The 57,428-nt window shown below is 65.1% G+C and carries 49 protein-coding genes and 1 pseudogene (1 of these 50 only partly in view); 24 read left to right on the forward strand and 26 right to left on the reverse strand.

The window, feature by feature from the left end:
• Window positions 1–73: 73 nt before the first annotated feature.
• A complete protein-coding gene (locus GQB00_RS10800; protein WP_165856219.1) occupies window positions 74–760 on the forward strand; it encodes a GntR family transcriptional regulator in 687 nt (228 codons plus the stop codon).
• Window positions 747–1,172 carry a hypothetical protein gene (locus GQB00_RS10805; RefSeq protein WP_111493832.1) on the forward strand — a complete coding sequence of 142 codons (426 nt, stop codon included), beginning with the start codon at window positions 747–749 and terminating at the stop codon, window positions 1,170–1,172. The genes GQB00_RS10800 and GQB00_RS10805 overlap by 14 nt, the downstream gene beginning before the upstream one ends.
• Window positions 1,173–1,193: 21 nt before the next feature.
• On the opposite strand, the gene GQB00_RS10810 is transcribed toward GQB00_RS10805, so the two are convergent.
• The gene (locus GQB00_RS10810) at window positions 1,194–3,419 is read right to left on the reverse strand and encodes a patatin-like phospholipase family protein (RefSeq protein WP_323127268.1); all 2,226 of its coding nucleotides are present in this window, start codon (window positions 3,417–3,419) and stop codon (window positions 1,194–1,196) included.
• A 101-nt stretch (window positions 3,420–3,520) separates the two neighbouring features.
• Entirely contained in the window at window positions 3,521–4,156 is a 636-nt protein-coding gene (locus tag GQB00_RS10815; protein WP_165856220.1) for a hypothetical protein, read from the reverse strand.
• A 187-nt stretch (window positions 4,157–4,343) separates the two neighbouring features.
• Here GQB00_RS10815 and GQB00_RS10820 point away from each other — a divergent pair, with 187 nt between their 5' ends.
• Window positions 4,344–5,105, forward strand: a complete 762-nt coding sequence (locus GQB00_RS10820) for a hypothetical protein (RefSeq protein WP_165856221.1) — start codon at window positions 4,344–4,346, stop codon at window positions 5,103–5,105.
• A gap of 110 nt (window positions 5,106–5,215) precedes the next feature.
• Window positions 5,216–5,599 carry a hypothetical protein gene (locus GQB00_RS10825; RefSeq protein ID WP_228160487.1) on the forward strand — a complete coding sequence of 128 codons (384 nt, stop codon included), beginning with the start codon at window positions 5,216–5,218 and terminating at the stop codon, window positions 5,597–5,599.
• A gap of 42 nt (window positions 5,600–5,641) precedes the next feature.
• Here GQB00_RS10825 and GQB00_RS10830 read toward each other — a convergent pair whose 3' ends face one another.
• Window positions 5,642–8,851 carry a transporter substrate-binding domain-containing protein gene (locus GQB00_RS10830; RefSeq protein WP_323127269.1) on the reverse strand — a complete coding sequence of 1,070 codons (3,210 nt, stop codon included), beginning with the start codon at window positions 8,849–8,851 and terminating at the stop codon, window positions 5,642–5,644.
• Between the two features lie 115 nt (window positions 8,852–8,966).
• On the opposite strand from GQB00_RS10830, the gene GQB00_RS10835 reads away from it, so the two are divergent.
• The gene (locus GQB00_RS10835; protein ID WP_165856222.1) at window positions 8,967–9,200 is read left to right on the forward strand and encodes a DUF2789 domain-containing protein; all 234 of its coding nucleotides are present in this window, start codon (window positions 8,967–8,969) and stop codon (window positions 9,198–9,200) included.
• On the opposite strand, the gene GQB00_RS10840 is transcribed toward GQB00_RS10835, so the two are convergent.
• From GQB00_RS10840 to GQB00_RS10870, 7 genes and pseudogenes are all read right to left on the reverse strand, one after another.
• A complete protein-coding gene (locus GQB00_RS10840; protein ID WP_228276696.1) occupies window positions 9,194–10,792 on the reverse strand; it encodes a sensor domain-containing diguanylate cyclase in 1,599 nt (532 codons plus the stop codon). The two genes, GQB00_RS10835 and GQB00_RS10840, sit on opposite strands and share 7 nt — an antisense overlap.
• A gap of 166 nt (window positions 10,793–10,958) precedes the next feature.
• A complete protein-coding gene (gene xerC, locus GQB00_RS10845; protein WP_111493822.1) occupies window positions 10,959–11,885 on the reverse strand; it encodes a tyrosine recombinase XerC in 927 nt (308 codons plus the stop codon).
• Between the two features lie 21 nt (window positions 11,886–11,906).
• Window positions 11,907–12,665, reverse strand: a complete 759-nt coding sequence (locus GQB00_RS10850) for a DUF484 family protein (protein WP_111493820.1) — start codon at window positions 12,663–12,665, stop codon at window positions 11,907–11,909.
• A 78-nt stretch (window positions 12,666–12,743) separates the two neighbouring features.
• Window positions 12,744–13,664: a diaminopimelate epimerase gene (gene dapF, locus GQB00_RS10855; RefSeq protein ID WP_165856223.1), complete on the reverse strand. Its 921-nt coding sequence runs from the start codon at window positions 13,662–13,664 to the stop codon at window positions 12,744–12,746.
• On the reverse strand, window positions 13,664–14,920 hold the full coding sequence (gene lysA, locus GQB00_RS10860; RefSeq protein WP_165856224.1) for a diaminopimelate decarboxylase: 1,257 nt from the start codon (window positions 14,918–14,920) through the stop codon (window positions 13,664–13,666). Before lysA ends, dapF begins: the two co-directional genes overlap by 1 nt.
• A 163-nt stretch (window positions 14,921–15,083) precedes the next feature.
• Window positions 15,084–15,179, reverse strand: a pseudogene (gene lptM, locus GQB00_RS22075) (LPS translocon maturation chaperone LptM); the annotation flags it as partial.
• Window positions 15,180–15,231: 52 nt separating this feature from the next.
• Complete coding sequence (locus GQB00_RS10870) at window positions 15,232–18,120, reverse strand: class I adenylate cyclase (RefSeq protein WP_323127270.1); 2,889 nt, start codon at window positions 18,118–18,120, stop codon at window positions 15,232–15,234.
• A gap of 178 nt (window positions 18,121–18,298) precedes the next feature.
• Between GQB00_RS10870 and GQB00_RS10875 the strand changes: the two genes are divergently transcribed.
• Window positions 18,299–20,743, forward strand: coding sequence for an EAL domain-containing protein (locus GQB00_RS10875; RefSeq protein WP_165856226.1), 2,445 nt, complete (start codon window positions 18,299–18,301; stop codon window positions 20,741–20,743).
• A 61-nt stretch (window positions 20,744–20,804) separates the two neighbouring features.
• Here the strand turns inward: GQB00_RS10875 and argH are convergent, their stop codons facing one another.
• A complete protein-coding gene (argH, locus tag GQB00_RS10880; RefSeq protein WP_165856227.1) occupies window positions 20,805–22,202 on the reverse strand; it encodes an argininosuccinate lyase in 1,398 nt (465 codons plus the stop codon).
• Window positions 22,203–22,364: 162 nt separating this feature from the next.
• Between argH and GQB00_RS10885 the strand changes: the two genes are divergently transcribed.
• The 6 genes from GQB00_RS10885 to GQB00_RS10910 all read left to right on the forward strand — a co-directional run bounded on the left by GQB00_RS10885 (window position 22,365) and on the right by GQB00_RS10910 (window position 28,404).
• The gene (locus tag GQB00_RS10885; protein ID WP_207950662.1) at window positions 22,365–23,450 is read left to right on the forward strand and encodes a sensor histidine kinase; all 1,086 of its coding nucleotides are present in this window, start codon (window positions 22,365–22,367) and stop codon (window positions 23,448–23,450) included.
• Between the two features lie 21 nt (window positions 23,451–23,471).
• Window positions 23,472–24,206 carry a LytR/AlgR family response regulator transcription factor gene (locus GQB00_RS10890; protein ID WP_111493806.1) on the forward strand — a complete coding sequence of 245 codons (735 nt, stop codon included), beginning with the start codon at window positions 23,472–23,474 and terminating at the stop codon, window positions 24,204–24,206.
• Window positions 24,207–24,290: 84 nt separating this feature from the next.
• Complete coding sequence (gene hemC, locus GQB00_RS10895) at window positions 24,291–25,244, forward strand: hydroxymethylbilane synthase (protein ID WP_165856228.1); 954 nt, start codon at window positions 24,291–24,293, stop codon at window positions 25,242–25,244.
• Window positions 25,225–26,001, forward strand: coding sequence for a uroporphyrinogen-III synthase (locus tag GQB00_RS10900; protein ID WP_165856229.1), 777 nt, complete (start codon window positions 25,225–25,227; stop codon window positions 25,999–26,001). The genes hemC and GQB00_RS10900 overlap by 20 nt, the downstream gene beginning before the upstream one ends.
• A gap of 49 nt (window positions 26,002–26,050) precedes the next feature.
• Entirely contained in the window at window positions 26,051–27,172 is a 1,122-nt protein-coding gene (locus GQB00_RS10905; RefSeq protein WP_165856230.1) for a uroporphyrinogen-III C-methyltransferase, read from the forward strand.
• On the forward strand, window positions 27,169–28,404 hold the full coding sequence (locus GQB00_RS10910; protein WP_111493798.1) for a heme biosynthesis HemY N-terminal domain-containing protein: 1,236 nt from the start codon (window positions 27,169–27,171) through the stop codon (window positions 28,402–28,404). Before GQB00_RS10905 ends, GQB00_RS10910 begins: the two co-directional genes overlap by 4 nt.
• Window positions 28,405–29,233: 829 nt before the next feature.
• On the opposite strand, the gene GQB00_RS10915 is transcribed toward GQB00_RS10910, so the two are convergent.
• From GQB00_RS10915 to rho, 3 genes are all read right to left on the reverse strand, one after another.
• Window positions 29,234–30,274, reverse strand: a complete 1,041-nt coding sequence (locus tag GQB00_RS10915; protein WP_228276697.1) for a 2Fe-2S iron-sulfur cluster-binding protein — start codon at window positions 30,272–30,274, stop codon at window positions 29,234–29,236.
• Entirely contained in the window at window positions 30,231–31,709 is a 1,479-nt protein-coding gene (gene ubiD, locus GQB00_RS10920) for a 4-hydroxy-3-polyprenylbenzoate decarboxylase (RefSeq protein WP_165856231.1), read from the reverse strand. The genes GQB00_RS10915 and ubiD overlap by 44 nt, the downstream gene beginning before the upstream one ends.
• A 103-nt stretch (window positions 31,710–31,812) precedes the next feature.
• Window positions 31,813–33,075, reverse strand: a complete 1,263-nt coding sequence (rho, locus tag GQB00_RS10925) for a transcription termination factor Rho (protein ID WP_111493792.1) — start codon at window positions 33,073–33,075, stop codon at window positions 31,813–31,815.
• 307 nt (window positions 33,076–33,382) lie between these two features.
• On the opposite strand from rho, the gene moaB reads away from it, so the two are divergent.
• Genes moaB through moaE form a run of 4 tightly spaced genes read left to right on the forward strand, consistent with a single transcriptional unit; the run spans window position 33,383 to window position 35,874 of the window.
• Window positions 33,383–33,958 carry a molybdenum cofactor biosynthesis protein B gene (gene moaB, locus GQB00_RS10930; RefSeq protein ID WP_165856232.1) on the forward strand — a complete coding sequence of 192 codons (576 nt, stop codon included), beginning with the start codon at window positions 33,383–33,385 and terminating at the stop codon, window positions 33,956–33,958.
• Entirely contained in the window at window positions 33,945–35,159 is a 1,215-nt protein-coding gene (glp, locus tag GQB00_RS10935) for a gephyrin-like molybdotransferase Glp (protein WP_165856233.1), read from the forward strand. Before moaB ends, glp begins: the two co-directional genes overlap by 14 nt.
• Before the next feature lie 2 nt (window positions 35,160–35,161).
• Window positions 35,162–35,419 carry a molybdopterin converting factor subunit 1 gene (moaD, locus tag GQB00_RS10940; protein ID WP_165856234.1) on the forward strand — a complete coding sequence of 86 codons (258 nt, stop codon included), beginning with the start codon at window positions 35,162–35,164 and terminating at the stop codon, window positions 35,417–35,419.
• A 2-nt stretch (window positions 35,420–35,421) separates the two neighbouring features.
• The gene (gene moaE, locus GQB00_RS10945; protein ID WP_165856235.1) at window positions 35,422–35,874 is read left to right on the forward strand and encodes a molybdopterin synthase catalytic subunit MoaE; all 453 of its coding nucleotides are present in this window, start codon (window positions 35,422–35,424) and stop codon (window positions 35,872–35,874) included.
• A gap of 9 nt (window positions 35,875–35,883) precedes the next feature.
• Here the strand turns inward: moaE and mobA are convergent, their stop codons facing one another.
• Both mobA and trxA read right to left on the reverse strand, forming a co-directional pair.
• Window positions 35,884–36,480, reverse strand: coding sequence for a molybdenum cofactor guanylyltransferase MobA (gene mobA / locus GQB00_RS10950; protein WP_165856236.1), 597 nt, complete (start codon window positions 36,478–36,480; stop codon window positions 35,884–35,886).
• Window positions 36,481–36,620: 140 nt separating this feature from the next.
• Entirely contained in the window at window positions 36,621–36,947 is a 327-nt protein-coding gene (gene trxA, locus GQB00_RS10955) for a thioredoxin TrxA (RefSeq protein ID WP_111493780.1), read from the reverse strand.
• A 404-nt stretch (window positions 36,948–37,351) separates the two neighbouring features.
• Here trxA and ppx point away from each other — a divergent pair, with 404 nt between their 5' ends.
• Window positions 37,352–38,878: an exopolyphosphatase gene (ppx, locus tag GQB00_RS10960; RefSeq protein ID WP_416234157.1), complete on the forward strand. Its 1,527-nt coding sequence runs from the start codon at window positions 37,352–37,354 to the stop codon at window positions 38,876–38,878.
• Between the two features lie 16 nt (window positions 38,879–38,894).
• Here ppx and GQB00_RS10965 read toward each other — a convergent pair whose 3' ends face one another.
• On the reverse strand, window positions 38,895–40,826 hold the full coding sequence (locus GQB00_RS10965; protein ID WP_165856237.1) for an ATP-binding cassette domain-containing protein: 1,932 nt from the start codon (window positions 40,824–40,826) through the stop codon (window positions 38,895–38,897).
• Between the two features lie 159 nt (window positions 40,827–40,985).
• Here GQB00_RS10965 and GQB00_RS10970 point away from each other — a divergent pair, with 159 nt between their 5' ends.
• The 3 genes from GQB00_RS10970 (at window position 40,986) to GQB00_RS10980 (ending at window position 42,812) form a co-directional block, all read left to right on the forward strand.
• Window positions 40,986–41,504: a DUF2390 domain-containing protein gene (locus tag GQB00_RS10970; RefSeq protein WP_165856238.1), complete on the forward strand. Its 519-nt coding sequence runs from the start codon at window positions 40,986–40,988 to the stop codon at window positions 41,502–41,504.
• A complete protein-coding gene (locus GQB00_RS10975; protein WP_322873898.1) occupies window positions 41,501–41,899 on the forward strand; it encodes a DUF4124 domain-containing protein in 399 nt (132 codons plus the stop codon). The genes GQB00_RS10970 and GQB00_RS10975 overlap by 4 nt, the downstream gene beginning before the upstream one ends.
• 193 nt (window positions 41,900–42,092) lie before the next feature.
• Complete coding sequence (locus GQB00_RS10980; RefSeq protein ID WP_165856239.1) at window positions 42,093–42,812, forward strand: FKBP-type peptidyl-prolyl cis-trans isomerase; 720 nt, start codon at window positions 42,093–42,095, stop codon at window positions 42,810–42,812.
• Window positions 42,813–42,896: 84 nt separating this feature from the next.
• On the opposite strand, the gene rsd is transcribed toward GQB00_RS10980, so the two are convergent.
• Together rsd and GQB00_RS10990 are read right to left on the reverse strand one after the other, a co-directional pair.
• Window positions 42,897–43,385 carry a sigma D regulator gene (gene rsd / locus GQB00_RS10985; RefSeq protein WP_111493772.1) on the reverse strand — a complete coding sequence of 163 codons (489 nt, stop codon included), beginning with the start codon at window positions 43,383–43,385 and terminating at the stop codon, window positions 42,897–42,899.
• 102 nt (window positions 43,386–43,487) lie between these two features.
• Window positions 43,488–43,991 (reverse strand): disulfide bond formation protein B, encoded by a 504-nt coding sequence (locus GQB00_RS10990; protein ID WP_165856240.1) that lies wholly within the window; start codon window positions 43,989–43,991, stop codon window positions 43,488–43,490.
• A gap of 153 nt (window positions 43,992–44,144) precedes the next feature.
• Between GQB00_RS10990 and GQB00_RS10995 the strand changes: the two genes are divergently transcribed.
• Window positions 44,145–44,591, forward strand: coding sequence for a flagellar basal body-associated FliL family protein (locus GQB00_RS10995; RefSeq protein ID WP_165856241.1), 447 nt, complete (start codon window positions 44,145–44,147; stop codon window positions 44,589–44,591).
• Here the strand turns inward: GQB00_RS10995 and rmf are convergent, their stop codons facing one another.
• The 4 genes from rmf to GQB00_RS11015 form a co-directional block, all read right to left on the reverse strand.
• A complete protein-coding gene (gene rmf, locus GQB00_RS11000) occupies window positions 44,592–44,801 on the reverse strand; it encodes a ribosome modulation factor (protein ID WP_111493766.1) in 210 nt (69 codons plus the stop codon).
• A gap of 99 nt (window positions 44,802–44,900) precedes the next feature.
• A complete protein-coding gene (gshA, locus tag GQB00_RS11005) occupies window positions 44,901–46,457 on the reverse strand; it encodes a glutamate--cysteine ligase (protein WP_165856242.1) in 1,557 nt (518 codons plus the stop codon).
• Window positions 46,458–46,514: 57 nt separating this feature from the next.
• Entirely contained in the window at window positions 46,515–48,848 is a 2,334-nt protein-coding gene (locus tag GQB00_RS11010) for a Tex family protein (protein ID WP_165856243.1), read from the reverse strand.
• Window positions 48,849–49,057: 209 nt separating this feature from the next.
• A complete protein-coding gene (locus tag GQB00_RS11015) occupies window positions 49,058–50,806 on the reverse strand; it encodes a putative bifunctional diguanylate cyclase/phosphodiesterase (RefSeq protein ID WP_165856244.1) in 1,749 nt (582 codons plus the stop codon).
• Between the two features lie 378 nt (window positions 50,807–51,184).
• On the opposite strand from GQB00_RS11015, the gene rep reads away from it, so the two are divergent.
• The gene (gene rep, locus GQB00_RS11020; RefSeq protein WP_111493758.1) at window positions 51,185–53,203 is read left to right on the forward strand and encodes a DNA helicase Rep; all 2,019 of its coding nucleotides are present in this window, start codon (window positions 51,185–51,187) and stop codon (window positions 53,201–53,203) included.
• 81 nt (window positions 53,204–53,284) lie between these two features.
• Here the strand turns inward: rep and GQB00_RS11025 are convergent, their stop codons facing one another.
• On the reverse strand, window positions 53,285–53,710 hold the full coding sequence (locus GQB00_RS11025) for a c-type cytochrome (RefSeq protein WP_165856601.1): 426 nt from the start codon (window positions 53,708–53,710) through the stop codon (window positions 53,285–53,287).
• A 200-nt stretch (window positions 53,711–53,910) separates the two neighbouring features.
• On the opposite strand from GQB00_RS11025, the gene GQB00_RS11030 reads away from it, so the two are divergent.
• Both GQB00_RS11030 and GQB00_RS11035 read left to right on the forward strand, forming a co-directional pair.
• Window positions 53,911–54,237 (forward strand): hypothetical protein, encoded by a 327-nt coding sequence (locus GQB00_RS11030; protein WP_111493754.1) that lies wholly within the window; start codon window positions 53,911–53,913, stop codon window positions 54,235–54,237.
• Window positions 54,238–54,273: 36 nt separating this feature from the next.
• Window positions 54,274–55,383 carry a phospholipase A gene (locus GQB00_RS11035; protein WP_165856245.1) on the forward strand — a complete coding sequence of 370 codons (1,110 nt, stop codon included), beginning with the start codon at window positions 54,274–54,276 and terminating at the stop codon, window positions 55,381–55,383.
• Between the two features lie 223 nt (window positions 55,384–55,606).
• Here GQB00_RS11035 and GQB00_RS11040 read toward each other — a convergent pair whose 3' ends face one another.
• Window positions 55,607–56,962, reverse strand: a complete 1,356-nt coding sequence (locus tag GQB00_RS11040) for a phosphomannomutase (RefSeq protein WP_165856246.1) — start codon at window positions 56,960–56,962, stop codon at window positions 55,607–55,609.
• A gap of 43 nt (window positions 56,963–57,005) precedes the next feature.
• Window positions 57,006–57,428 carry the end of a mannose-1-phosphate guanylyltransferase/mannose-6-phosphate isomerase gene (locus tag GQB00_RS11045; protein ID WP_165856247.1) on the reverse strand. Its footprint extends 1,035 nt past the window's final position, so 423 of the gene's 1,458 nt are visible here — the last part of the coding sequence; its start codon lies off the right edge, out of view; its stop codon occupies window positions 57,006–57,008.

Below are 57,428 nucleotides of genomic sequence, written 5' to 3' on the forward strand. Positions count from 1 at the left end.
GTGTGAGAGCATATCGGACGGCAACCCGCCGCCACCTCACCCATAACCGAACGCCAAAGACCGTGGATCGCCGATGAAGCCGTTCAAGCCCCGCGAAACCCTGACCGAGCAGGTCGCGCGACACATCGAGGACCTGATCGCCTTCGGTCAGCTGCATTCCGGGGAACGCATCTACGAAGGGGCCATGGCCCGACAGCTGGACGTCAGTCACGGCTCGGTGCGCGAGGGGCTGCTGTTGCTGGAAAAGCGCCACCTGGTGCGCAACGTACCGCGCAAGGGCGCTTTCGTTACCGAGCTGGACACCTACTTCGTGCGCAGCCTGTACGAGGTGCTGGAACTGTACCTGTGCCACACGGGGCGCAAGCTGGTGCGCCAGTGGCAAACGGAGGACATGGAGAAACTGGAGTCCCTGTATGAGCGCATGCTGGAATGCTCGCGCCGGCAAGACATGCTCGCGTTCCTGGACCTGGGCATCGAATACACCCAGGCCTCACTGGTCTACGCCGACAACTACTTCATCCTGCAGGCCATCCAGGACCTGTGGCCGTCGGCACGGCGCTGTGCCTTCCTCGCCTTCCGGCACGCCAGCCACCAGGTCATCCACGACAACCTGGCCCACATGCGCGATTCCATCGACGCCATCCTGGCCCGGGACGAAGCGCGGCTGGACGATATTCTGCGCCAGTATGCCCGCCAGCAGTGCCAGCAGGTCCTGGCCTGCCTCGATGAGCAGCAGGCGTCCGACCATGCGGCCGGATGAACCTAACAGGTCCGGCGCATTCCTCCTTGCCGGCCTGCTGCTGTTACTGGGCGGCTGCGCGTCCTCACCGCAGACCGACGTGCCGACACCGCTGCCTCCGGCCCAGCCCGACGAGTCCGGTGCCGAACCGGCGCCCGACGCCGCGGACCGCGAACCGGCTCCCGACCGGAGTGCCCCGGCGCCGCGCCTGTGCGCCTGGAGCAAGACCCGGGGCGTGGCCAAACTGCTGGCACAGGAACAGGACCGGGGCACCTGGCAGTTCTTTCCCGGTGACGACGTCGTGTTTCACGAGGTCCCCGGTGACGCCGGCCAGGGCGCCGAATTCCGCGCCATCCTGGAGCGGCCGCTGAACGGCCCATGTGACCAGGAGCGCCTGATCCTGGTGGCGCCGCTGCTGCCAGCGGCCCAGTGAAACCGGCCCTCTATCCAGAGGTCAGTAGTTGATAAACAGGCTTTCCAGGGAGTAGCCGACGGTCAGGAACAGGGTCCAGTGTTCGTCGTCGGCCCAGGCGGACGACACCTGCACCGGCCCCAGAAAGGTGTTGATGCCGGCGAACACGCCGTAGGAGTGGATCACGTCGGTCCATTTTGCGTTGCCAATGTCCTGCCAGCCGTTGCCCCCCTCGTAACTGACACCGGCGAAGAAGGGCACGATGGGGCCGCCGAACCGTCGATAGGTGTAGAGAGACAGCAGGGCGGCGTCCTGGCCGGTGACCTCACCGCGGGCATAGGCCGACAGCCGGTGGAAACCGCCCAGGGACACGTAGTCCTCCACCCCGGCCTCGCCCTTGGTCACCGAACTGGCGAAGGCCTGGCCAACCACCACCTGACGCCCCCACTCCGCCGCCTTGGCCGCCAGCAGGGTGGCGCGATCGTAGTTTCGGTCCGAACCCAGTCCGGGTCGTTCGAATCGGCCCTCCAGGCCGAAGAAGGCGCCGCTGCTGGGCAGGAAGGGATCGTTGAGGGAGTCGTAGGTGCCCTGAAGCGTCCAGGCGCCCTTGTCGATGCGGCTCTCGGAGAGATTGGAATCCCCCAGCACGTCGTCCACCGAGGCGGTACCGCGGCGGTAGCCCGCACGGATCTCCCCCTCGGCGCCCAGCTCCAGGCCCAGACTGACATCGAAGCCCTGTTCCTCGACCTCGACTTCGCCGACGCGGTCACCCGACTCGTTGAACACCGAGTAGCTGTCCCGTTCGTAATCGACACCGGCCAGGGCAAAGCGACGATAACCAAAATCCAGCGGCTGGAACCATTCCGTGCGCAGGTACGGCTCGGTGCCCAGCTGCAGGCCGGTGTTCCACTCGGCGCCCAGGGCGTTCAGCTCGGTCATCTGCAGGGTGCCGCCGACGTTGAAGCGGGTGTCACTCTCGAAGTTGTCCTCGTAGCTCAGGCCAAACTTGAGGTAGTTCGGCCCCCAGCTTTTTTCCTTCGCCTCGATCACCAGGATCGCCCCGGCCTCCGGATCGTCCGACGGCACCAGCGAGTAACTCACGGTCTCGTAGTACCCCAGGCCGTAGATGCGCCGCAGGTCATCTTCAAGCCGCTCCACGTCGAGGGGCTCCCCCGGTTGCTGATGGATGCGCGAACGCAGGAACTCGCGGGACAGGCGGGAGTCGTGATCGATGCGCACGTCGGCAATCCGGTCCGGTGCAAAACGGGCACTGGTCCGGTGTTGCTGGTACTCGGCCCAGGCCACGTCGCCCACTCGCAGCCGGTTGAGGCTGACCGCCTTGTTCCGGGTCGCCGTGGCGCCGGACTCGATGATCTGGGTGGCATCGTAGAAATCCGCCGAGGAAAGCCCCTCCAGCCTGGGCCGGATCAGCACGTCCTGCTCGTCCATCCGGGCCAGTTGGTCGTCCACGTTGCGACGGGTCATCAGCGTGGTGAGCTGCCCCACCACGGAGAACGCCCCGGTCAGCTTCTCGCTCTCCTGAAGGGCGTCGCTGATATCCACGGCGATGACCACATCGGCACCCATCGACTGGGCCACACTGACCGGCAGGTTGTTGGCAATGCCGCCGTCCACCAGCAGGCGGCCTTCCCTCTCGGTGGGAGCGTAGACACCGGGAATACTCATGCTGGCGCGGATGGCCTCGGCCAGGGAACCGTTGCGAATGACCACCTGCTCGCCGGTTTCCAGATCCGTGGCGACCGCCCGGAAGCGCAGCGGCAGGTTATCGAAATCACGCGCCAGGGCCGCGTTGCGGGTCAGCTCGTTGAGGATAAAGCCGAGGTTCTGGCCGGCCACCAGACCGCGCCCCAGCACAAAACCATCGCTACTGACGCCGATACCGGGATCCACCGGGTAGCGCCAGTCATCCACCTTGCGGCGCACCGGTTTATAGGCTCGGCCGGGGCTGTCCTGGAAGCTGGAGAGCCAGTCCATCTCGATGAACCGGTCCTCGATCTCGTTGACGTCCATGCCAAGGGCGTAGAGGGCCGCGACCGCCGAGCCGGCGCTGGTGCCGACCACGATATCCACGGGAACGTGCATTTCCTCAAGGGCCCGCAACACCCCCACGTGCGCCATGCCCTTGGCGCCACCACCGCTGAGCACCAGGGCAACCACCGGGCGCTTCTTCCCGGCCGTGTCCTCGGCCTGCGCCAGGGCAGGCGCAGCCATCAGCGACAGCAGTAGCAGGGCGATCAATCTCGGCACGCGACACTCCCTTGCCGGACCCGTGGCGGTCCGGGTGTTTCAGGCGATTCAGGATTCACAAGACGAAAACGCCGCCCCGGGAGGGGACGGCGCGGCGGGTATTATTGGTTCTTGTCCTCGTCCTCGACCAGTGACAAATGGGAAATGTCCGGGACCACCGCCGGAATGGGCTCTTCATTCTCCACCAGGGTCACGCCCACCGGCGCGATGCTCCAGTCGTCGAGGTGCTCGAACATCGGCGCTTCCACCTCATGCGCCTCGCTCAGGCGGTCGTGGGCCGCACCGACGCGCAGGCTGGAGTGCGCCAGGATCGCATCCACCTTTTCGCCCGCCACATTGGGTCGGTCGCCGGGCTCCACCGGCACGCTGCTGGAAGATACATCCGCGTCACCCGCAGCGGCCGGCGCATTCGACGCCTGCGGCTTGGGCTCCGGCGCCGGAGGCGGCACCGGACGGGACGACGCCGGGCGTTCGGTCGGTTCCGCCGGCGACGACGGTGGGGACTCGGCCGCGCCGGCCATGGGCTCAGCGTGGGCAATCATGCCGTGCTTGCGCAGGACCGCCAGATACTTCTCTGCCTGCTCCTGCTCCAGCTTGTTGCGGATCACCACCCGCCGGCCGCTGAACATCCGCTCGACCTGGTCGACGCTCGCCTTGAACAGGGCCCGCGCGTTGGCACGCGCGGTCGGCTCGTCGGTGCCGGGCGCACACTCTCCCTTGAATACCAACTGATACATGACATCGTCTCCGCGAAAACAGGGCCCGGTTACCCGGGGAATGCCTCTATCCTAGCGTATCCCCCCGGCCGGCCAAAGTGCCCGCCGGCATTCCCTGCGATGCGCCAATGCCGTAGCATGCCCCTCTTCCGGAGACAGCCGGCCGCAATCCGTTGCGGCGTATAACAACAAGCAGGAAACCGTACCCATGCTTCTGATCATCAAGGTGGTGGCCACCCTGGCCACCGTCCTGGCCCTGGCCTGGCTGGCGGAGCGCGTCAGCACCCGGGTGGCCGGCATCCTGGCGGGCTTTCCGCTGGGCACCGGCGTGGCGCTGTTCTTTCTCGGCTACGAGCAGGGACCGGCCTTCGCCGCCGATGCCGCCCGTGGCACCCTGCTGGGCTTTATCGCGGGCCAGACCCTGGCGCTGGCGTTCGCCGCGACCGCCAGCGAGAAACGCCTGCGTGCGTTGATCCTGTCGGTACTGGCGTTTCTGGTGGTGGCGCTGCCGCTGTCACTGCTGGATCTGACACTGCCCTGGGCGCTGCTGGCCAGCGTGCTGTTCACGGTGGTGGCGCACCGCCTGATGCGTCACTTCGCAGACACCGGCATCACCCTCGACAAGCGGCCGGGTTGGCCGGAACACATCCTGCGCGGTGTGATCTCGGGCCTGATCGTGGTGGCCATCACGTCCGCCGGTCACTGGGGAACGGCCACCCTCAGCGGCGTGCTGGCGGCTTTTCCCATCACCTTCTTTCCGCTGCTGGCGATCATTTTCTGGCAGCACGGGCCGGCGCCGGCGCAGACGCTGGTCAAGCACTATCCGGCCGGCCTGGGCTCGCTGATCACCCACACGGTGGCGGTGGCGCTGCTTTATCCGGTGGTCGGCGTTTTCGTCGGCACAGCGCTGGCTCTGGCGCTGGCCACGCTCTGGTCATTCGGCTGGCTGGCCTGGCAGAGAGCCCGCTGACGCTTGCAAACAATTGAAAAAAGGTCGTCGGAAGGATGAGCAAACCTGCGTCCGTTTGCCATAATGCAACGTAACAAGCCATTACATTCGGTTACACTGCGAGTCTGACGATGAAAACGCTGCGCAACATGCAACTGCCACGAATGCTGGGCAGCCTGGGGCTGCTGCTGGGGCTGGCCTGTGCGCAATCCGCCCGGGCGGAAAACATCGATCTGTTGATGAGCGGCCTGTTCGATGCCCGGGGCCCGAGCTACATCGGTTATACCAGCGTCAGCCGCGACGAGATTCCCGCAACCGCCAACTACGCCCGCAAATACCTGATCGTCGATTTCCGCTTCGATTCGGCGCAGTCCGACGACCACCTCCAGACCAGCATCCACACCATCTGCATGGCGATGATCCGCGATCGCGACCTGATGCAACGCCTCACCCGCCAGGGCTACGACATGGTGTCGGTCGCCTTCGATCGCCGCTCCCAGTACGACTGTCTCTGACCGCGGCTAACGACCCGTTTCTCCGGATCGGTCCGGCTCTGACTAGCGGTCGCTGTCCGCCGTGGCGTCCTCGGAGAGGAGGTCGGGGAAGGCTTCCAGGCGATCATCCAGACTGTCCAGCTCGAACGCGTCCACGTCTGCCTGCAGGTCACGGCCGTACTCCACCACTTCCTTGACCCGGTAACGCTTGCCCCACTCCTGCAGGCGCTGGGCGAACGCACTCAACTGTTCGGGATCGCCGCCGCCGCGCAGGCCTTCCCACTCCTCGGTAAAGGTGCGCTGCAAGTCCGCCTTGAGACGCCGGCGCAGATAGCGATTGGTGACATCATTGAGCACCATGTCGTCTTCCGGTTCGTCGCCTTCGCCCTGTTCCGGCGCGCGGCGCTCGTGATCCAGGAAGCGCGCCAGTTCCTCCATCAGCACCTGCCGGCTGACCGGCTTCTGCAGGAAGCCATCGAAACCCGCTTCCTCAATGCGGTAGGCGTCGCCTGGCATCACCGAGGCGGTCAGGGCAATCACCGGGATGTGCGCCAGGTTCTCGTCCTCGTGCATGGTGCGGCGGCAGGTGAAACCGTCCATCACCGGCATGCGGATGTCCATCAGCACCACACCCGGCTGGCACTCGCGGGACACGCTCAGCGCCTGGCCGCCGTCCTCCGCCTCGATCACCTTGAGGCCGACGGGTTCGAGCATGTCGCGCACCAGTTGGCGGTTCATGCGGTTGTCGTCCACCACCAGCACCAGGCCATTCTGGAACAGCAGATTCGGCGCCCCTTCGTCGCGGGTGTCCGGGCCGGTGGTGGACGTTTCCACATCGTGCAGCACCAGGCGGAAACAGGAGCCCTCGTCCAGAGTGCTGGTGACGGTCAGGTCCCCGCCCATCATGCGCGCCAGTTTGCGGCTGATCGCCAGGCCCAGGCCGGTGCCGCCGTACTGACGGTTACTCTGCCCTTCCTGCTGCTCGAAGGCATCGAAGATGCGCTTCTGCTGGTCCTCGGGGATACCAATACCGGTGTCACTCACCTCGATCACCAATTGGCACTCGTCGCCGGAATCGTCGCTGTGGCAACGCTCGGTATGGGCCCGGAGGCTGACCTCGCCCTCGTGGGTGAACTTGATGGCGTTGCCCACCAGGTTGAACAGCACCTGGCGCAGGCGGGTCTCGTCCAGCACCATGGCGCGCGGCATGTCCTCGGCCAGGGTCACGCTCAGGGTCAGGCCGCGGGCCTTGGCGCGCATCTCGAAGATGCGCCGCACGTCCTCCAGCAACCGCTTGAGGTCCAGCGGCCCGAATTCCAGCCGCATCTTGCCGGCCTCGATCCGCGACAGGTCGAGGATGTCGTTGATCAGCGTCAGCAGGCTGCGGCTGCCGGCCTTGATCGATTCGATGTAGCCACGCTGGCGGGGATCGGTGACGCCGCTTTCCAGCAGCTCCGAGTAGCCCATCACCGCGTTCATCGGCGTGCGAATCTCGTGGGACATGTTGGCCAGGAACTCGCTCTTGGCGCGGTTGGCCGACTCCGCTTCCCGCGCCAGCTGCTCGGCTTCCAGTTTGGCGGCGCGCAGCTCGTCCTCGCTGCGGCGCAGGGCGTCCTCAGAACGAATCCGCTCGTCCACCTCGCGCGACAGCTTGCGGTTCCAGTAGAGGAAGATCAGCACCACCACCACGGCAATCAGCACCACCCGGCGCACCACCGTGTAGTCGATGTCCTGCTCGATATCCAGGTGGATCCAGCGGTTGTAAATGGTGTCGTAGTCTTTCTTCTCGATCGCGCCCAGGCCCTTGTTGAGGATCCGCAACAGCTCCGGTTCGTCGCGCCGTACCGCCAGGCGCAGTTCGTACTGGTAAGGCGTGATGCTGGTGATGCGCAGGTTGGACAGGCCCAGATGCGCCACCGTGTAGCTGACCCCGGGGATGTGCGTGACCATGACGTCCAGATCGCCGTTGGACAGCGCCAGCAGGCCTTCCTCCAGGTTATCCACCGGGTACAGGTTGAGCTCGGGATGGTTGATCAGCAGGTATTCGTGGCTGGCCTGCTGGCGCACCACGCCCACCCGCTCGTCACGCAGCTCACGCAGGTCACCGATGAAGCGGCCGTCGTCGCGGATGACCATGGCGATGGGCAGGCTCAGGTAGGCGCGGGTGAACAGGAACAGTTTCTCGCGCCGGGGCGTGCGTGGCAGGGCCGGCAGGATGTCGATCTCGCCATCTTCCAGCATCGCCTCGGCCTTCGACCAGTCGTCCAGGGTGCGTGTGGCGAAGCGCACGTCGAGACCGTCGGCCAGCTGGCCCACCAGATCCGGCACCAGGCCGGTGGGGCGGCCGTCCTCGGCGAATTCGAACGGCGGCCAGTCGGTGCGGTAGGCCACGCGCAGGTCAGGATGGCGCTTGAGCCAGGCCTGTTCCTGCGGCGTGACCGTGACCTGATTCTCGGCGTCCACGCCGGGCAGCTCGAAGGCGATCCACTTGCCCTGCACCGCACGGCTCTCGTTGCCACTGATGGATTCCACGCCGGCATCGAGGATGCGCTGCAACCGTAGGTTGTCCGAGGCCACGGCAAAGGCCACTTCCGCCGGCTGGTTGTTGAGCACGGTGACCAGCGAAAGCTGGTCGATCAGCCCGGCGCGCAGGTAGTCGGAAATGACCGGCATGGGCGCGAAGAAGGCATCGGCCTCGCCCGCCAGGATGCTGTTGACCGCCTCGCTCACCGAACGCACCGGGATCGGCTGGAACGACTGCACCGGATCCAGCAGGGAGTATTGATGGGAATCACCGGCGATCAGCGCCACCCGCTTGTGCTCGAGATCGGACAGGCGTTGCACCGAAGCGTCATCGGCGTTGGCGAACAGGCCATAATTGAGCGACATGAAGCTGTCGGTGAAACGCAGGTTGGGGGCACTGGCCGGATGCTGCACGGTCATGATCACCGCATCCAGCTCGCCCTCGCGCAGGCGCGATTCAAGGGTGACGGCGTTGCCGGGCACCAGGGTGACGTCCACGCCCAGTTTCTCGCCCACCAGCCGCGCAAAGCCGGGATGGGTGCCCACCATTTCCCCGTCCTGGGCCAGGTACGCCAGGGGTTTGCGCTGCCCGGCAATGCCGATACGCAGGTTACCCTGCTGCGCCACCCAGGCCAGGTCGTCCGCCCCCAGCATCGGACGCGGCGATGGCATACGCGGCTCGGCGGCCAGCGGCATCGCGATCAGCTGGAACAGGACAAACAGGGTGGCTAGAGCCAGACCGCGCTTCACTTGGCTATCCTCGGGTGTTTGGCTAGATTGATTGACAGGACGTGATTCAAACGGGTTCTCAAGTTGACCGAGCGGCCCCAACGCAGAGGACTCCTGCCTCGAGGACTTTAGCATCATGGATACCAGTCAGCACTCCCTGTCGACGCTGTTCGAACAACTGGGCCTGCCGGCCGATGCCGCCAGCATCGAGGCCTTCATCAGCCGGCACGCACCACTGCCGCCGGACCTGGTCCTGGCCGAAGCTCCGTTCTGGAACGCGTCCCAGGCCAGCTTCCTGCATGAAGGCATTGACGAGGATTCCGACTGGGCGGAAGTGATCGACGAGCTCGACGCCCTGCTGCGTCACTGACCCAGGTGGGCGACCCGGTTACGACCGTCCCGCTTGGCCTGGTAGAGCGCTTTGTCCGCGGTGTCGAACAGGTCGTCCGCCGTGGCCGCGTCGCCGAACGCCACCAGCCCCGCCGAGACGGTGATGGTCACCGGCTGATCCTGGAAATGGAACGGCAACTGCGCCACATGCTCGCGCAGATTATCGATCACCTTGAACGCCGCTTCCATAGTCGTTTCGGGTAACAGGATCACAAATTCCTCGCCGCCGTAACGGGCCACGAAGTCGGTGGAGCGCAACCGGTCGCACAGGGTCTTGGCGACCAGCTGGATGACCCGGTCACCCGCCTTGTGGCCATAGGAGTCATTGACGCGCTTGAACAGGTCGATGTCCAGCACCGCCATCACCACCGGCTGGTGATAGCGCTGCCAGCGGTCGAACTCGAACTGCAGCCGTTCCTGCCAGGCCTCCCGGTTGGGCAACTGGGTCAGCATGTCGGTCAGGGAACGGGCACGCTCGGCGCGCAGTTTCTCCTGCACCTGCTCGGAATAGGCTTCCAGTCCCGCCACCTTTTCCTGCATGGCCGCCAGCTCTTTCTCCAGCATGGCCTCACGGCGGCATTCGTCTTCCCGATAGGTGCGGAACGAGGTGGATAGCGCCTGGATGTTGGCCGACACGGACGCCTTCAGCTCGTCCAGGCTGTGGGCAGTGCCGATGGCCTGCTCGATGTCCTGCAGCTGCTGACTCACTTCGCTGTCCAGGGCTTCGGCAGCGTTGCGCTGGTCGAGCCGGGCGTCGACCTGGGCCTTGCAATTCAGCTTGAGGGCCGCCAGGCGCTCGTCCAGCCGGCGCAGGAAACTCTCGAACTCCAGCCGACCGCGACTCACCGCGGCGATGATCAGGTCCACGATCTCGTTGAGGACGTCGCGCAGCTCATCCCAGTCGCTGCCCATCTCCAGGCGCTGTCTCAGGTGCATGGCGCGGGCGTGGGCCGGCGCATCCAGACTCACCTGGTTGAGGACATGCCCCAGCAGATCGCCCACCCGACGGGCGATGTTGAGCCGCGCGTCTCCACTGTCATCGGGTGTCGTTGTGGGTATCGCGATCTCCGCCGCGGGCGGCGCCTCAGCTTCGCTCGCCGGCTCACGCTCGTGCAAACCGAACCAGCGGCGCCAGCCACGAGTCGGCGGGCGCTCCGGCTGCCCCTGGCTTTGCTCCAGCAGATCCGCCAGGGTCGTCAGCCATTGCACCAGTTCATCGCCGCGATCGGCCAGGTCGTCGACCTGTTTCTCCAGGGTGCGCAGCCCTTTGCGGCTGTTCCGCTCCAGCTCGCCAAGCCCCTCCAGGATGCGCTCCAGCGCCAGTCTCAGGTTGCGCTCGGAACGGAAACGCCGCTCGTCGAGGGCTTCGAGGGCCTGGTCAAAGCGGCTCTGCAGCTGTCGCAGGGTCGCCAGGTCGCAAGTCTCGTGTTTGAGGATGCGGCGCAGCTCCTCCAGCAGTTCGTCCGCCGCGGCGTCCTGCCCCGACGCGAACAGGCTGGTGCGGACCAGGAGCCGCTGAAGGGTGAAGCGCTCCTCCTGCCAATCCTTGGGGCGAATTTCCGACATCGTCATGATTGCTGTCCCGGAAACGGGGGCTGATGGCTCATCGTGTGCGAACGTCCTTTCCCAATGCCCTATAGCGTAGTCGCAGGCATGGCATGCTTCTAGTACCTTGGAAACCTAAAGGTTAGCACCGGTATGCGCGATAGTACCCCGGGAACGTGATAGCCCCTGGGAACTACGACGGTTCGGTATCGCCCGCCTTGCGCCGGCGCGCCCGGGGATGACTGCGGTCATAGACCCGCGCCAGGTGCTGGAAATCCAGGTGGGTGTAGACCTGGGTGGTGGCGATATCGGCGTGGCCCAGCAGTTCCTGCACAGCGCGCAGGTCGCCGCTGGACTCCAGCAGGTGGCTGGCGAACGAGTGGCGCAACAGGTGCGGGTGCAGGCGCTGATCGGCCCCTTTGTGCTGCCCCCAGCGATTGAGCCGGGACTGCACGCTGCGGGCGCTGAGGCGTTTGCCCTGGCGGCTCAGGAACAGGGCCGTCTCGCCGTCCGGAGCCAGGCCGGCACGCACCGCCAGCCAGGCGTCGACCGCCGCCAGGGCCTGGCGCCCCACCGGCAGCAACCGTGTCTTGCCGCCCTTGCCCAGTACCCGCACTTCGCCGGCAGCCCGGTCCAGGCTGGCCAGGTCCAGCCCCACCAGCTCCGCCAGTCGCAGGCCGGAGGAATAAATCAGCTCGAACATGGCGCGATCGCGGACTTCCAGCGGGTCGTCGGGATCGGCGTCGAGCAGGTGGCCAAGCTGGTCCACGTCGGCCACGCGTGGCAGCTTGCGACCGGCCTTGGGCGCGCGCACGTCCAGCGCCGGGTTGTCGCTCACTTCACGCTCGCGCAGAAGGAATTCGTAGAAACGGCGGGTGGCGGACAGGTGACGGGCGATGCTGCGCCCGCCCAGCCCTTCGCGACTCAGCTGGGCCACGTGGCGGCGCAGCCCGTGGACATCCAGGTCACGCCAGTGGCTCATGCCCTGCTCCTGCAGCCGCAGGCCCAGGCGCTCCAGGTCACGCTGGTAATTGCTGAAGGTGTGGGGCGACTGGCGTCGTTCGGAACGCAGGTGCTCGAGGAATCGCGCCAGCGACGGCGCCAGGGCTTCAGACAGCATGATCCGGGATCGGGTGCCGCGTCAGCGGGACCCGACCACTTTCTCCGCGTCGGCGAGGGCCGGTTTGGCGCTGTGCCGGGCCATCAATGGCGGCAGCAGCCGGCTGAGGGTGTCGCTGATGTAGGTCAGGAACAGCGAGCCCATGCTTTCGTCGAAATAGCCCACCTGCTGGCTGCCAATGGCGAACAGACCGAGCAGCTCGCCGTGACGCAAAGGCACCAGGGCAACAGAGGCGATGGGGTTATCCCGCTGGGGGAACAGGAACGCCCGCTGCTCGATACGGAACTGGCCGCACACCGCGCGCTGCCCGTCCAGCAGGGAGCCCAGCTGGGCGTCGGCCGCCGCCCGCGTCACACGGATCAGCGCGCCGTCGGCACCGTCGGCCTGGGTCTGGTCGCGGTCGTCGAACAGGATCAGCGACGCGGCGTCCAGGGCGAAGTCGCCGCGGATGCTGTCGTCGATCACCGACGCCATCTCGTTGAGTGAACGCGCCTCGATCACCTGGGTCAGCAGGCGCTTGCTCTTCTCGAACAGGCGGTCGTTCTGGCGGGCGATCTCGATCAGCTCGCCCAGCTCGTGGCGCAGCATGTCACGCTGTTCGCGGAACAGGTGAACCTGACGCTCCACCAGGGAAATCGCGCGGCCGCTGTCGTGGGGCAGTTTCAGGCTGCGCAGCAGTTCGTCCTGGTGGATAAAGAAATCTGGATTGGCCTGCAGGTACGCGACGACGTCCTGCTCGGTCACTGTCTGGGCCGGCTTGCTCGCAGCCTCATCTGTCATCCCGGAAACCTCCTGTCACGATCGCCTCTGATACGGGCGATTCTTTTTATCGATGCCCGCTCCAGGCGGGCACCGGCACTAGCGCTTTTTCTGGCGACTGCGCCCGGACGAGCGTCCGGAACGGGAACGGCGGGGCGCCTCGCCGGGCACTCTCACCTGGCCTTCAAAGACGCGGGCGGTCGGTCCCTCCATCATAACAGGGGCCCCTTCGCCCTGCCATTCGAGGCTGAGCGGGCCGCCGCGCAGCTCCATGCGGACTTTCTCGTCCAGCAGACCACGCAGCCGGCCGGCCACCATGGCGGCGCAGGCACCGCTGCCGCAAGCCAGCGTCTCGCCGGAACCGCGCTCGAATACGCGCAGCCGGGCGTTGCGCCGATCGACGACCTGCAGGAAGCCGATGTTGGCCTTGCGCGGAAACGCCGGGTGGGACTCCAGCAACGGCCCCAGGCGCTCCACCGGCGCGGTGTCCACATCGTCCACCAGCAGCACGGCGTGGGGATTGCCCATGGACACCACGCTCAGCTCCACGGCCTCGCCGTCCACATCCAGGGTGTAGGTATCAGCCCGCTCGGGCGCCTCGAACGGCACCTGCGGCGGATCCAGTTCCGGCACGCCCATGTTGACGGTGACCCAGCCGTCCTTGCCGGTGCGCAGTTCGATCACGCCGCCGGCGGTCTGCACGCGGATGACCTTTTTGTTGGTCAGGCGCTGGTCACGCACGAAGCGGGCGAAGCAGCGAGCGCCGTTGCCGCACTGTTCCACCTCGGAGCCGTCGGCGTTGAAGATGCGGTAGCGGAAATCCACGTCCGGCAGTCCGGGCGGTTCCACCAGCAGAAGCTGGTCAAACCCCACCCCGAAGTTGCGATCGGCCAGCTTGCTGATCGCTTCCGGACGCAGGCGGAACGGCTGACTGATGGCATCGACCACCATGAAGTCGTTGCCCAGACCGTGCATCTTGGTGAACTGAAGGGTCGCGCTGCGGCGTCGTGAGTCCGTCATCACGTTGGCTCGGGCAGGCAGGATTCGAGACGCATCTGGTCTTCCAGAGTTTCCCGCTGGCGGATCACATGGACCTGATCACCGTCCACCATCAACTCCGGCGGGCGGTTGCGCGAGTTGTAGTTGGAACTCATCACGAAGCCGTAGGCGCCCGCCGACCGCACCGCCAGAAGATCGCCGGCGGTCAGCGCCAGGGAGCGCTCCTTGCCCAGGAAGTCGCCGGTTTCACACACCGGGCCCACCAGGTCCCAGGCCTGTTCGGCCACATCCTCACGCGGGGTGACCGGGATGATCGCCTGCCAGGCGCTGTACAGGGCCGGCCGGATCAGGTCGTTCATGGCGGCGTCGATGATGGCGAAATTGCGATGATCGGTGCACTTGAGGAACTCGACCCGCGTCAGCAGGATGCCGGCGTTGGCGGCGATGGAACGCCCCGGTTCCAGCACGATTTCCAGCTTCCGATCGCCCAGGCGCTGCTGCACGTGCGCCATGTACTCGCTCGGCGACGGCGGAGTCTCGTCCTCGTAGGTCACCCCCAGGCCGCCGCCCATGTCCAGGTGCCGGATGGTGATGCCGTCTTCCGCCAACTGGTCGATCAACGCCAGCACCCGGTCCAGGGCGTCCATGAACGGCTCGACCGTGGTCAACTGGGAGCCGATGTGGCAATCCACGCCCACCACATCCAGGTTGGGCAGGGCCGCCGCCTGACCGTAGATGCGGCGCGACTCGGCGATGTCGATGCCGAATTTGTTCTCTTTCAGGCCGGTGGAAATGTACGGATGTGTGCCCGCGTCCACATCCGGGTTCACGCGCAGGGACACCGGCGCGACCTTGCCGAGTTCCGCCGCAACGGCGTTCAGACGGTCCAGCTCGGTCTCGGACTCGACGTTGAAACAGCGCACGCCCACTTCCAGCGCCCGGCGCATTTCAGCCGGCTGTTTGCCGACGCCGGAAAACACCACCTTGCCGGGATCGCCGCCGGCGCGCAGCACCCGCTCCAGCTCACCGACCGACACGATGTCGAAACCGGCGCCGAGACGGGCCAGCACGTTGAGCACCGCCAGGTTGCTGTTGGCCTTCACCGCATAGCAGATCAGGTGCGGCCGGCCCGCCAGGGCGTCGTCGTAGGCGCGAAAGTGGCGCTCCAGCGTGGCCCGGGAATACACGTAGGCCGGCGTGCCGAACTGCTCGGCGATGCGGGATACCGGAACATCCTCGGCGTACAAGGTGCCGTCGCGGTAGTTGAAATAATCCATGCGCTGTCCTGTGTCAGTGTCTGATCGCGATCCCGGCGCGTGGCCCGCGGTCGATGCGGGCCGGCACCGGTGGCGGGAGCTATTCGGCGTCCGTCGGCTCGAACGGGGCGTTCTCGTCCTGCCGGTTGTCGGCCGGTGTGTCGGTGCCAACCGCGGCCGGGGCCGTCTCGGGCTCCGCAGGCAGGTACAGGGGGCCTTTCTGTCCGCAACCGGACAATAAAAGAGCCAGGATGGCGATGGGGAGAAGGCGCCCGATCATCTTGCATTCGCTCCGCTTGAAGTGATCGGGCCAGTATAACGGCTGCACCGGTCTATCGCGAGATCAGCGCGCGCCGCATGCCCTGGCCCAGCGCCCGGTTCAGGTCTCGCTCCAGCGCCATGCGGTATTCCAGGTACTGACTGGTCTGCAGATCGTGCTGGTACATCTGCGGATCCAGGTCGTGGGGCAGGTTCAGGTCGGTCAGGTAGATCGGGTAATCGCTGCCGTCGCGGCGCCGGGATCGCACGTAATGGGCCACCGCGGGAATCAGTTGGTCGCCGTACTCCAGCACGCTGAACTCCTGCTCCTCGCAGAAAATATCGAAACGCACCGGCTGGTCGCCTTCCTGGACGCCCACGGCATGCAACTCGAAGCCGTCCAGCGGCAGCTCGTCGGTGGCGCCGAAACGGCGTTCGAGCACCCACTGCCCGGCCCGTTGCAGCACCTCGGAGCAGGTCACTTCCAGATCGCCGGCGGCATCGGCCAGGGCGCGCCGCAACTGGCGCCGCTCCGACACGTTGGACAGGAATCGCATCACCGGGGCCAGCAGGTGGCGCCGGCTGGTGAACGGCTGCTGCCAGTGGCTCAGGGAACCGTGCTCGTCCACCACCCAGACCCAGGCGCGTTCCTCGCCTACCTGGAAGAACACCTGGATGTTGTCCGGCTGGCTGGCCCGGCACACCAGCGCCAGGGCCGGGTCGTCCTCCAGCGCGTGACGGTCCACCAGGATCGGCAAATACGCCGGCTGGGGCCGCTGCAGATGACTCAACAGCTCGGCGCGGGACGCCAGCGCCACGAATCCGGGCTCGCCGTTGTGGAACTGCAGCACGAAGTAGCGCCGCTCGATCTCGATCACGTAGCGCAGCGGGTGGGGGCCGCGCCGGCCGGCGAAGAAGGTCTGCTGGACGTCTTCGAACAGGGTCTGCAGGCGCCGCTGGATGGAAGGCCCGTGGCCGGCATCGTGACAGCAGACGGTCAGCTGCGGCGGCTGACCGGGTGCCGCCACCCGCGCCGCCAGGATGTTCTTCAGGCACTGGATCAGGGTGTCGCCCACCTCGTAACGGTGCACGCTGACTTCGTGCCAGCTGTTGAGCATCACCTGATCCAGGGTGAGCACCAGGTTTTCGCGGCCGCCGCTGAAGCCGAGGGAGTCGTGACGCCCGCTCAACTTGTGCAAGCCACGCTCGGTCAACGGCGCCTGCGGGTCCACCGCGACATTGACGAACAGCAGGATGCTGAGCGGCCGGCTGTCCTGCAACAGGGCTTCGCGCGGAGCCGGCGCGTCGGGCACCGGCAGGTTCGCCTGCAGGTCCTCGATCATGCCGCGCAGCCCGCCCAGATCCAGGGCACTGTCGCCGGCACGCAGATTCAGGCGGGTGGCGCGGGTCAGCAGACCGTTGCAGTGACTCCAGACCAGCAGCTCCACCAGGCTGGAGGCACGCCGGATCACCGGTTGCCAGACCGCGTCCGCCGGGTTTTCCAGGTCGCGATAGAGCAGCCAGCCCTGCCCCGGCGCGCGCCCCTCGACCTGGGTCGACTGGTGATGGAAGGACAGGTTCTCTTCCGCCAGGGTCGGCGCCAGGTTGGGATTGATCAGCTCCACCTTGCCCGCCTTGCGCTGGAACGCGGCGTAGAGCTTGCGCCCCAGCAGCCCCATATCCTGCGGGCGAATCGCCGCCTTCACCGCGTGGGTGCGCGCCAGCCGCGACAGAAAGCGGTAGCTGTGGGTCAGCTCGGAAACGATCTGGCGACGCAGCACCTGCACATCCCCGGCGCGCCACAGCTGGCGATCGTCCAGGTTGCGCACCTGTTTGCGGTCCCAGCCCCACTGTTCCACCAGCATCTGTAACAGCGCCGACTGCCAGGTCGCGCTGCGCTGCTCCAGGCGCGACAGGGGCACGCCGGTCTTGAGGTAGAGGCTCTGGCGCACCAGGCGCAGCCGCTCCGGCGCCTCCAGCCCGATCAGCCAGCGTTCCAGGCGCTGGTACAGCATCAGATAGGGATCGAGCGCGTCCGGGTCCGTGGTGCCGGCGTAGACCTGCGCCTTGAACGCCAGTGACAGCAGCCCCCCGTCCCGGTCCCGGGCGTAACATTCGATCAGCAGCAGTTTGAGCAGGGACTTCCAGGGTGAATCGATGCCCTTGTACAACTGCCACACGCCGGCCCCCAGGAATTCGGCCTCCGGCACATCGGGCACCGCGCCGAAGTCGATGTACTGATCGGCACGGATGAAGCGGAAGTCACGCAACTGGTCCGCCAGCCGGTCGTAGTCCGCCTCCCGCTCGGCCGGAATCAGCCACCACAGCGGGTAGCAGCCACCCAGGTGGATGCCGGTGCGGTAGAACTCGTCCAAAAGCAGATAGTGCTGGGCACTGCCGCAGTTTTCGCCATTGACCTCAACCCGCTGGCGGCCCTGGCGGAAATCCTCGGCGGCGAACACAAACACGTGCAATTCCAGTCCCAGGCTGTCCGCCCAGCGCGAGACCGCTTCGGCTTTCTGTTCCAGGCTGCGGATGCCGGCCGCGTCGAGATCCGGGCGGTGGCACAGCCACACGTCCAGGTCGCTGGCCACCGAATGACCCAGGGTGCCGGGGCTGCCCATCACGAACAGGGCCTGGACATCCGGCCGCCGCCGGCCCGCCGAACGCATGCGGAAGGTGCGCGCGAGCCGCTGGGCGGCCGCCAGCTCGTCGTCGCCGGGCGCGTAATGGGCCAGGCCGAAGGGGCAGTGCTGGTCCAGGTAACCGGGCAGGGATGGATGGTTGAGATGGAAGATCAGCGGCAGGAGATCGAGCACCACCTGCTGCCTCGATGCCAGCGCCTCCCGCGCCCGCAACCGCCGGGCGGCGTTGATCCGGAGGAAACGTTCACACAGCCGTTTGAGCGTCTTGCGGTCGATGCCGTCGTCGAAGTCCAGCTGGATGGCGTTAGCAAGGCTCACGGGGTCGGGCGTTCCTCGTACGGTTGTGACAGAAAAGTCCATTTCTGTGGACTGGGTCTCAACTTCGTATTATCGAAAGGATCTATGTCGCCTTTCAAACCACACTAACCAAAAATAATCCAAATACTATGACTGGTTACAAACGAGTGACCAGTCCGACGACATACCGGACCGCACTGTGAAGGATTTTCTCGTCAGTCGGCTGCGCCGGGATGGGACGGCGTGCCCGACGCAGCAGACCCGATTGCAGGTGAATGACGACGGCCTGATCGTGCAGGTCGACGGCCAGGCGGAAGCCGTGCTCGGCTATTCGGCCCGGCAACTGCGCAACACCCCCCTGGCCCGACTGGCCGCGTCCCGCGAGGACAACCCGCTGGCCCCCGCTCACCGCGACCGCCTCCGGCGCGCCGAGTCGACGCCGGTGACCCTGCGCCATGGCGACGGCTATTTCTTCACCGCCCGCATCGCCCTCCGTCCAAAGGGCCCGGTCACGCCCGCGGTCAGCAGCGCCCGCGTCCAGCCTTGGGGAACCGCGCCGCTGGATCCCCACCTGGTCCAGGTCACCGAAGAAACGGGGCAACTGGGCCTGTGGTACCTGGACGCCGCCAGCGACGCCGTGCACTGGTCCGACGGCCTCTACCGCCTGCTGGAACTGCGTCCGGGGTGCGATATTTCGATCGAACACGCCCTGTTCTATTGCCAGCAGTTCCAGCCCCGCGTACAGGCCCTGTTTCGCCGCTGCCTGCGTCACGCCCGCCCGTTCAGCCTTGAGCTGACGCTCCTCACGGCCAACCAACGTCTGCGGCCGGTCCGCCTCAGTGGGCGGCCGATCCTGACCGGCGACCGGGTTACGGCCGTGGCCGGCACCCTGGTGGACCTGTCCGAGCGCCTGCACCAGCGCGCTGCGCGCACCGAGGTGGAACAGATCCTCCACGGCATGATGGACGCCACCGATGACCTCGTCCTGGCGCTGGGACCGACGCTGAACATCCTCGCCTGCAACCGACCCTGGCTGGACCAGTTCGAACGGACCTTCGGCGACCGCCCCCAGGTGGGCGACAGCCTGTGCGAGGTTCTGGCGGCCCACCCCAACGAACGCCGCCTGAACCAGCGCCTCTGGGAGAAAGCGCTGCAACGCAAGGCCTTTACGGTGGAGATGCCGCTGGCCCAGCAGGAACGTGACCTGCCGGTCTACGAGATCCGCTTCCGACGCCTGCTGGATACTCGCGGCCAGGTGCTGGGTGCGGTGCAGATCGCCCGGGACATCAGCCACCGGCTGCGCACCCGCGACCACCTCAACTACCTGAGCCAGCACGATCCCATGACCGGCCTGCTCAACCGCCGCGAACTGCTGCGCCGGCTGCAGCGGGCCATTGACCAGGACGGCGCCAGCGGCGGCCACGCCCTGTTTTTCCTCGACCTGGATCACGTCACGCGCTTCAACGATCGCGCCGGGGCCGGCGCCTGCGACCGTTACCTGCGTGAACTGGCCACCATGCTGGGTTCCCGCGTTCGCCAGCGCGACGCCCTGGCGCGGGTCTCCGCCGACAAATTCGCCCTGCTGCTGGACCGCTGCCCGGAAGCCGAGGCGCGCAGGGTGGCCAATACCCTCACCGGCCACATCGGCGCATTCGTGTTCGACTGGGAAGGCGAGCGTCTGCAGACCACCGCCAGCGGCGGGCTGATCCCCTTTGGCGGCGGCTACGGCCCCGATCAGGCAGAAACGCTGCTGGCGCTGGCCGCCGACCTGTGCCAGACCGCCAAGGACGCCGGCCGGGACCGCATCCACGTGTACCGCGATCCGGGCCACGCACTGCTGGAAAGCGAGGCCCAGGCGCGGCTGGAGGATCTCAAACGCTGCGTGCGGGAGGACCGCATTGCCCTGATGTTCCAACGGATGCGGCCGGTCAGCCAAGTCACCTGGGGCGACCACGTGGAAATCCTGGCCCGGCTGGAACTCGGCGACGAACAGGGATTCTGGCTGCCCAACGATTTCCTGCCCGTGGCGGAGCGCTTCGACCTGGTGCGCGACATCGACCGGCGGGTGATTCACAAGACGCTCGACTGGCTGCACCGGCACCCGTTGCTGGAGCCGCGCCTGAAGCTGTGCAGCTTCAACCTGTCGCTGGCGAGCCTGCTGGACGAGGAATTTGCCACCTTCCTGGAGGATCAGCTGTCACGCCTGAACCTGCCCCCCGGCCGCTTCTGTTTCGAGATCCGGGAAGGCGACGCCACCCAGTACCCCGACGAAGCCGCGGTCTTCTGCGACACCCTGCACAAGCTGGGCTGTCAGGTGGCTTTGGACGGTGCTGGCGCGTCGGTGGAAAGCTTCAGCCTCGCGGCGCGGCTACCGGTGGACCTGATCAAGCTCGATCACGGGTTGATGCGGGAACTGGCGGCGGACCCGGTGCAGCAGGTGATGGTGGAAGCCCTGCACCGGATCGCGGAAACCGCCGGCAAGAAAACCGTCGCCCCATTCATCGAGGACGACGACACCCTGCGCCAGGTGCGGCGCCTGGGCATCCATTTCGGACAGGGCTTCCGCCTTTCGGGACCGCAGCCGCTGACCGAGCTGGCGCCGGTGCCGGTGGCTCTGAGCACCGGCACGATCGGGGTGAGCTGACCGGGAAACTCGGCCAATGTCGCAGAGGCGTCGGCGACATTGGCTGCACCGAAAGCCGGAGTTAGCTGCCCATCGCCTTGCGCGCGCGCCCCACGGCCGCACGCACCTGCGTCGGCGCGGTGCCGCCCAGGTGATCGCGGGCCTGGACCGAGCCTTCCAGGGTCAGCACATCGAACACGTCCTGGCCGATCACGTCGGAGAACTGGGCCAGCTCCTCCAGGGTCATGTCCGACAGGTCGCGTTCCTCGGCGATGCCGAACGCCACGGCCTTGCCAACGATCTCGTGGGCATCGCGGAAGGCCACGCCCTTCTTGACCAGGTAATCGGCCAGATCGGTGGCGGTGGAGAAACCGCGCTTGGCGGCAACGCGCATGTTGTCGGCCTTGGCTTCAATGGCCGGAACCATGTCCGCGTAGGCCTTGAGGCAGCCCTTGACCGTGTCGACCGTATCGAACAGCGGCTCCTTGTCTTCCTGGTTGTCCTTGTTGTAGGCCAGCGGCTGACCTTTCATCAGGGTCAGCAGGCTGATCAGGTGACCGTTGACCCGGCCGGTCTTGCCGCGCACCAGCTCGGGCACGTCCGGGTTCTTCTTCTGCGGCATGATCGACGAGCCGGTGCAGAAACGGTCCGGCAGATCGATGAAATCGAACTGGGCGGAGGTCCACAGCACCAGCTCCTCGCTGAAGCGGGACAGGTGCGTCATCAGCAGCGCGGCGAAGCTGCCGAACTCGATGGCGAAGTCGCGGTCGCTGACCGAGTCCAGGGAATTCTCTGTGGGCCGATCGAAGCCCAGCAGCTCGGCCGTATAGGCGCGGTCGATCGGATAGGTGGTGCCGGCCAGGGCCGCGGCGCCCAGGGGCATGATGTTGACGCGCTTGCGGCAGTCCAGCAGACGCTCGGTGTCCCGCGCCAGCATTTCGTACCAGGCCAGCAGGTGATGACCGAAGGTGACCGGCTGGGCGGTCTGCAGGTGGGTGAAGCCCGGCATGATGGTCTCGGCCTCACGCTCGGCCAGATCCAGCAGGCCCTGACGCAGGCGCACCAGCTCCTCGTGGATCACGTCGATCTCGTCGCGCAGGTAGAGGCGGATGTCGGTGGCCACCTGGTCGTTGCGACTGCGGCCGGTGTGGAGTTTCTTGCCGGTGATGCCGATCCGATCGGTCAGGGCCTTCTCGACGTTCATGTGCACGTCTTCCAGACTCACCGACCACTGGAACTCGCCCGCCTCGATCTCGGCCTTGACCGCCTTGAGCCCGTCGATGATCTGGTCGCGCTCGTCGTCGGTCAGCACCCCCACTTTCGCCAGCATGGTGGCGTGGGCAATGGACCCCGTAATATCATGATGATAGAGGCGCTGATCGAACGCCACGGAGGCGGTAAAGCGCTCCACGAAGGCATCGGTGGGCTCACTGAAGCGACCGCCCCAGGGCTTTTCGGAGGACGTGTTCTGGTCAGTCATGGTCTATCTTTCCTGCTAGCTGGATATCGCGGCGAGGTCGGGGTAGCCACCGCGGCCTCGGAACAGGCCGGGGATTGTACCACTCCCGATGGCGCCTCTGTACAAACGAGCACCATAACCGACCGCCAGGGCCCGGTGGTCAACCCATAAGACAGGACCAGAATGCTCCCCGCCAGACCCAGAATCGAGGGCAACCCCACGCTGCCCAACGCGGATTTCTTTGTGCCCGACCTGTGCCGGGTGCGGGCGGTATTCCTGTTGCTGCTGACCAGCGAGCTGATCGTCCTGCTGCTGTCGATCCTGCACGCCCGCAGCGGTCTGATCGACTGGCACTATTTCGGCCTGGTGTCACTGTTCGTGCAGTGGACCGTGCTCACCAGCGCCGCCCTGGTATGCAGCCTGCGCGGCTGGCTGAAACGGTTCTCCACGGCAAAGGTGGTGATCATCATCACCGCCGTGGTGATGCTCGACGTCCTCACCTTCACCCTGATCGCCGATCGTATCCTGCTGGTCGAGGCCCAGGCCCTGCCGGCCCACCTGATCGCCCGCAATCTGCTGGCGGCACTGATCATCACGCTGATGGTGCTGCGTTACTTCTACCTGCAGCACCAGTGGCGCCAGCAGAAGCAGGCGGAGATGCAGTCGCGCATGACCGCCCTGCAGGCCCGCATCCACCCCCACTTCCTGTTCAACAGCATGAACACCATCGCCAGCCTGATCGCCAGCCGCCCCACCCAGGCCGAGGACGCCGTGCTGGACCTGTCGGAACTGTTCCGCGCCAGCCTGCGCACCCAGGACCGGCTGATAACCCTGGGCGAGGAGCTGACCCTGTGCCAGCGCTACCTCGCCATCGAGCAGTTGCGCCTGGGCGAGCGACTCAGCGTCGACTGGGATCTCGATGGCGATCTGGCCAGCCAGGCGATCCCGCCGCTGACCCTGCAGCCGCTGGTGGAGAACGCCATCTACCATGGCATCCAGCCGCGCCCGGAAGGCGGCGAGATCCGCATCCACACCTATCGCAAGCGGCACTTTGTCTACATCGAGGTGCATAATCCCGAACGCCCCTACAACGCCGACCAGGCGGGTCATCGCGGCAACCGGGTGGCGCTGGCCAACATCCGCGCACGGCTGGAAACGGTGTTCGACGGCGAGGCCCTGCTCAAGCACAGCGTCCATGCCGGGCGCTACACGGTGACCCTGCGCCTGCCCTGGCGTACCATAGCCACGGATGGCGATAACTCGCAGTAATCAAGGGACGACGAACCGGTCATGACGCAACACGTACTCATTGCCGACGATGAGCCGCTGGCCCGGGAACGGCTGCAGCGGCTTGTCAAAGAACTGCCCACCTATGCCGTGTGTGGCGAAGCCAGCGACGGTGACGAGGTACTGGCGCGGATCGCCGAGTGCGAACCGGATATCCTTCTGCTCGACATCCGCATGCCGGGGCTCGACGGCCTGGCCGTGGCCGAGCAGGTCAATGCCCTGGCCAGCCCGCCGGCCATCATCTTCTGCACCGCCTACGACCAGTACGCCATCAACGCCTTCGAGGTGCAGGCGGTGGCCTACCTGCTCAAACCGGTACGCCGCGAGAACCTGGCCGACGCGCTGGCCCGGGCGGGACGGGTCAACCGGGTCCAGCTCCAGGCACTGCAGGCCACCGCCGAGCAACACCCGGGACAACTCGCCGTGCGCACCCACCGCGGCACCGAGCTGATCGACATTGGTGGCATTCGCTACTGCCAAGCCGACCAGAAATGCGTCACCCTGCACCATGGCCGCGGCGAGACCGTGACCGACTACACCTTGAAAGAGCTGGAACAGACCTACCCCGACAGCCTGCTGCGCATCCATCGCAACACCCTGGTGGGGCGACGCCACATCGCCGCCATGAAACGCACCCCGGACGGCCAGCACCTGATCCAGCTCAACGACTCCGAGCAGCGCCTGCCGGTCAGCCGCCGGCACGCCAGTTCCGTTCGCGAGGCCCTGCTGGGCAAGTGATACCACGCCATCGGGGCCGGGACATTTGACGCCATAAACGGTAGGCTAACGGCTCCACTGACCGAACAGCCGAAAGCAGCATTCATGACTCGATCCACAACACCGCGCACCCTTCGCATCGCCACACGCAACAGTGCCCTGGCCCTCTGGCAGGCCGAGTTCATCAAGGCGGAACTGGAGCGACTGCATGCCCACATCACCGTTGAACTGCTGGGCATCAAGACCCAGGGCGACAAGATCCTGGACGTGCCCCTGGCCAAGATCGGTGGCAAGGGCCTGTTCGTGAAAGAGCTGGAAGAAGCCATGCTCGATGGCCGCGCCGACCTGGCCGTGCACTCCATGAAGGACGTGCCCATGACCTTCCCGGACGGCCTGGGACTGGTTGCCATCTGCGAGCGGGACGATCCCACCGACGCCTTCGTCAGCAACCACTACGACAACGTCGATGCCCTGCCCGACGGCGCCCTGGTGGGCACTGCCAGCATGCGCCGGGAATCCCAGCTGCGCGCCTACCGGCCGGACCTGAAAGTCCGCACCCTGCGCGGCAACGTCAACACCCGGCTGTCCAAGCTGGATAACGGCGACTACGACGCCATCGTGCTGGCCAGCTCGGGTCTCAAGCGTCTGGGCTTTCACGACCGCATCCGCTACTGCCTGCCGGACACGATTTCCCTGCCCGCCGTGGGCCAGGGCGCGCTGGGCATCGAATGCCGCACCGACGACCAGGAACTGATCGACCTGCTGCAACCGCTCAACCACACCGATTCCGCCGACCGGGTGCGCGCCGAACGCGCCCTCAACCGGCGCCTGGAGGGCGGCTGTCAGGTGCCTATCGCCGCCTACGCCCTGCTGGAAGGCGACGACACCCTGTGGTTACGCGGACTGGTGGGCTCCGTCGACGGCCAGACCATCCACCGGGTGGAAGGTCGTGCCCCGCGCGCCGAAGGCGAACGCCTGGGCCGCGAGCTGGGCGAGGAGCTGCTGGCCAAGGGCGCCGACAAGATCCTGGCCGAGATCTATGGCTACCGGGTCGAGTGACGCGCCGCTGGCCGGTCGCCGCATCCTGATCGGCCGTCCCGAGCCAGAAGGCGAACGACTGGCGCGAGAACTCCAGGCGGCGGGCGCCCGAACCTATTGCCTGCCGCTGCTGGAGCGCCGCGCCCTGCCGGACACGCCGGAACGCCGCACCCTGATCCAGTCGCTCGACCTGTACCAGCACGTGATCGCCGTCAGCCCCGGCGCGGCCCGCGAATTCCTGCGCTACGCCGAGGACTGGTGGCCACAGTGGCCAGTCGGACTAAACTGGTATGGAGTGGGTCAGGGGACGGCCGATGTGTTGCGGGCCGCCGGTTTGCGGGTACGCATCCCCGCCACCGGCTACAGCAGCGAGCACCTGCTGGCCCTGGCCAGCCTGGCGCGACCGGCTGGCGACAAAGTACTGATCGCCAAGGGGCGTGGCGGACGCGAACTGCTGGGCGAAACGCTCCGCGAGCGCGGCGCCCGGGTCGACAACATGGTGCTCTATGAGCGGGTCTGCCCCGACTACGACAGCGAGACCCTGCGCGAGGCGCTGCAGACCTTTGATCCGGATGCCATCGTGGTCCTGTCCGGAGAAACATTGAACAATCTGATCGCGCTGGGTAAGAATAACGATGACAACCTGATGCGTCGCAACCTGCTTGTCCCCGTGGCCCGGGTGGCGGACACCGCGCGGGAACAGGGTTTTGAGCGCGTGCACGTTCCGGAGCAGCTGACCGCCGAAGGCCTGATCCACTGCCTGGGGCGGCTGGACTGATCCCGCGGCCCGGAACAACGGGAATTCCAATCAACGAGTAAGGACGCCTGTGACTGAGACAACCAACAACCTGCCTGCGCCCGTCGCGTCTCCGCAACAGCCTCCGCGGCGCCTCTGGCCCTTGTGGGTGGTCGCCGTCGTCGCGTTGCTGGCGGTCATTGCCCTGGGGCTCTGGAGCTGGCACCTGTGGCAACAGCAACAGGCCCTGAACCAGTCCATCGACTATCTGGACAGCACCACCGAACGCCTCGACCGCGACTACAGCCAGAGCGGCGGCCAACTGCGCGAGCGCATCCAGTCCCTGCAGTCCGAACTCGGCGAGCAGGGAGACCTGGCCCGCGAGATGCAGCGCCAGATCGACCACAACGCCCAGGCCCTGCTCGAAGCCGGCAACCGCACCCGCACCGACTGGCTGCTGGCGGAAGCCGAGTACCTGCTGCGCATTGCCAACCAGCGTCTGCAGATCGAGAAAGACTTTGAAGGTGCCATGTCCGCACTGAAAGCCGCGGACGACGTGCTGGAACAGACCGACGATCCCGGCAGCTACCCGGTGCGCAAGCAGGTGGCGCGGGAAATCCTGGCCCTGCAGGGCATCGAGAAGGTGGACCGCACCGGCCTCTACCTGCAGCTGGAAGCGGCCATCGACAGCATCGGCAACCTGACCGACCGCGCACTGGCCCAGGATGCCGTCGAACAGTACAACGCCAACGCCGCAGCCGCCCCCGAATCCGGCGGCGACCAGGATGTCTTCGCCAAGGGCTGGTCGGCCATCCGCGCCACCCTGAGCGAGGCAATTTCCGTACGCCGGCTGGACGAGCCGGTCAAGCCCCTGCTCTCCCCCGACCAGAGCGTCTACGCCCGACTCAACATGCGCCTGATGCTGGAAGAGGCACAACTGGCTGTCCTGCGCGGCAACCAGGCCCTGTACGAAAAGTCCCTGGGCAAGTCCGCCGACTGGCTCAACACCTGGTACGACGGCAGTCACGGCCCGGTACGCGCCCTGCGCGACAACCTGGCCGAGCTGGCATCGCGCGACATCAACCCGGAACTGCCGGACATCAGCCAGTCCCTGCGCCTGCTCAAGGCCCGCCTGGAAGGTCGCCTCAGCGGCGACGCTCCGCCCGCCGATGACAACGCCCCGGATGGGGATAAGGCAGGCGACGCGTCATGAGGAAACTCTTTCTCCTGTTCCTGCTGGCGCTGCTGATCGGCGCCGGCCTGAGCCTGGGGCTGCAGTACGACAGCGGCTACATCCGCATCAGCCTGGGCAACTACCTGATCGAAACCAATTTCTGGGTGGGCGTCCTGCTGATCCTGCTGGTGACCGTCGCCCTGCAACTGGTACTGGCGTTCTTCCGGCGCCTGCACAGCGGCAAGGGCGTGGTCAGCGGCTGGCTCACCCGCAGCAGCGAACGCCGCGCGCGCCGCCGCACCACCCAGGGTCTGCTGGCCCTGGCCGAGGGCAACTGGCCGCGCGGGCGCAAGCTGCTGGAAAGCTCGGCGGACCGCGCTGACACGCCGCTGATCAACTACCTGGCCGCCGCCCAGTGCGCCTTCGAGTGCGGCGATCATGAAGCGGTGGAAGACCTGCTGCGCAAGGCTTTCGAAAGCACCCCGGGGTCCGACCTGGCGGTGGGCATCACCCAGGCGCAACTGCAACTGGCGGGCAACCGCCTGGAGCAGGGGCTGGCGACGCTGGTGCGTCTGCGCAAGCAGGCCCCGCATCACCCGTTCATCCTCAAGCTGATGCGGCGGGTCTACGAAGGCCTGGAAGACTGGCGCGAACTGGCCCGCCTGATTCCCGAACTGCGCAAGCGCGATCTGGTGGACAAGGACGAACTGCAGGAACTGGAACGGACCACCTGGCACAACCTGCTGCAACAGGCCGCGGATGACATTCGCCGGCAGGCGTTCGCAGAGCGTGACCTGACGCCGCTGGTTGCCCTGTGGGACGAACTGCCCGGCTCCATGCGCCGGGATTCGTACACCATCCACGAGTATGCCCGCCACCTGGCCGAGCTGGGCGACGAGCCCCAGGCGGAAACCCTGTTGCGCAAGGTGCTGCGCAACCACTGGAGCGACGACCTGGCCAACCTCTACGGCCGCATCGCCGGCGAAAAACCGGACGAGCAGCTACTGGTCGCCGAACGCTGGCTGCAGGACCGCCCCAACAATCCCGAACTGCTGCTGGCACTGGGTCGGTTGAGCCTGCGTAATGAGCTGTGGGGGAAAGCGCGGGAGTACTTCGAAACCAGTCTGCGCCTGAAGCGCAGCCCGGAAACCCTGGCCGAACTGGCCCGATTGAATGCCCACATGGGTCACGAAGCGGAAAGCAGTCAGATGCTGATGCAGAGCCTGTTGAGGGACAACGGTCTGCCGGAACTGCCCATGCCGAAGGCCTGAGACGACCTCAGGTTCGTGTCCGAAGTACAGTTGAAGCTTATCTTCTGAAGAAGGGCGAAGGGCCGTCGGCGCAAATACTGGAGTCGGGAGGTCGCACATAGGGAGCCTGTCGGCTCCTCCGACGCTAAAGCGCCGGCTACATTGCGTGTGCCCGCCCCTCAGCCTCACGCCAAGGCCCGAAGCCCCTCGCCCGTGTAGCCGAAACTTCTGTTTCGGAGCTGGCCGGAGGACAGCCGGTATCTCGCCGGGTTTGCAGATAGCCCAGGAGGCCACCAGTTCCTCCGGTTCAGACGCGCCGGCCACATTGCCCGTGCCGCCTATCAGCCTCACGCCAAGGCCCGAAGCCCCCGCCCGTGTAGCCGAAACTTCAGTCTCGGAGCTGGCCGGAGGACAGCCGGTATCTCGCCGGGTTTGCAGATAGCCCAGGAGGCCACCAGCTCCTCCGGTTCAGACGCGCCGGCTACATTGCGTGTGCCGCCCCTCAGCCTCACGCCAAGGCCCGAAGCCCCCGCCCGTGTAGCCGAAACTTCAGTCTCGGAGCTGGCCGAAGGACAGCCGGTATCTCGCCGGGTTGTAGATAGCCCAAGAGGCCGCCAGTTCCTCCGGTTCAGACGCGCCGGCCACATTGCCCGTGCCGCCTATCAGCCTCATGCCAAAGCCCGAAGCCTCCCGCCCGTGTAGCCGAAACTTCAGTTTCGGAGCTGGCCGGAGGACAGCCGGTATCTCGCCGGGTTTGCAGATAGCCCAGGAGGCTGCCAGTTCCTCCGGTTCAGAAACGCCCGCTACATGGGTTTCGCCAGCCTGTAATATCCCGCAGGCGTCTGCCCTATTATCCCCGCGGCGCGTATTCCAGCACGTCCGACAGGAACGCCGATTCCGGCAGTCCCGCCTCGACCAGCGCGTCCATCAGCGTGTAGACCATCGGCGGCGACCCACTGGCCAGGACACTCACGCCGGACCAGTCATAGCCACCGGCCAGGACCGCCCGCACCAGTTGGTCGTGGTGGCCGCTCCAGTCGTTGTCGGCGTCGTCGCCCACCACCGGGAAGAAGGAGAACGGCGCCCAGTCCTCCGCCCATTGATAGGCCAGCGAACGCAGGTACATGTCCTCGTGGCGCCGCACACCCCAGTACAGATGCACCGGCTGCTGGAGGTCGGTTTCCCGCAGGTAGTCGACGATGCTTTTCATCTGCGCAAAGCCGGTACCGGCCGCCACCAGTACCAGTGGCTTCTCCGGAGCCGACGCCAGGCACGCCTTGCCGTGGGGCAACTCCAGCGTCACCTGACCGTCGGTGTGGAACGTGTCCATGACGCGCTGGGCGGAAGCCCAGTCCGTCGCGGCCTGGACGTGCAGCTCGATGTCGCCACAGGACGGGCTGCTGGCAATGGAGAAGTAGGACGGCGATGCATCCGGCAGGCGCACGGACAGGTACTGGCCCGCATGAAATGCCAGCTCACGCCGACGGGGTAAGGTCAGCGTCACGCGGTATACGTCGTGGCTGAGCGTCTTGATGTCCGAGACCGTTGCCTGCATCTGCTGCGGCGTTTGGGAACCTGCGGCCATAACCTCCTCAATCTCCAATTCCACCGGCCCGCGCGGCTGGCTTCGACACAGCATCAGGGTCGCGGGCGGTTCTATCTCTTGATCGGTCCGGGTGTTGAGCACCCGTCCCGCCTTGAGCCGGGCTTCACAGAGTTCGCAGACTCCGTTGCGGCAGGACCAGCGAATGGCAATGCCTGCCCGGCGGGCCGCGGTCAGCAGATCGTCCCTGGGCGACGCGGTGAATTCGAGTCCGGCGGGGTCAATCCTGACCCGCACGGGGTCATCACGATGCGGACTCATCAATGCCCAGCTCGGACCAGATGGCATCCACCCGCTCCTTGACGGCGGCGTCCATGGCGATGGCCCGGCCCCATTCCCGGTCGGTTTCGCCCGGCCACTTGCTGGTGGCATCCAGCCCCATCTTGGAGCCCAGGCCGGCCACCGGCGAGGCGAAATCCAGGTAGTCGATCGGGGTGTTTTCCACCAGGGTGGTGTCCCGCGCCGGGTCCATTCGGGTGGTAATCGCCCAGATGACGTCGTTCCAGTCCCGGGCGTTGACGTCGTCGTCGGTGACGATCACGAACTTGGTGTACATGAACTGCCGCAGGAACGACCATACGCCCATCATCACACGTTTGGCATGGCCGGCATACTGCTTGCGCATGGTCACCACCGCCATGCGGTAGGAACAGCCTTCCGGCGGCAGGTAGAAATCCACGATTTCCGGGAACTGCTTCTGCAGGATGGGCACGAACACTTCGTTCAGCGCCAGCCCCAACACCGCCGGTTCGTCGGGCGGACGCCCGGTGTAGGTGCTGTGGTAGATCGGATCCTTGCGGTGGGTGATGCGCTCCACGGTAAACACCGGGAAATGCTCCACCTCGTTGTAGTAGCCGGTGTGATCGCCAAACGGCCCTTCCGGAGCCATATCGTCCGGGTAAATGTAGCCCTCGAGCACGATCTCGGCGCTGGCCGGCACCTGCAGCTCCGACAGCCCTGCCTGGACAAGTTCGGTGCGACTGCCCCGCAACAGACCGGCGAAGGCATACTCGGACAGACTGTCCGGCACCGGCGTCACGGCCCCGAGGATGGTAGCGGGATCCGCCCCCAGCGCCACCGCGACCGGGAACGGCTCGCTGGGGTGCGCCTTTTGCCACTCCTGGAAATCCAGTGCTCCGCCGCGATGACTGAGCCAGCGCATGATCAGCCGGTTGCGACCGATCAGCTGCTGCCGGTAAATGCCCAGGTTCTGGCGTTCTTTATGCGGCCCGCGGGTAATGACCAGCGGCCAGGTCACCAGGGGACCGGCGTCCTCCGGCCAGCAATGCTGGATCGGCAGCTTGTAGAGGTCGACGTGATCTTTGTCGATCACCACGTCCTGGCAGGGCGCAGAGCGGCGCACTTTTGGCCCCATCTGCATGACCTGCTTGAAGATCGGCAGCTTTTCCCAGGCGTCCTTGAAGCCCTTGGGCGGATCCGGCTCCTTGAGGAACGCCAGCAGCTTGCCCACTTCGCGCAGGCTGGCCACGTCCTCCTGCCCCATCCCCAGGGCCACTCGCTTGGGTGTACCGAACAGGTTGGCCAGCACAGGAATGTCCGAGCCCTTGGGGTTCTCGAACAACAGTGCCGGGCCGCCCGCACGCAGGGTGCGGTCGCAGATTTCGGTCATCTCCAGGTAGGGATCGACTTCGGTCTTGATGCGCTTGAGTTCGCCAATCGCTTCCAGTTGGCGAATGAAATCGCGCAGATCGTCGTATTTCATGACGCTGTCCTGAGCCTGAACGTCCAAAGGGATGGAGCAGTGTACGGGAAAGCAGGATGGATGGCCCACCCGCGACCGAAGGTTGCGGGTGGGCCGGGCGCGATCAGCGCTTCTTCATGGACTGGAAGAATTCATCGTTGGTCTTGGTATCGCGCAGCTTATCGAGCAGGAACTCGAGGGACGCGGTGTCGTCGTCCATGGAGTGCAGCAGCTTGCGCAGGATCCAGATCCGCTGGATGTCGGCCTCGCTCATCAGCAGATCCTCGCGGCGGGTGCCGGAGCTGCGGATGTTGATGGCCGGGTAGGTACGCTTCTCGGCAATGCGGCGGTCCAGGTGGACTTCCATGTTGCCGGTACCCTTGAACTCTTCGTAGATGACCTCGTCCATCTTGGAACCGGTGTTGACCAGCGCGGTGGCCAGGATGGTCAGGCTGCCGCCTTCCTCGACGTTCCGCGCGGCACCGAAGAAACGCTTGGGCTTCTCCAGGGCGTGGGCGTCGACACCACCGGTCAGCACCTTGCCGGAGGACGGGATCACGGTGTTGTAGGCACGCGCCAGACGGGTGATGGAGTCCAGCAGGATCACCACGTCCTTCTTGTGCTCGACCAGACGCTTGGCCTTTTCGATCACCATCTCGGCGACCTGCACGTGACGTGCCGGCGGCTCGTCGAAGGTGGAGGCAATCACTTCGCCGCGCACCGTGCGCTGCATTTCGGTGACTTCCTCTGGACGCTCGTCGATGAGCAGGACCATCACGTGGCATTCCGGGTTGTTCCGGGTGATGGACTGGGCGATGCCCTGCATCAACAGCGTCTTACCCGCTTTCGGCGGGGATACGATCAGGCCACGCTGACCTTTACCGATCGGAGCCACCAGGTCCAGGACCCGGGAGGAGAGGTCCTCGGTGCTGCCGTTACCGGCTTCCAGCATCAGGCGCTCGTCCGGGAACAGCGGCGTGAGGTTCTCGAACAGAATCTTGTTGCGGGCGTTGTCCGGCTTGTCGAAGTTGATCTCGTTGACCTTCAACAGCGCAAAGTAACGCTCGCCATCTTTCGGCGGCCGGATCTTGCCGGCAATGGTGTCGCCGGTGCGCAGGTTAAAGCGCCGGATCTGGCTCGGCGACACGTAGATGTCGTCCGGGCCGGCGAGGTAAGACGCATCGGCGGAACGGAGGAAGCCGAAACCGTCCTGGAGAATCTCCAGCACGCCGTCCCCGTAGATGTCCTCGCCGCTTTTGGCGTGCTTCTTCAGGATCGAGAAAATGACGTCCTGCTTACGAGAACGGGCCAGGTTATCCAGTCCCATTTCCTGGGCAATATCCAGCAGCTCGGGAACGGGTTTCTGCTTCAGATCAGTAAGGTTCATATTTTATTTGACGACTTGGAATGGAATATCAATCAGGTTTGCGAAGACAGGGGGAATTCCCCTGAGCGTAACGTGATGCTTTTAAGTATCGGGACAGAAACCGTGAGGCGGGCGCCTGAACGGCTTTTTCTTTGGAAGCGAGTAAACGTGCCGGCCATTATAGCAACAAGTCAGGCCATTACCACCCCTTCCAAATTTGCGGTGACAACAGGATACTGATTGGCACGACTTAAGGGTATAGCGCGTTTTTCAAACAGTAGCAAGTCATTCCTTCCATCCCTGCAATCGAAGTGGAAATCCTTGACCTATGGCAAACTCCGACACCTTCGTGCCTCTGAACATCGCCGTGCTGACCATCTCCGACAGCCGTGGCCCCGCTGAGGACACTTCCGGCCAGTACCTCACCGACCAGGCCAACGCCGCCGGCCACCACGTGGTCGAACGTCGCCTGCTGCCGGACGACGTCTACCTGATCCGGGCCCTGGTCGCACGCTGGGTGGCCGACAGCCGCATCCACGTGGTGCTGATCACCGGTGGCACAGGATTCCACGAGCGGGACAGCACGCCGGAAGCGGTTGCGCCCCTGTTCGATAAGCTCATCGACGGATTCGGTGAAGAATTCCGGCGCCTCTCCGCCGACGACATCGGCTCCTCCACCATCCAGTCCCGGGCACTGGGCGGCCTGTCCAACCACACCGTCGTGTTCTGCCTGCCCGGCTCCACCGGCGCCTGCACCCTGGGCTGGGAAGGCATCCTCAGGCAGCAGCTCGACAGCCGCCACCGGCCGTGCAATTTCTCGGCGCTGGTCAACCGCAAACCGGAACGCCCGCTGCACCGGCTCGACGACGCCCTCGACACCTGGAGCAACCATGGGACCGACTGACGGCCTGACCCGCCTGGACGACGCCCTGGCGCACCTGCTGCCCCAAGCTCATGCGGTCGCCGAAAAGCAGGTGCGACGCCTGGAAGACGCCGGAGGTCAGATCCTGGCCAACGACATCTCCGTGCCGGCCGACGTACCACCGGCGGACAACAGCGCGGTGGACGGCTACGCCATCCGGCTCGCCGACCTGGCCAACCAGCCGCTGCCGGTCAGCCAGCGGATTCCCGCCGGGGTGGCGCCGCAGCCGCTCGAACCCGGCACTGTAGCCCGGATTTTTACCGGCGCCTCGGTGCCGAATGGGGCCGATGCGGTGCTGATGCAGGAACACGCCAGCGTCGACGATGCCGGATTGCGGACCGATCACGCACTGTCGCCGGGGCAGAACATCCGCCCCCGGGGCCAGGATCTGCGTGCCGGCAGCATGGCCCTGGCCGCCGGCACCAGGCTGCGGCCCCAGGAATTGGGCCTGCTGGCCTCGCTGGGCATCGCCGAAATTTCGGTGCGGCGCCCAGTGCGCGTGGCCATCCTCACCACCGGCGACGAACTGGTGCCGCCGGGGCAGCCACTACCACCCGGCAAGATCTATAACACCAACCGGTTTGCGCTGCGTGCCCTCTTGGAATCCCTGCATTGCGAGGTCGTCGATCTGGGCGACGTGGCCGACACCCGCGAGGCGACCCGGACCGCGCTGGAACAGGCCGCGACCCAGTCCGACCTGATCCTGTCCAGCGGCGGCGTCTCGGTGGGGGAAGAAGATCACGTGCGCGGCGCGATGGAAGCCCTGGGCGACGTCAGCCTCTGGCGTCTGGCGGTCAAACCCGGCAAGCCCCTGGCCTTCGGACGGATCGGCACCACGCCCATGCTGGGACTGCCCGGCAATCCGGCCGCGGTGCTGGTGACCTTCCTGATCGTCGCCGCGCCGTTCATCCGCCGTTTGCAGGGCCGATCCGACACCCCGGCCGCCGCCCTCGCGCTGCCTGCCGGCTTCAGCGTCGACAAGGCATCGCCCCGGCGCGAGTTCGTGCGGGCCCGGCGCGTGGAGCGCGACGGCCAAACCCGGATCGAAGCCTACCCCAACCAGAGTTCGGGCATGCTAAGCTCAGCCTGTTGGGCCGACGGGCTCGCCGTGGTTCCCGAGAACACCCGCGTAGCGCATGGCGACACCCTTGCCTTTTACCCGTTCAACGACCTGCTGGGCTGACTATGAGCAACACCGTCACCATCAAGTTCTTCGCGCGGTTGCGCGAAACCCTGGACACCGACAGCCTGGACCTGCCGGTGGACAGCGAAACCACGGTGGCCGATCTGATCCGCACCCTGGCCAGCCGCGGAGCGCCCTGGGATACCCTGGACGGCGACCGCAGCGTGATGATCGCTGTCAACCAGACCATGGCCCGCCCGTCGCAGCCGGTCAGCGCCGGCGACGAAGTGGCCCTTTTTCCGCCGGTGACCGGGGGCTAGCCATGATTCGCATCCAGACCGAGGACTTCGACATCGGCCGGGAAACCGACGCGCTCGCCGACGACGGTCAATCCGGCGCCATCGCCACGTTTACGGGTTTGGTGCGGGCCAGCGGCGATCGCCAGGACGTGCGCGCCCTGTTCCTGGAACACTATCCCGGCATGACCGAATCGGTGATTGAGGATCTCATTGCCCAGGCCTCCGAGCGCTGGTCCATCAACGCCGTCCGCGTGATTCACCGGGTCGGGGAGCTGGCGCTGGGCGAGCGCATTGTGTTTGTCGGCGTGACCAGTGCCCACCGCGGCGATGCCTTCGCAGCATGCGAGTTCCTGATGGACGCCCTCAAGACCTCAGCCCCGTTCTGGAAGAAGGAAATCACCGCGGATGGCACGTCGCACTGGGTGGAGCAGAAAGACAGCGACCGCCGGAAAGCGGACGACTGGCAGGCGGGCTGATCCGGCGGCTCAGCCCGCCCAGTCCTCCGGCGCGTTGAGGTTGCGAAAGCTGTCTTCGTCCGCCGGAAGCGCCGGAAACAGCGGCTCGTAAGACGCCGCAAAGCCCATCACCTTGCGCCCGCCCTGGGCCAGGTAATCCCGCAGCGCTTCCGCCAGGGACACGGGATAATAACCGTGCAACGGATGCAGGCGGTCACTCACTTTCGCCAGAACGACGCGCTGCGGATTGGCCTGCGCGTCCGCCGCCAACACCCCCATAACGGCCGCTGTCACCGCCGGCGTATCGCACGGCATCACCAGAACGCCGTCAGCGCCCTGCGCCCGCGCCCGTTCCAGCCCGGCCAGCAGCCCCGCCAGCGGCCCGGCGTCTTCGAATGCCGAATCGTCAGCCACGACCGCATCGGCCCAGGATCGATGGGCATCGAGTTGTCGATTGGCGCTGATCAGCAAGGTCCGGCAATGCGGACGCAATGCCTCGCAGGCGGCAGCCACCAGCGGCCGGCCGCGCCAGAGAGCGAGCCCCTTCTCCAGCCCGCCCATGCGGCGGGCGCGACCACCCGCCAGGATCAGGCCGGCGCATCCGCCCGATGGGTCTGAACCCGTCATGACTTACTCCCTGTTCGCGGATACCGAGACATAAAAAAACCACCTTCCGGACGACCGGAAGATGGTTTCTTCACTGCGGAGCCCCGCATCGCATCAACGCCGCTGAGGACGTGGCGGCACATGGCCCGACCGCGACCCGATTACAGGTTGCTGTCGAGGAACGCCGCCAGCTGGGACTTGGACAGTGCGCCAACCTTGGTGGCGTCCACGTTGCCGTTCTTGAACAGCATCAGGGTCGGAATGCCGCGGATATTGAACTTCGGCGGAGTCTGCTCGTTCTCGTCGATGTTGAGTTTGCAGATCTTCAGCTTGCCGTCGTACTCCTCGGCAATCTCCTCCAGAACCGGCGCAATCATCTTGCACGGGCCACACCACTCCGCCCAGTAATCCACCAGGACCGGGGTATCGGCCTTCAGCACATCCTCTTCGAAGGAGGCGTCGGTTACGTTTACGATATTTCCGCTCATTACTGTTTCCTGCTTTTGGCAGCGCCCATTGCCGGATCACTGCGCCTAGACGTTTACGGCCCGTCCGCCGACCGGCCACTTCGAATCTACCGATCCACTTTACGCGAAAGCCCGTCCGCGAGGAAAGTCCCACGCCGGATACGGACCATGAGCATGAACAACCGGGGGTAGCGCACGCTACTGACAGGTTGGCGGGGTATGGCTTATAGTTACCCGCAGTGTCGGTTCACCATGAGGAGCCCACACAATAAAAGGAACCTCTGGTTAAGTCTATTGGCGATTCTGGCTCACCCGGCACGCCGGAATCAAGGCACGCCGGCTCAGCACGACCGCGCCAGGCCGCACCGAGTTCCAGGCGCGGATTTGCCAATAGACATGATTCAGAGGCCAAGCCCGGCAAGAGGATTTCAAGACACGTGACGGCCCCCAACAGCGCCACCGACCGGGACCTGCTGGCTGCCATCGATATGGGCTCCAACAGTTTCCATATGGTGATTGCCCGCCTGATCCACGGCGAGATTCGCACCCTCGAGAAGATGGGGGAAAAAGTCCAACTCGGTGCCGGTCTCGATGCCAGCAACCGCCTGACCGAAGCCGCCCAGGAACGCGCCCTCGACTGTCTGCGCCGTTTCGCCCAGCGCCTGCAGGGCATGCCGCCATCGATGGTGCAGATCGTCGGCACCAACGCCCTGCGCGTCGCCCGCAACGCACCTGAGTTCATGGAACGGGCCGAGGAAGTGCTCGGCTTTCCGGTGGAGATCATCGCCGGTCGCGAGGAAGCCCGCCTGATCTACCTGGGCGTGTCCCACAGCCTGTCCGACGATACCGGCCGACGCCTGGTGATCGACATCGGCGGCGGCAGCACCGAGTTCATTATCGGCGAACGCTTCGAGCCCCAGGCCCTGGAAAGCCTGCACATGGGCTGCGTCTCGTTCCGCAACCGCTACTTCCCGGACGGCAAGATCCAGCGCAAGCAGATGGACAAGGCCCTGACCCACGCCGCCCAGGAACTGCTCAACATCCGCCATCGCTTCCGCGATCTCGGCTGGCAGAGCACCGTCGGTTCGTCCGGTTCGATCAAGGCGATCGCGTCGGTCCTGAGCAACCTCAAGCTGACCAACGGCACCATCACCCTGGAAGCCCTGCGTGAACTGCGTCAGCGGCTGGTGGACATGGGCAACGTCGAGCGCCTGGGCGAACTGGGCGTGCGCAGTGACCGCCAGAGCATCTTTCCGGCGGGGCTGGCGATCCTGCTGGCCGCGTTCGAGTCACTGGAGATCGAAAGCCTGACCTATTCCGACGGCGCGCTGCGTGAAGGGCTGCTGTACGACATCGTCGGCCGCATCCAGCACGAAGACGTGCGCGAGCGCTCCATCCAGGCACTGCAGGGCCGCTACGACATCGACTCGGCCCACGCGGCCGCGGTCGAAACCACCGCCATCGCAGCGTTTCGTCAGGTGGCCGAAGCCTGGGGCATCAACACAGAGTACGACGAGGAGCTGCTGCGCTGGGGCTGCCGCCTGCACGAGATCGGCCTGGCCATTTCCCACAGCCAGTACCACAAGCACGGCGGCTATCTGCTGCGCTACTCGGACCTGTCCGGGTTCACCCAGCAGGCCCAGCGCAATCTGGCCACGCTGGTGCGCGGCCATCGGCGCAAGTTCTCCAACGCCGTATTCGAGGACGCCGACGAGGACGATATCCCACGCCTGCAATACCTCTGTGTGTTGCTGAGACTGGCGGTGCTGATCCAGCATCCCCGCAACATGGATCAGCCGGCGGGATTCAAAGTGGAGGCCAACGGCGCGGACAGCCTGGCGGTCGGCTTCGCCGACAACTGGCTGGAGGAACGCCCGCTGACCCGCGCCGATCTGGAAAACGAGCAGGAATTCCTGGCGCGCCAGAACATCAAGCTGACCATCATGCCCTGAGGCGGGCCGGCGGGCTTCAGGACTGCTCGCCGGCCATTTCCTCCAGGGTCTCCGACACCTCAAGCCACTCCATTTCCACCGTTTCCAGCTCGGCCCGGGCCTCGGACTGGGCGCCCAGCGCCGCTTTCAGGTCGTTCTTGCGCTCAGGCTCATAGAGACCCGCGTCCGCCAGGGTCTCTTCCAGCTCATTGAGGCGGATCTGCACGTCGCCCATCCTCTTTTCCAGAGTTTCCTGGCGCTTGCGATAGGGGCTCATTTTCTGGCGCAGGGCCGCCTCGGCGCGCTTGCGGGCCTTGCGATCATCGGCGCTCTCTCCCACTTCGGGGGATTTGGCGGCACTGTCGTCCGCCCCCGGTGAAGGGGTCCGCACGTCTTCAGTCCGGCGCTCGGCGAGCCAGCGCTCGTAATCCTCCAGATCCCCGTCGTACGACGTCACGGCGCCGTCGTTGACCATCAGGAAATCGTCCACGGTGTTGCGCAGCAGGTGACGGTCGTGGGACACCACCACCACGGCCCCTTCGAAACGCTGCAGCGCCTCGGTCAAGGCCTGGCGCATCTCCAGGTCCAGGTGGTTGGTGGGCTCGTCGAGCAGCAGCAGGTTGGGCTTGGCCCAGGCGATCAGCGCCAGGGCCACCCGGGCTTTCTCGCCACCAGAAAAGATGCGGATCCGCTCCAGCGCATCGTCGCCGTGAAAGCCGAAACCGCCCAGGAAATTGCGGATCGACTGCTCCGACGCTTTCGGTGCCTCCCGCTGCAGGTGCAGGAAGGGGCTGGCGTCCAGATCCAGGGACTCCAGCTGGTGCTGGGCGAAGTAGCCGATGGCCAGGTGCTCACCGGAGGTGCGCTCCCCGGCCGTCAACGTGCCGCTGTCGTACAGGGCGCTGATGAGCGTGGACTTGCCCGCGCCATTGGGGCCAAGCAGCCCGATCCGGGAGCCCGGCAACAGGCTCACATTAATGCCGCGCAGGATAGTGCGGCCATCATGGCCGGCCTCGCCCTGGCGAATCGACAGCAGCGGATTGCTGATCTTGTCCGCTTCCGGAAAACTGAACTGGAACGGCGAATCCACATGGGCCGGGGCGATGCGCTCCATCCGCTCCAGCGACTTGATCCGGCTCTGGGCCTGACGGGCCTTGGTGGCCTTGGCCTTGAAGCGGCGGATGAAATCCTCAATCTCTGCGATCCGCGCCTGCTGGCGTTCGTAGCCGGCCTGCTGCTGGGCCAGCCGTTCGCTGCGCTGGGTCTCGAAGGCCGAGTAGTTGCCTGTGTAAGTGACCAGCGCGCGATTGTCGAAGTGCAGGATGTGGGTGGCCACACGGTCCATGAAATCGCGGTCGTGGGAGATGAACAGCAGGGTGCCCGGGTAGCGGCTGAGCCAGTTCTCAAGCCACAGGCAGGCGTCCAGGTCCAGGTGGTTGGTGGGCTCGTCGAGCAGCAGCAGGTCGGACGGGCGCATCAGTGCCTGGGCCAGGTTCAGCCGGATACGCCAGCCGCCGGAGAAAGACGCCACCGGCCGCTCGACATCGGCGTCGACGAAGCCCAGGCCGCGCAACAGGGTCTCCGCCCGGCGCGGTGCCGACCAGGCCTCGTGCAGGTCCAACTCGCCGTGGATGCGGGCCTGGGCATGGTCGTCCCCCCGGCTCTCGGCGTCCGCCAGGGCCTCCTCCAGCCGGCGCAGTTCCACGTCGCCGTCCAGCACAAAATCCCGGGCACTGCGATCGGTCGCTTCCACTTCCTGCGCCATATGCGCCAGCCGGCAGCCGCCGGGCAGCGACACCTCTCCCGCTTCTGGCTGCAACTGCCCGAGAATGAGTTTGAACAGACTGGACTTGCCGGCGCCGTTGGCACCGACGATGGCCACCCTCTGGCCAGGCTGAATCGTCGCCGATACACGCTCTAGCAACCACTGCCCGCCCCGTTGTAGACTAAGCTCTGTTAATGTCAGCATGCGCGCATTCTATCAGGGATGACACATTCCCGGGGATAACCTCTGGATACCGTCGCAGCTTGTCAGGATTCACGGCCGGAATGCAGAACCGGCGCCAGCGACCGAAACGGTCCCCCGATGTCTATGCAGCCACCCGCCGACCTGTCACTGGAGAACCCGTTGTGGCAGACCGCCTTGTCGCTCTGGTCCGATCCGGACGTCGCCGAGGCCAGCCTGATGCTTCAGGCCTGCGGTTGTTCGGTGTCCCGTTTGCTGACCGCCGCCTGGCTGGCCATTGAAGGTCGCGACTGGGACGGCTGGGAAAGCGAGGGCGTACAACGCTGGCGCTCACAGCATACGACGCCCCTCCGGCAACAGCGGCAGGCGCTGGCCAAGGCCTTTCCAACGGATGTCCTGCGCGAGCAGATCAAGCGCGCCGAGTTGGCGGCGGAACGGATTGAACTGGCCTGGATCCACCATGACCTTGAGGCCATCCGTAATGATTCGGATACAGCTCGTCCCGATATGTCCGCAAATTCGGTCTATAATGAAGCGCTGTTAATCCGTAACCTGCGCGCGGCAGCCCCAACCGGGGATGATTCTCAAGCACTGGAAACCGGTATGAACCGACTGACACAGGCTCTGGCGATCACGATCCACGCCACCCGCGCCACTCCAAACCAGGGGACATCCCAATGATGATGCGTCGCTGGGCTTTCAGGCTGGCCTTCCCGGCTCTGGGTCTGCTTATCGTCCTGATGTTCTTCGGCATCAAGGAACCGGCCCCGCAAACCGCCTCGACCACCGAGGAACCGGAAACCGCGCCCTCCTTCGAAGGCGTGGTGCCCAACCCGGTGCCCGACGACGGCCCCGACATCGTATTCAAGTGGCAGGACACGGACGGAAGCTGGCATTACGCCGACAAACCGCCCACGGACCGCAACTGGAATGCCCTGGCGGTGGATCCCGCCAGCACCGGCGTCAACGGCGAACCGGAAGTCATGACCGAGCCGGACTGGCAATCGCCCTACGCGGCCCCCTTCTCCCTCAGCGCCGACAATATCCGCCAGCGACAGAATGCGGCCACCCCGTAGGGGCCTCGCCCCACGCATTCAGCGCACGGGTTAACTTCCTTAACCATCAGTCATTGGCACACTGTCGTCAAAAGCGTTACCTTTGCCCTTCCATGATTTAAATGCATCTGGAGTCAACCGTTTGCATGGTTTCAACGCGCCCGCCAAAGCGCTCAGAACCGGACCGGGACTTCGCAATAGCAAAGGATTCTCAATGAAAAAATCCCTGATTTCGATCGCACTGGCAGGCACGGTAGCCGCCACGGCCTTCGGCGTGATGAACGCATCCGCGGAACCGGCGCTGGACAACCAGGACCAGAAGGTCAGCTACGGCATGGGTGTCGTGTTGGGCGAGCGGATGAAGAACGACCTGCCCAACCTGCAACTGGACCAGTTCGTACAGGGCATCCGCGACGGCCAGGCCGGCGGCGACGCGCCCCGCATGAGCCGCGAGGAAATCCAGGCGGCACTGCAGGCTTACCAGCAGCAGATGCAGCAGGAGCAAATGGCCAAGGTGCAGGAGCAGGCCAAGAAGAACAAGGAGAAGGGGGAATCCTTCCTCGCCGAGAACGCCGAGCGTGATGGCGTTCAGACCACCGACTCCGGCCTGCAGTACGAAGTCGTCGAAGAAGGTGACGGTCCCACGCCGAAAGCCTCCGACACGGTCAAGGTTCACTACACCGGCGAGTTGATCAACGGCGAGGTGTTCGACAGCTCACGCGAACGCGGTGAGCCGGTTACCTTCCAGCTGTCCCAGGTTATCCCGGGCTGGACCGAAGGCCTGCAGCTGATGAACGAAGGCAGCCGCTACAAGCTCTACATCCCGTCCGACCTGGCCTACGGCCCGGGTGGCAATCGCGCCATCGGCCCCAATGAGACCCTGGTCTTCGACGTGGAGCTGTTGAAGGTGAACCCGGAAGAAGACGCCGAGTAAACCGCTACAGCGCCAAAAAAAGAGCCGGCTTGATGCCGGCTCTTTTGGTTTCAAAATCGGTGTTTGACCGGAAGCACAAACCGGTCAGGCAGACGACGAGGACATCACCTTGTCCGCATGCACGTTGTGCAGGTGCTCAATCAGGAAATCCTCCAGCTCGAACCGCGTCTCAAGCTGCTCCCCCAGACTGGACAGGGGCTCCATCAGGTCTTCCAGCTGTTCCGCCGACAGCGACTCGCCGTCCAGACGATCATTGAAAGACAGGGCGATCTCCGTGTTCTCCTCCAGCTTGGGATAGACCTTGGCGACCAGTTCCATGCCGCCATCGTCGAACTCCTTGGCCTCGCGAATCAACTGCTCATAGACCTCGAAGTGTCCGGCCGAAACGTAATCCACCAGGATTTCGCAGAGGCGAACGAACTGGGCGCGTGTCTTTTCCACGTCGCTGAAATCCGTGGTACCGCTCACATCGCAGTACTGGACGATCAACTGCTGGCGCTCACGCAGCCAGCGGTCGATCAGCTCGCTGACGCCACCCCATCGCTCTTTGGCACTCTCCACATTATCCAGCATGAACTCCCCCTGCTCCGGACTTTCTTCTGATTATCGTAAGGACGTTACCCCAAGCTCACCGACCCGGGCAAGCGTTTCATCACGACTGTCGCGGGCGGCGTCCTATCCCCGGCGGGACGACCGGAACGCCCCCAGCAGGATGGCCACACCGATGACAAACAGCAGGGTGAAAAAGACCGCGGTCCAGCCCGGGATGCTGAGCCCCAGGAAGCGCCAGACCACCTCGGCACAGTCGCCGGTTCCCTGCAGCGCAATGCTGAGCACTTCGGCCAGAGGCATGATATCCAGCAGGTAATCCACCGACGGGCCACATGCCGGCACCTGATCGGCCGGCAGACTTTGCAGCCACAGCTGGCGCGCCGCCAGGGCACCGCCGGCGCCGGCAAACAGGGCCAACAGGCCGCCGTAGACGCGCCCGCCCCAACCGGCCGGATTGTGCAGGGCCGCCAACAGCGACAGCCCGCCGACCGCCATCAGCGCCATGCGCTGCAGCCAGCACAACGGACAGGGCTCTAGGTACATGACGTATTCCATGTAGAACGCGGTCCCCAGAAGGGCCGCGCACACCAGAAAAATCAACAGGAAAACCAGACGTCGGCCGGGCATGACATCCTCTGTAGTTCAGCGTGGAACGGAGTGCGACTGGGCTGAGCGGATTCAGCCTGCTATTCTGGACGCACGTTGGAAAAAGGCGGCGTTATCCACAGGATACGATGGCCTGACGCGATCAAACAGCATATCAAGGAGAACTGCAAGCCCATGACATTACGTGGCCTGTTTATGGCAGGCGGACTGGCCCTGTTCTGCCTGGCGAACAGCCTCCCCCTCCACGCCGAAGAAGACACACCGGACGAAAACAGCGAAGAGCAGGCGGAAACCGCAACGCCGTCCGTCTACGTCGAAATGGACCCGCCGTTCATCACCAACATCGGCCAGTCGACGGGACGCCTGAGCTATGTAAAAGCGGAGGTGACGCTACGGGTGGATTCCACGGCGGAGACGGCAGTTACCGCTCACGAACCCCGCCTGCGCCATGAGATGGTGATGCTGCTGGCCAGGGAGGACCGTGAGGCGCTGTCCTCCACTCAGGGACAGGAAGCCCTGCGGCAACAGGCCCTGGACACGTTCAACCAAGTGCTGGAAGACGAGCAGACCGGCGCCACCATCAAGGACGTGCTGTTCACGTCGTTCGTCGTTCAACGCTAGTCAGGCACCCTGATCGCCGGCGATGGCTGATGCACCAGCCTCCAGACCGGCGACGCCGTCCTCCCAACCGGACTCCCAGGCCGCGACGGCCACCTGGCCCCGGTAGGGGCATCGCTCGCGGGGCAGCCCCATCACCGCCGACAGATAGCCCTGCCGGTACGCCTTGTTCAACGATGCCGCTTTCCAGCCCTGTTCCACGTCCCTGGCCATTGCCGTCTCCCTGATCGCCTTAGCGCAAGCTAACAGGCGATCAGTTTTTAGACAATACCTGCCACACCCCAGATGCCGGACGACACCGGGGGGGGATGATCAGTCTGCCAGGTAAGCCTTGCGGTATTCCTCAAACGTCTGCGACGTATCGGCTTCCAGCTCTTTCTGTGTGGCGATGGAATCCGCCGCCATGCGCTCGTAAAGAGCCTGGGTGCCGGTATCCAGTGGGTGCGCCCGCAGCGCCGCCTGGTGAGCGCGCGACTGCCGGAGGCTCCACGCCAGGTGCCCTTCACCGGCTTCACGCATAGCGTCGAGCACACGCTGGGAGCGCAGTTGTTGCGGATTCTGGATGACCTGTCGTTGAGCCGCCAGGGCATCACGATACACCGAATCGCCATTGAACGCGTCCAGCTGTTCGGCCAGCCCCTGCAGTCGCTCCAGCAGACCGGAAGCGGCCTCCAGTACTGGCGTCTGCTGACCGTCGAAGCAGATGCTCAGATCTTCGCGCCGGCCGTTGGCCACCACATCCTTGTAGCTGCCGTCGAGGCGGTCGCATTCGGCGTCGCCAATCACGTCGCTGTCGCTGAGCAGGCAATCGAACAGGAACAGGTCGAGGAAATCGATCTGGCTGGCGCCGATGCCCAGCGGCTCGAACGGGTCCAGATCGAGACAGCGCACTTCCACGTACTCCACGCCGCGGCTGCGCAGGGCCTGGATCGGCTTCTCGCCGCGTTCGGTCGACCGTTTGGGACGAACCGCGCTGTAGTACTCGTTCTCGATCTGCAGCACGTTGGTGTTGATCTGCTGGTAACGACCCTGCGCATCTTGCACGCCGATCTTCTCGTAGGCCGGCCACGGCGTATGGATCGCCCGGTACAGCGTGTCGGTATAGGTCTTCAACTCGTTGAAGCAGATGTCCAGCGAGGCCTGGGCATTGTTGTGGTACCCCAGATCCCCCATGCGCAGGGACGTGGCCGGTTCGCCCACCCAGGTATCGTCGGAGAAGCGGTCCAGGTGATGGGAGACGCCGTCCACGAAGCTGGCGTCCAGGGCCGGTGATGCCCCGAAAAGCAGCATCAGCAGCCAGCTGCGGCGCCGGAAGTTGCGGATCAGCCAGAAGTACTGGTCCGACTTGAAATCCTGCAGGCTGCGCCTGTCATCCAGGGCCTGCTGCCAGCGCTCCCAGAAGCGGTCCGGCAGGGAGAAGTTGTAGTGCACCCCGGCGATGCTCTGCATCATGCGACCGTAACGCACCGCCAGCCCTTTCCGGTAGACGTGGCGCAGCTGGCCGCTGTTGGAGCTGCCGTAGACAGCGATCGGGATGCTCGGGTCGCCATCCAGGCGACAGGGCATGCTGGCGGACCACAGCACTTCGTCGCCCAGCTTGGACTGCACGAAGCGATGGGTGTCGCGCAGGGATTGCAGCAGCGAACGGGTGTCCTGGCAGACCGGAGTGATCAGCTCCAGCAGGGCCTCGGAATAGTCGGTGGTAATGCGGGAGTGGGTCAGTGTGGAACCCAGCCCCTCCGGATGCGGCGTCTGGGCGATAAACCCGTCCGGATCCACCCGCAACCCTTCTTTCTCAAGGCCCTTGCGGAACCCATGCCAGTCCTGCGCCGAGAACTGCCGGAATAGCCCCTTGCGGGAATCGCCCATGTCAGACTCCTTGGGTCCACCGGCGCCCGGAAACGCCGATGGTCTCTGTTCAGTGTATCAGCGGCCTTTCTTGTTGGCGGAGGCCAATGCCTGCGCCAACGCCCCGGCCATGGCGCCCTGGGGCGCCTTCTGGTTGTCCCGGCCCGCCTTGTTGCCGCGGCCCTGGCGGCGCTCACCACCGCGGCTGCGCTCGTTGCGCTCGGCCTTGCCCTCGCCCGGCTGGTCATCCATACGCATGGACAGGCCAATCCGTTTACGGGGCACATCCACTTCCATGACCTTCACCTTGACGATGTCGCCGGCCTTGACCACTTCCCGCGGGTCCTTGACGAACTGGTGCGACAGCGCCGAAATGTGGACCAGGCCGTCCTGGTGAACGCCGATGTCCACGAACGCGCCGAAATTAGTCACGTTGGTCACGCTGCCTTCCAGCACCATGCCCGGCTTGAGGTCCTTCAGGGTTTCCACCCCTTCCTCAAACGTGGCGAACCGGAATTCAGGTCTGGGGTCGCGGCCCGGTTTTTCAAGCTCGGAGATGATGTCCTTGATCGTGGGCAAGCCGAACTTGTCGGTCACGAAACGCTGTGGATCGAGACTGCGCAGGAAGGCGCTGTCGCCGATGAGCTCACCCACGGACCGGCCACTGTCCTTGGCGATGGCCTCGACAACGCCATAGGCCTCCGGGTGTACCGAAGAGCGATCCAGCGGGTTCTCACCCCCGGCAATGCGCAGGAAGCCGGCCGCCTGCTCGTAAGTCTTGGCGCCCAGACGCGGTACGTCCAGCAGCTGCTTGCGGTTATGGAACGTGCCGTTCTGGTTACGGAATTCGATGATGTTCTGGGCGGTCACCTGGTTGAGGCCGGCCACCCGTGCCAGCAATGGCACGGACGCGGTATTCAGGTCGACGCCGACGCCGTTGACACAGTCCTCGACCACCGCGTCCAGGCTGCGCGCCAGCTGCACCTGGGACACGTCGTGCTGGTACTGCCCGACACCGATCGACTTGGGCTCGATCTTGACCAGCTCCGCCAGCGGATCCTGCAGGCGACGGGCGATGGATACGGCGCCGCGGATGGTCACGTCCAGGTCCGGCAGCTCGCGGGCGGCGAATTCGGACGCGGAGTAGATGGACGCGCCGGATTCGTTGACCACGATGCGTGCCAGGTTGAGCTCCGGATAGCGTTTGATCAGGTCGGACGCCAGCTTCTCGGTTTCGCGCGACGCGGTGCCGTTACCGATGGCGATCAGCTCGATCTTGTGCTGACGGCACCACTTGGCCATCTGCTCGATGGACGCATCCCACTTGTTCTGCGGTGCGTGGGGGAAAATCGCGCCGTGATCGGTGACCTGACCGGTGCCGTCGATCACCGCCACCTTGACGCCGGTGCGCAGGCCCGGGTCCAGGCCCAGCGTCGGACGCGGACCGGCCGGTGCCAGCAGCAACAGATCCTTGATGTTGGCGGCGAACACCTGGATGGCCTCGGCCTCGGCCGACTCACGCACCTGGGCCACCAGCTCGGTTTCCAGGTGGGTGGACAGTTTGACCCGCCAGGTCCAGCGTACCACCTCGTTGAGCCAGCGATCCGCCGGGCGGCCCTGGTCTCGAATCTTCCAGTGACCGGCGATGGTCTGCTCGGCCGGGGAGGCCTTGGTGCGGTCGTCCTCGTCGTCACCGATCACGATGCTGTAGTTGAGGATACCCTCGTTGCGGCCGCGCAGGATGGCCAGGGCCCGGTGCGACGGCACCTTCTTCAGCGGCTCGCTGTGCTCGAAATAATCCCGGAACTTGGCGCCCTCGTTTTCCTTGCCGGCCACCACGCTGACCTTCAAGGTGCCCTGCTCCCACAGGAAATCGCGCAGACGGCCCAGCAGCTCGGCGTCCTCGGCGAAGCGCTCCATGAGGATGTATTTGGCGCCGTCGAGCGCCGCCTTGGCGTCCTCGATACCGGCTTCGGCATTGAGGTAGTCCGCGGCCAGGGTGTCCGGGTCCTGGGTCGGATCGTCATAAAGCGCGTCGGCCAGCGGCTCCAGCCCCGCTTCCCGGGCAATCTGGGCCTTGGTGCGGCGTTTGGGCTTGTACGGCAGGTAGAGGTCTTCCAGGCGGTTCTTGGTATCGGCGGACTCGACGGCCTCGCGCAGCTCGTCGGTGAGTTTGCCCTGCTCGTCGATGCTGGACAGGATGGTGGCGCGACGGTCTTCCAGCTCACGCAGGTAGCGCAGGCGCTCTTCCAGGGTCCGCAACTGGCTGTCGTCGAGCGAGCCGGTCACTTCTTTCCGATACCGGGCGATGAACGGCACCGTGGCGCCTTCGTCGAGCAGTCCGACCGTTGCACTGACCTGTTGTTGTCGAACGCCCAGTTCATCGGCGATCCGCTGGAAAATACTGTTCATGCCACCTCACTTGCGTTGCTTGGCTACCGGAGGAAACCGCGGATTATAGCGCCATGGCGGTGCTGTCGGCGATCCCCGGATGATTCAGGACAGGACGCGGCCGGCCGCGTCCGTCGGGTTTCAGGAATATGGAGCGAAAGGTACAGGGCGCGGGGGCCGTGGACAAGCCAATGGCCCGGACAGGTGCGGCGGCGCGGCCGGGAACCGCGTCAGGCGTCGCTGCCCACGTCGCCCCCAATGCGGCGGTTGCGGGATTCCAGGAAGGTCACCAGGTCCGACCAGGGCATGGGGCGCGCGTAGTAGTAGCCCTGCACCTCATCGCAGTGTTGCTGGCGCAGGAAGTCGAGCTGGCCGGCGGTTTCCACGCCCTCGGCCACCACGCTCATCTGCAGGCTGTGGGCCAGGCTGATGATGGCGCGGATGATGTGTTCGGCGTCGCCGCTCTCCCCCAGGCGCTGGACGAAGGACTTGTCGATCTTGACCAGGGAGATGGGCAGGTGCTGCAGATTGCTCAGCGAGGAGAAGCCGGTGCCGAAGTCGTCCAGCGCGAAGCTGATGCCCAGCTGGTTGAGCTCGCGCAGGCAGCGCTGGGCGTAGTCCGGATCGTGCATCATGGCGCTTTCGGTCAGTTCCAGCTCCAGCAGGCTGGTGTCGATGCTGGCGTTGTAGATGATGCGGAAGATGGTCTCGGTCATCTTGCGGTCGTGGAACTGCCGGAACGACAGGTTCACCGCGAACACCATGCCCGGATACCCCAGCGACGAAGCCTCGCGCAGGCGCTCGCAGGCCTGCTCCAGCACCCAGTAGCCGATGGGGACAATCAGCCCGCTGCGCTCGGCGGCGGGGATGAATTCGTCCGGGCCGACCAGGCCCCGCTCGGGATGATTCCAGCGCAACAGGCACTCAACGCCGCGCACTTCCTCGGTGATCAGGTCGATGCGCGGCTGGTAATAGAGTTCCAACTGTTTGCCGCGCAAGGCATTGCGCAGGTCCGCTTCCAGGGTCAACTGGCGCCCGACGGTGATGTGCAGTTGCTGGTTGTAGAAGCGGTAGCTGGTACCGGCGTCGCGCTTGGCCTCGAACATCGCGCGGTTGGCCTGGCGCAGCAGTATCTCCGGCGTGTTGCCGGCTTCCGGGTAGGTGGCGATGCCGACGCTGGCGCTGAGCATCACGCTCTTGCCGTCCACCACCACCGGCTCGTTGAGGGCAGACACCAGCTTGCGGATCACCTGGGTGACATCGAGGGAGTTCTCCACCCGCTCAATGATGATGGCGAACTCGTCGCCGCCGATGCGCATCAGCGAATCCACCCGGCGCAACACCCGGCGCAACCGTTCGGCCAGCTTGAGAATCAACTGGTCGCCGGCCTGAAAGCCCAGGCTGTCGTTGACCGAGCGGAACTCGTCCAGATTGACGTGCAGCAGGGCCAGGCGGTGGTCATGGCGCTCGGCGCGCAGGATCGCCTGTTGCATGCGATCGAAGAACAGGTCGCGATTGATGAAGCCGCTGGCCACCTCGCGCCCAAGCTCGCCGTGGGTGACCGCCATGGCCCGATGCCGGTACAGGGCACACATCAGGGCCCGCCCCAGGTTCCAGGGGTCCAGCCGCCCCTTGCAGAGGTAGTCGGTGGCGCCGTTGACCCGCGCCGGCGGCAGGCCGATCGCTTCCGGTTCGGCCCCCAGGGCCACCACCGGGCGTTCGTCGCCAGCCACGGCGAGGTACTGCAGAAACACCGTCTGCGAGGTGACGAACATGACGCTGTCCCACAGAACCACATCGAACTGAGTATGGCTGATCAGGTCCTCACAGTCGGCCAGATCCGGGCACCAGGTCAGTTCCACCCGCAACTCGGGATTCTGGCGCAGCAGGTGGGCGTACCACAGGTAGTCCTGCAGTTCCGGTGTCAGGATCAGCAGACGGATTGTGGTGGTACTCCACGGGTCGTCCAGGTCAATCATCCGCAGCGGCTAACTCCCTTGTCTGTCGTGCGGCGCCAGCGGACGCTTCCGCCCCGACGCGTCGAACCGCACTGACGATGCCGAATTCCCCTGCACCTGCCGGGTACAACAACTCGAGCATGTTTTCTGATTCCGCCCTTTCCATAGCGTGCATGAACAGCATAGACGACGGCGTCAGGCGATGCAGCGCCTTTTTGCCCCCGACTCCGGCCGGATCCGGCGTCCCATCGGTAGATCCCGACAGTCCGCCAGACAATGGTAAACCCACTGCGCCGACTGGTGTAGAATGAGGCCTCTTTTTTGCCCCCAACCGGCGATCTCGTTCCCGGCGCGCCGCAGCGGCTCCAAGGGTAAACGAATTTTTCAGGCAGGACACCCGTGGCACAGCTTAACCCCCGTCAACGTGAAGCGGTTCACTATGTCGATGGCCCCCTGCTGGTCCTGGCCGGCGCGGGCAGCGGCAAGACCAGCGTGATCACCCGCAAGATGGCCTACCTGATCGAGAACGTAGGCATCCCCGGGCGACATATCGCCGCCCTGACCTTTACCAACAAGGCGGCCCGGGAAATGAAGGAGCGGGTGACGCGCCTGGTCGATCGCAAGCTGACCCGCGGCCTGACCGTGTCCACCTTCCACAACCTTGGCCTGAACATGATCAAGGAGGAGCACGCCCACCTGGGCTACCACCCGGGCTTCTCCATTTTCGACGCCGAGGACGCCAAAGCCCTGCTGCAGGACCTGATGCTGCGCGAGGACAGCGCCGACGCCGGCGACGAGCTGTCCGACATCCAGATGACCATCTCCAACTGGAAGAACGCCATGTGGGCGCCGGGCCACGCCCTGAGCCGGGCCGAGGACGAGCGCGAGCAGCGCATCGCCCTGATCTACAAGCGTTACCAGGAATACCTGAAAGCCTACAACGCCGTGGACTTCGACGACCTGATCCTGCTGCCGGTGCAGCTCTTCCAGACCCACCCGGACGTGCTGGAGAAGTGGCGCCGCAAGATCCGCTACATGCTGGTGGACGAGTACCAGGACACCAACCTGTGCCAGTATGAGCTCGTCAAACTGCTGGTGGCCAACCGCGCCGCCTTCACGGTGGTGGGCGACGACGACCAGTCGATCTACGCCTGGCGCGGCGCGCGACCGGAAAACCTGGCCACCCTGAAGGACGACTTCCCCAGCCTCAAGATCGTCAAGCTGGAGCAGAACTACCGCTCCACCTCGCGCATCCTGCGGTGCGCCAACACGGTCATCGCCAACAACCCGCACGTGTTCGAGAAAGCACTGTGGAGCGACCACACCATCGGCGACGAGATCCGCATCGTGCGCTGTCGCAACGAGGACGCCGAGGCCGAACGCATCGCCACCGAGATTCTCGACCAGAAGCTGAAAAAAGGCATCGACTTCCGGGATTTTGCCGTGCTTTACCGGGGCAATCACCAGTCCCGCCTGCTGGAAATGAAGCTTCAGGCCTACCAGATTCCCTACCGCATCTCCGGCGGCCAGTCGTTCTTCTCGCGCAACGAGATCAAGGACGCCATGAGTTACCTGCGGCTGATGATCAACCCGGACGACGACGCGGCGTTCCTGCGCGTGGTCAACGTCCCGCGCCGGGAGATCGGCCCGGCCACGCTGGAGCAACTGGGCCACTATTCGCGCGGGCGCAACGTCAGCATGTTCAAGGCGCTGCACGACCTGGGCGCCGAGGAGCACGTCTCGGAGCGCGGCCTGGACAAGCTGCGGCGTTTCGCCCACTGGACCGACCGCACCAGCCAGCGCCTGTTCCGGGAAGATCCGATTCCGGTGATCAAGCAGCTGTTCACCGACATCGAGTACGAGGAGTGGCTGCACCAGCACGCCGGCACGCCCAAGCAGGCGGAGCGGCGCATGGACAACATCTGGTACCTGGTCGACTCGATCCAGCGCATGCTGGACGACGGCAAGGGCACGGCGGACGAGCTGGGCATCGAGGACGCCATCAGCCGGCTGATCCTGCGCGACATGATGGAGCAGCGCGAGGAAGAGGACGACAGCGACAAGGTCCAGCTGCTCACCCTGCACGCTTCCAAGGGTCTGGAGTTTCCCCACGTGTTCATCATGGGGCTGGAAGAGGAAATCCTGCCGCACCGCTCCAGTATCGAGGAGGACAACATCGAGGAGGAACGCCGGCTCATGTACGTGGGCATCACCCGCGCGCGGGAGACCCTGGCGCTGACCTACGCCGCCCAGCGCAAGCAGTACGGCGAGAAGATCGAGACCATTCCCAGCCGCTTCCTGGATGAATTGCCGGAAGAGGACGTGCTCTGGGAAGGCACCGGCGACACCGATGAGGCGGCCAACCAGCGCAAGGGCAAGGCCACGTTGAGCGCTCTGCTGGGGGACCTGGGCGCCTGACCAAAGCCCCGGGGCCGAAGACGACGAAGCCGGGCATTGCCCGGCTTCCGATTGAACCGCTTTCAGGGGCAGGACGCGCCGTTATTCGACCGCCTCCACCATGTGCTCCACCGCCGCCTGGATTTCCTCGTCCGGGCAGTTGGCGCAGCCGCCCTTGGCGGGCATGGCGTTGAACCCCTCGATGGCATGGGTGATCAGGGTGTCCAGCCCCTTTTCCAGGCGGGGCGACCACGCCGGGGCATCGCCCGTCACCGGCGCGCCGGCCACACCGGCGTTATGACAGGCAGCGCAGACGGACTGGTAGACCTCCTCCCCGGAGCGGGGCCCGGAGGAGGCCGATGCGGAAGCCGGCGCAGCGGAGGTCAGGATATCCCCGCAGTCCTCACCGTCCACACACACGGTACCGATCGGCGCGATGCGTGCCTTGATCTGATCCTCCACGGCAGCCGTCGCGCTGCCGCCCTGCAGCCCCAACACCAGCAGAACGGCCACCAGAACTCTCATCATCGTCACAGTGAGTACCCCCACCCGTTTCTGTTTATATTATGGTCACGCATTATAGCCGCTAAAAAAAACAAGCCCAACGACCGTCGGATCCGGCCCGTCCGCCAATACCAGCGGCAAAGAAACTTCCTTAAAATTCAGTTAATCACCTGACCCGTTCGCAACGTAATGGGTATCATGGGCCGCAAACCAAGGAGTTCCGAATGCCGAAACAATTTCCCAAGGCGCACCCCTGGCGCCGACCGCTGCTGATCACGGAATTCACGGCCCTGGCCATCCTGGTCGGCTCGATGATGCTGCTCGGTCGGATGGCCGGCCCCGACGGCCAACTCAATCCAATGTGGTTGCTGATTCCGGCCCTGTCCAGCCTGGCGGTGTTTCTCAGCTTCATCGGCCTGATGTATCTGCGCTGGGTGGCCAACGTGGAAGCGGAAAGTGCATTCAAACACAAACTCATCTTTGGCCTGCTCGCCGTGACGCTGCTCGGTGTCTGGGCCTACTCCATCGCCCAGACCTGGCAAAGCCTCTGAGCCCACGGGATTCACTGACACGGACGGACCGACGTTATGCGAGCATTACCCGCCCTTTGCCTGGCCCTGACCGCGCCGCTGGCCGCCGCCCAGGACGACGCCACCACACCGGATTTCCAGGGCTTCGCCGCCGACGACTGCGCCCTGATCGAAAACGGCGTGCAGCGGCTGGCCTGCTACGATGCCATCACCGATCCACAGGAGGCCCGGGAACGGGCCAGCGATGAGCGCATTGAACGGGCCGACGAGGCGACCGAGCGACTGCAGCTGACGCCGGAGAACAACGCTGTAACCGACGGCGAGAGTGGCGTTGAGGAACGCGAAGGCGATACCGCAGACTCTGCGGTGGATCGCTACTTCGCCACCGAAAAGGCTCTTTTTTCGTTTTCCGGTAGCTTCGTCTCCCACCGTCCGACGTACATCCTGCCGTACACTTACGTGCACGACCCCAATGATCGGCCGTACAGCCCCACCCAGGGGTTTACCGACTACGACAAACCGCTGGACTACGACGAAGCCAAGTACCAGATCAGCTTCAAGGTGCCACTGCTGACGGGCATGTTCGACGACCGCACCACCTTGTGGTTCGGCTACACCCAGGTGTCTTTCTGGCAGGTCTTCAACAGCGACGCCTCCAAACCCTTCCGCGAGACCAACTACGAGCCGGAGCTGTTCGCGCGCTACGCGGCCCAGTGGGATCTTGGCCCGGGCCGGCTGGAGGCGCTGTCCCTCGGCCTCAACCACCAGTCCAACGGCCAGTCGGATCCACGCTCACGCAGTTGGAACCGCATCTTGGGTGGCGCGGTGTACACCTGGGACCGCTGGATGTTCATGGTTCAACCCTGGTACCGGATTCCCGAATCCAAATCCGAGGACGACAACCCCGACATCGAGAAGTATCTGGGCTACGCCGACTACTGGGCGGTTTACAAAGTCGACAGTGATCGCACCTTCTCGCTGAAACTGCGCAACAACCTGCGCACGGACGACAACAAGACGTCGGTCACCCTCGGCTACAGCTTCCCGATCGGCGATACGGTCAAGGGCTTCGTGCAGTACTTCAACGGCTACGGCGAGAGCCTGATCGACTACAACGAACGCGTCCAGCGGATCGGGATCGGCATCATGCTGAACGACTGGCTGTGAGGCTGGGAGACATCGGGATAGCTGCGGATGCCTGGCGGCGTCACAGGCACTGACGTTTTTGCCATAAAAGACGATCACTCCCGAAATAATGCAGCGGAAGCTTCAGCTTCCGAGCCGCGCGACGGGCGGCCGATACCAGACAACGGCAGACGCGAAACACCCCCAGAAACAAAAACGCCCCGGTCATGCCGGGGCGTTTTCGCAACAACCAACAAATAATGGATCAGGCGTTGAGCCGCTCCATCTCCGCCAGCAGCTCTTCGGTTTTCGCCTCCATCAGCGCCTTGTCGCCGCGAGACTCCACGTTCAGGCGGACGACCGGCTCGGTGTTGGACATGCGCAGGTTGAAGCGCCAGTCCTTGAAGGCCACGCTCAGACCATCCACATGGCTGACCGACTCGGCGTCCGCTCCGTATTTTTCCTCCATCGCCTGGATGACCTTGGCCGGATCCTGAATGGTGCGGTTGATCTCACCGCTGGCCGGGTAGGCCTCGATGCGCTCGTCGATCAGCGACGACAGGGTCTGGCCGGACTGGCACAGGCGCTCCGCCAGCAGCAGCCAGGGAATCATGCCGCTGTCGCAATAGGCGAAATCGCGGAAATAGTGGTGGGCGCTCATTTCACCGCCGTAAACGGCGTCCTCGGCGCGCATGCGTTCCTTGATGAAGGCGTGGCCGGTCTTGCTCTCCACCGCGCGACCGCCGGCTTTTTCCACCAGATCCTGGGTGTTCCAGATCAGACGCGGGTCGTGGATGACTGCGCCACCGCCCTGTTTGCTCAGGAACTGGTCCGCCAGCAGCCCGACGATGTAATACCCCTCGATGAAACGGCCGTTCTCGTCCCAGAAGAAACAACGGTCGTAGTCGCCGTCCCAGGCGATGCCCATGTCCGCGCGGTTGGCTTTCACCGCCGCCTCGGTGACGGTGCGGTTCTCCGGCAGGATCGGGTTGGGCACACCATTGGGGAAGTGACCATCCGGCTCGTTCTGCAGCTTGATGAAGTTGAACGGCAGGCGCTTTTCCAGCTTGTCGATGACCCGGCCGGCGCCGCCGTTACCGGCATTGGCCGTAATCGCCAGCGGCTTGAGGCTGCTCATGTCAACGTAGCCCAGCAGGTGCTCGATGTACGCATCCTCGGCGTCTTCCAGCGTCTGGTAGCTTCCCGGCGCGGGGGCGTCCTCGAACGCCTCGTCGAGACGATCATGAATGTCGCGCAGGCCGGTGTCGTTACTGATCGGCTTGGAGTCCTCACGCACCAGCTTCATCCCGTTATAGTCCTTCGGGTTGTGACTGGCGGTGACCATGATGCCGCCGTCCATCTCGTAGTGGCTGGTGGCAAAGTACACCTGCTCAGTACCGCACAGGCCGATGTCGTATACGTCGGCGCCCGCGGCCATCAGGCCTTTGCTCAGGGCCTCGGCCATTTCCGGGCTGGAGAGGCGGATGTCGTAACCCACCACCACCTTTTTCGCGCCGGTTACGGCCACGAAAGCGCGTCCGATGCGCTCGGCCAGGTCCGGGTTCAACTGGTCGGGAATGCGACCCCGAATGTCGTATGCCTTAAAGCATGAGTAAGCCATCAATGTCTCCTTTGAGTGGCATTGGTAAGCACGCGGCGCCGGCTCAGGCCCGTTCGGCCGACGCCGGGGCCGTGGTCTCGTCACCGGCCTGCTCGGTTCGGCCGTAGTTGTCCTGCAGGCGCTCGATATCGTCCTCGCCCAGATAGGCGCCGGACTGCACCTCGATCAGTTCGAGCGGGATCTTGCCCGGGTTCGCCAGGCGATGCACGGCGCCGATGGGAATGTAGGTGGATTCGTTCTCGGTCAGCAGGTAGGTCTCGTCGTTGCGCGTCACCTCGGCGGTGCCGCTGACCACGATCCAGTGCTCCGCCCGGTGGTGATGTTTCTGCAGGGACAGCTGCTCACCAGGCTTCACGGAAATGCGTTTAACCTGGAAACGATGCCCGGCATCGACGCTGTCGTAGCTGCCCCAGGGCCGATAGACCTCGCGGTGGGCGTCCACCTGCGGGCGCTCCTCCGCGCGCAT

Origin of the sequence: Marinobacter sp. JSM 1782161 (genome assembly GCF_011421605.1) — a bacterium.
Taxonomy (GTDB): Bacteria; Pseudomonadota; Gammaproteobacteria; order Pseudomonadales; family Oleiphilaceae; genus Marinobacter_A; species Marinobacter_A bohaiensis.

Excerpts from the sequence above, each read along its gene's own strand:
- argH (WP_165856227.1), bottom strand. The coding sequence starts at position 22,202 with ATGACTGACCAGAACACGTCCTCCGAAAAGCCCTGGGGCGGTCGCTTC.
- GQB00_RS10815 (WP_165856220.1), bottom strand. The coding sequence starts at position 4,156 with ATGTATCAGTTGGTATTCAAGGGAGAGTGTGCGCCCGGCACCGACGAG.
- ubiD (WP_165856231.1), bottom strand. The coding sequence starts at position 31,709 with ATGAAATACGACGATCTGCGCGATTTCATTCGCCAACTGGAAGCGATT.
- dapF (WP_165856223.1), bottom strand. The coding sequence starts at position 13,664 with ATGACGGACTCACGACGCCGCAGCGCGACCCTTCAGTTCACCAAGATG.
- GQB00_RS10825 (WP_228160487.1), top strand. The coding sequence starts at position 5,216 with ATGAAAACGCTGCGCAACATGCAACTGCCACGAATGCTGGGCAGCCTG.
- GQB00_RS10990 (WP_165856240.1), bottom strand. The coding sequence starts at position 43,991 with ATGCCCGGCCGACGTCTGGTTTTCCTGTTGATTTTTCTGGTGTGCGCG.
- hemC (WP_165856228.1), top strand. The coding sequence starts at position 24,291 with ATGACTCGATCCACAACACCGCGCACCCTTCGCATCGCCACACGCAAC.
- GQB00_RS11035 (WP_165856245.1), top strand. The coding sequence starts at position 54,274 with ATGCGAGCATTACCCGCCCTTTGCCTGGCCCTGACCGCGCCGCTGGCC.
- moaB (WP_165856232.1), top strand. The coding sequence starts at position 33,383 with ATGGCAAACTCCGACACCTTCGTGCCTCTGAACATCGCCGTGCTGACC.
- glp (WP_165856233.1), top strand. The coding sequence starts at position 33,945 with ATGGGACCGACTGACGGCCTGACCCGCCTGGACGACGCCCTGGCGCAC.
- GQB00_RS10995 (WP_165856241.1), top strand. The coding sequence starts at position 44,145 with ATGACATTACGTGGCCTGTTTATGGCAGGCGGACTGGCCCTGTTCTGC.
- GQB00_RS11010 (WP_165856243.1), bottom strand. The coding sequence starts at position 48,848 with ATGAACAGTATTTTCCAGCGGATCGCCGATGAACTGGGCGTTCGACAA.
- rmf (WP_111493766.1), bottom strand. The coding sequence starts at position 44,801 with ATGGCCAGGGACGTGGAACAGGGCTGGAAAGCGGCATCGTTGAACAAG.
- GQB00_RS10835 (WP_165856222.1), top strand. The coding sequence starts at position 8,967 with ATGGATACCAGTCAGCACTCCCTGTCGACGCTGTTCGAACAACTGGGC.
- moaE (WP_165856235.1), top strand. The coding sequence starts at position 35,422 with ATGATTCGCATCCAGACCGAGGACTTCGACATCGGCCGGGAAACCGAC.
- gshA (WP_165856242.1), bottom strand. The coding sequence starts at position 46,457 with ATGGGCGATTCCCGCAAGGGGCTATTCCGGCAGTTCTCGGCGCAGGAC.
- GQB00_RS11015 (WP_165856244.1), bottom strand. The coding sequence starts at position 50,806 with ATGATTGACCTGGACGACCCGTGGAGTACCACCACAATCCGTCTGCTG.
- mobA (WP_165856236.1), bottom strand. The coding sequence starts at position 36,480 with ATGACGGGTTCAGACCCATCGGGCGGATGCGCCGGCCTGATCCTGGCG.
- trxA (WP_111493780.1), bottom strand. The coding sequence starts at position 36,947 with ATGAGCGGAAATATCGTAAACGTAACCGACGCCTCCTTCGAAGAGGAT.
- GQB00_RS10915 (WP_228276697.1), bottom strand. The coding sequence starts at position 30,274 with ATGCCATCTGGTCCGAGCTGGGCATTGATGAGTCCGCATCGTGATGAC.
- GQB00_RS10805 (WP_111493832.1), top strand. The coding sequence starts at position 747 with ATGCGGCCGGATGAACCTAACAGGTCCGGCGCATTCCTCCTTGCCGGC.
- rsd (WP_111493772.1), bottom strand. The coding sequence starts at position 43,385 with ATGCTGGATAATGTGGAGAGTGCCAAAGAGCGATGGGGTGGCGTCAGC.
- xerC (WP_111493822.1), bottom strand. The coding sequence starts at position 11,885 with ATGCTGTCTGAAGCCCTGGCGCCGTCGCTGGCGCGATTCCTCGAGCAC.
- GQB00_RS10965 (WP_165856237.1), bottom strand. The coding sequence starts at position 40,826 with ATGCTGACATTAACAGAGCTTAGTCTACAACGGGGCGGGCAGTGGTTG.
- GQB00_RS10800 (WP_165856219.1), top strand. The coding sequence starts at position 74 with ATGAAGCCGTTCAAGCCCCGCGAAACCCTGACCGAGCAGGTCGCGCGA.
- GQB00_RS10885 (WP_207950662.1), top strand. The coding sequence starts at position 22,365 with ATGCTCCCCGCCAGACCCAGAATCGAGGGCAACCCCACGCTGCCCAAC.
- GQB00_RS10840 (WP_228276696.1), bottom strand. The coding sequence starts at position 10,792 with ATGACGATGTCGGAAATTCGCCCCAAGGATTGGCAGGAGGAGCGCTTC.
- GQB00_RS10820 (WP_165856221.1), top strand. The coding sequence starts at position 4,344 with ATGCTTCTGATCATCAAGGTGGTGGCCACCCTGGCCACCGTCCTGGCC.
- moaD (WP_165856234.1), top strand. The coding sequence starts at position 35,162 with ATGAGCAACACCGTCACCATCAAGTTCTTCGCGCGGTTGCGCGAAACC.
- GQB00_RS10890 (WP_111493806.1), top strand. The coding sequence starts at position 23,472 with ATGACGCAACACGTACTCATTGCCGACGATGAGCCGCTGGCCCGGGAA.
- GQB00_RS11025 (WP_165856601.1), bottom strand. The coding sequence starts at position 53,710 with ATGATGAGAGTTCTGGTGGCCGTTCTGCTGGTGTTGGGGCTGCAGGGC.
- GQB00_RS10850 (WP_111493820.1), bottom strand. The coding sequence starts at position 12,665 with ATGACAGATGAGGCTGCGAGCAAGCCGGCCCAGACAGTGACCGAGCAG.
- GQB00_RS11030 (WP_111493754.1), top strand. The coding sequence starts at position 53,911 with ATGCCGAAACAATTTCCCAAGGCGCACCCCTGGCGCCGACCGCTGCTG.
- GQB00_RS10910 (WP_111493798.1), top strand. The coding sequence starts at position 27,169 with ATGAGGAAACTCTTTCTCCTGTTCCTGCTGGCGCTGCTGATCGGCGCC.
- GQB00_RS10980 (WP_165856239.1), top strand. The coding sequence starts at position 42,093 with ATGAAAAAATCCCTGATTTCGATCGCACTGGCAGGCACGGTAGCCGCC.
- GQB00_RS11040 (WP_165856246.1), bottom strand. The coding sequence starts at position 56,962 with ATGGCTTACTCATGCTTTAAGGCATACGACATTCGGGGTCGCATTCCC.
- rho (WP_111493792.1), bottom strand. The coding sequence starts at position 33,075 with ATGAACCTTACTGATCTGAAGCAGAAACCCGTTCCCGAGCTGCTGGAT.
- GQB00_RS10975 (WP_322873898.1), top strand. The coding sequence starts at position 41,501 with ATGATGATGCGTCGCTGGGCTTTCAGGCTGGCCTTCCCGGCTCTGGGT.
- GQB00_RS10900 (WP_165856229.1), top strand. The coding sequence starts at position 25,225 with ATGGCTACCGGGTCGAGTGACGCGCCGCTGGCCGGTCGCCGCATCCTG.
- lysA (WP_165856224.1), bottom strand. The coding sequence starts at position 14,920 with ATGGATTATTTCAACTACCGCGACGGCACCTTGTACGCCGAGGATGTT.